This window comes from Azospirillum oleiclasticum (assembly GCF_013423485.1).
Classification (GTDB): domain Bacteria; phylum Pseudomonadota; class Alphaproteobacteria; order Azospirillales; family Azospirillaceae; genus Azospirillum; species Azospirillum oleiclasticum.
On the sequence record NZ_JABFFR010000017.1, the window covers coordinates 57,672 to 115,342 of the forward strand.

A 57,671-nucleotide genomic window follows, 5' to 3' on the forward strand; every position below is an offset into this window, starting at 1 on the left:
GTGGTGACCGACCAGGGCTACGCCGGCATCGGCCCCATCAACTGGCTGGCCTTCAACCTGGAGCGCCCGCCGTTCGACAACAAGAAGGTGCGCCAGGCGATCGGCTACGCCATCGACAAGGAATTCGTGACCAAGGCGCTGATGGAGGGGGTGGGCGTACGCGCCCTCGGCCCCATCGCTCCCGGCAGCCCCTTCTCGCCCAAGGATGTCGAGCCCTACAAGCTGGACCTGGACAAGGCCAACAGGCTGCTGGACGAGGCCGGCTTCCCGCGCAAGGCGGACGGCACGCGCTTCACCATGAACGTGGACTACATCCCCGGCTTCGCGCTCCTGAAGACCATGGCCGAGTACATGAAGCCACAGCTCGCCAAGGTCGGCATCAAGGCGGAGCCGCGCCCCTCCCCCGACTTCCCGACCTGGGCCAGCCGGGTGTCGAACCACGACTTCGACGCCACCATGGACGTGGTGTTCAACTGGGGCGACCCGGTCATCGGCGTGCACCGCACCTACCTGTCCTCCAACATCCGCAAGGGCGTGATCTGGTCCAACACCCAGAGCTACAGCAACCCGCGGGTGGACGAGCTGCTGGCCGCCGCCGGCAAGGAGCAGGACGAGGCGAAGCGCAAGGCGCTCTACGACGAGTTCCAGAAGATCGTGGTGGACGACGCCCCCATCCTCTTCATCGCCGTGTCGCCCTACCACACCGTGTTCGACAAGCGGCTGGCCAACCTGCCGACCACCATCTGGGGCACGGCGTCGCCGCTGGACGAGACCTATTGGGCGCAGAAGCCCTGATGAGTCTGCGGGCAGCGGAGAACCGGCCATGACGTCGATCGCGCGCGCGGTGCTGTACCGGACGGCGCATGTGCTGGGGCTGCTGCTCGCCGTCCTGGTGTTCAACTTCCTTCTGATCCATCTGGCGCCGGGCGACCCGGCGCAGGTGATCGCCGGGGACATGGGCGGCGCCACGCCCGAGGTGCTGGCGGAAATCCGCACCCGCTTCGGGCTGGACCTTCCCCTGCACGAGCAGCTCCTCGCCTATCTCGGGCGGGTGCTGACGGGCGACCTCGGCTATTCCTTCTACTTCGACCGTCCGGTGACGGCGCTGATCGGCCAGCGCATCCTGCCGACGCTGATCCTCGTCCTCAGCGCGCTGGTGCTGGCGGTGGTGGTCGGCACGGTGCTGGGCGTGATCTCGGCCCGCTGGCCGCGGAGCTGGTTCAGCCACGCGCTGACCGTGCTGTCGCTGGCCGGCTATTCGGCGCCGGTCTTCTGGACCGGCATCCTGCTGCTGATCCTGTTCGCGTCGGTCTGGCCGCTGTTCCCGGTGACCGGCATGTACAGCGGGATCGGCGACCGGACCGGGATCTCCTACCTGATCGACGTGGCGCACCACCTCGTCCTGCCGGCCTTCACGCTCGCCATCGTCTACATCGCCCAGTACAGCCGGCTGAGCCGGGCGGCGATGCTGGACGTGCTCGGCTCCGACTACATCCGCACGGCGCGGGCGAAGGGGCTGGGCGAGGGCAAGGTCATCTTCAAGCACGCGCTGCGCAACGCGATCCTGCCGGTCATCACCATGGCCGGCCTGCAGTTCAGCAACCTGTTCGCCGGCGCGGTGCTGGTGGAGACGGTGTTCGGCTGGCCGGGCATGGGGCGGCTGGCCTTCGAGAGCATTCTGCGGCGCGACGCGCCGACCATCCTCGGCATCCTGTTCTTCTCCGCCCTGGTGGTGATCGTGGCGAACCAGTTGACCGACCTGTTCTACCGTCTCGCCGACCCGCGCATCGCGGGCAAGGGGTCGCGATGAGCGCCGTGCCACAGCGGACCCCGGCCGCCGCCGGCGTGTACGGCGCCCCGCCCGCCGCGCGCAGCCCGATGGGCGAGGCGTGGCGCATGTTCCTGCGCAACCGCGCCGCGGTCGCCGGGCTGGTGCTGATGGTCGGCATCGTCCTGATGACGCTGGTCGGTCCCCTGCTCTACCCCGTCGATCCGTTCGGCATGGTGTGGGCGCCCTTCACGCCGCCGTTGGAGACGGAGTACGTGCTGGGCACCGACTATCTCGGCCGCGACGTGCTGGCCGGCATCGTGCATGGCGGGACGGCGACGCTGGCGGTCGGCGCCTCCGCGGCCGTCATCTCCATCGTGCTCGGCGTGCTGATCGGCGCCTTCGCCGGCTATTACGGCGGCTGGGTGGACGCCACGCTGATGCGGGTGACCGAGTTCTTCCAGGTGCTGCCGCCGCTGCTGCTGGCGATGGTGCTGATCACCCTATTCCAGCCGACTCTGACCACCATCGCCGCCACCATCGGCCTGGCGTCCTGGACCGGGGTGGCGCGGCTGGCGCGGGCGGAGTTCATGCGCCTGAACCAGCAGGAGTTCGTGCGCGCCGCCCGCGCGCTCAGCGCGTCCAACGCCCGCATCATGCTGCGCGTGATCCTTCCCAACGCGCTGCCGCCGCTGATCGTGATGGCGGCGATGAACACGGGCGTGGCGATCCTGTTCGAGGCGGGGCTGAGCTTCCTCGGCCTCGGCGACCCGACGACCATGAGCTGGGGCTTCATGATCGGCGCCAGCCGCGAATACATCCTGGACGCCTGGTGGCCGGTGACGCTGCCGGGCATCGCCATCTTCCTGACCGTGCTGGCCGTCAGCCTGATCGGCGATGGTCTCAACGACGCCTTCAACCCCAAGCTCCGGGAACGCTGATGGACGCCCTGTCGATGCCGGAGAACCGGCTTCTCGAGGTGCGCGGGCTTACCGTGCGCTTCGGTTCGGTGGTGGCGGTCAAGGACCTGAGCTTCCATCTCGACCGCGGGGAGACGCTGGCGATCGTCGGCGAGTCCGGCTCCGGCAAGTCGGTGACGGCGCTCGCCATCCTGCGGCTGATCGAATACGGCAGCCAGGGGGTGATCGAGGCGGGGGAGATCCTGTTCCGGCGGCCGGACGGCAGCGTCGTCGATCTCGTCCGCCAGCCCGAACGCGTGCTGCGCGGCATCCGCGGCGACGCCATCTCCATGATCTTCCAGGAGCCGCTGACCAGCCTGAACCCGGTCTACACCGTCGGCAACCAGATCGCCGAGACCCTCGTCCTGCACCGCGGGATTTCCTGGGACGAGGCGATGGAGACGGCGCTGGAAATGCTGCGCAAGGTCCGCATCCCCGACCCCGAGCGGCGGCTGCGCACCTATCCGCACGAGATGTCCGGCGGCATGCGCCAGCGCGTGATGATCGCCATGGCGCTCGCCTGCCGCCCATCCATCCTGATCGCCGACGAGCCGACCACGGCTCTGGACGTCACCATCCAGGCGCAGACGCTGGAGCTGATGCGCCAGCTCCAGGAGGAGTTCGGGACGGCCATCATCCTGATCACCCACGACATGGGCGTGGTGGCGGAGACGGCCGACCGCGTCGTCGTCATGTGCCGGTCGGAGTTCGTGGAGGAGGGCCCGGTCGGCCGCATCTTCGCGGCCCCGCAGGCGGAGTACACGCGCCTGCTGCTCGACGCCGTGCCGCGGCTCGGCAGCCTTGCCGACACGCCCTACCCCAAGCCCTTTCCGCTGCCGGGTGCCGAGGCTCCGGCGGAGACCGCCCCACCGTCCGACCGGCCGGTGCTGGAGGTGGACGGGCTGGTCAAGCGCTTCCCGGCCGCCGGCGGGCAGGTGCACGCGGTGGAGTCCGTGTCCTTCACGCTGAGCGCGGGGGAGACGCTGGCCGTGGTGGGCGAGAGCGGGTCGGGCAAATCGACCGTCGCCAACCTCGTCATGCGGCTGACCGAGCCGACCGACGGCGCCATCCGGCTATTGGGCACCGACATCACCGGCCTGTCGCACCGCGCGATGAAGCCGCACCGCCGGGAAATGCAGATGGTCTTCCAGGACCCGTACGCGAGCCTGGACCCCAGGCGTACGGTCGGTGACCTGGTCGGCGAGCCGATGCGCATACACCGCACCGAGAGCCGCGCCACCGTCCGCGACCGGGTGGCGGAGCTGTTCGGGCTGGTCGGGCTGTCGCCGGACCAGATGCGGCGCTACCCGCACCAGTTCTCGGGCGGGCAGCGGCAGCGGCTGTGCATCGCCCGCGCGCTGGCCCTGCACCCCCGCCTGATCATCGCGGACGAGGCGGTCTCGGCGCTCGACGTGTCGATCCAGGCGCAGATCGTCAATCTGATGCTGGATCTGCAATCAAGGCTCGGCCTCTCCTACCTGTTCATCTCGCACGACATGGCTGTCGTGGAGCGTGTGAGCCACCGCGTGGCGGTGATGCATCTGGGCCGCATCGTGGAGATCGGGCCGCGCCGGGAGGTGCTGGCCAACCCGCGCCATTCCTACACGCAGCGGCTGCTCTCCGCGGTGCCGGTGGCCGATCCGGCCGCCCGCGGCCGGCGCGGGCGCAGCCTGGCGGTGGGCGACATTCCCAGCCCCATCCACCCGCAAGGCTACACCCCGCCCCCGGTCCGGCTGCGCGCCGCCGGCCCCGGCCATTTCGTGGCGGAGGAGTGATGCGCAGGGGGACGGACCGGACCCGACGCCGCCGGCCGCCCCCCTCAGGATAACGACCCGGCGGCGTCGTCCGATCCGCTCCACAGCCGCGGGGCGGGACTGGTGGACTCGCAGGGCGTTGCGGAGAAGCGCACCGGCGAGCGGACCCCCAGCAATTCGCCTTCGGTCGGGTGGTCGAGCGGCTGGAACAGCCCGACCGCGACGATGTGCTCGTCGCCGAGCAGCTCGTCGAGCGTGTTGACGGGCGCGCAGGGTATGTCGAGTCCGCGCAGCAGCGATAGCCAATGGCCGGTGCCGTGCACCGCGAGGCAGTCAGCAAGCCTCTGGTAGAGCCGGCCGATCATCCCGGCGCGCGCGGTGTCGGAGGCAAGCGCCGGCTCCGACGCCCAGTCGTCGCGGCCGGCCGCCGTGAAGAAGGCCCGCCACTGCGCCCCGCTGTAGGGCATCACGCAGATGTGCCCGTCGCTGGTGCGGTAAGGCCGGCGGTGCGGCGATAGCACCCGGTCGTAGCCCGTGGGACCAAGGGCGGGCCGGAAGGCCCGGCCTGCCAGATGCTCCACCGCCAGGAAGGACGCCATGACCTCGAACATCGGGACCTCGATGGATTGTCCGACGCCGGAAGACGTGCGGGCCAGCAGGGCGGCGTTGATGGCGGCGGCCGCGTACAGCCCGGTCGTCTTGTCGGCGACGATGGTCGGGGCGTAGCGCGGCTCCCCGCCGGTGCGCGCGTGCAGGTCGGCCCACCCGGCCTCCGCCTGGATCACATCGTCGTAGGCGGGCCGGTCGCAGTAGGGACCGTCCTGCCCGTAGCCGACGATGGCGCAGTGGATGAGCCGCGGGTTGACGGCTCGGAGCTGCTCGTAGCCGAGGCCGAGGCGCCCGATCGCGGCGGCCCGCATGTTGTGCAGCAGCACGTCCGCCCCGCCCACCATGTCCAGCAGCCGGGCCCGCTGGCCTGGGTCCTTCAGATCGAGCACGCGGCCTTCCTTGCCCTGGTTGCAGGTGAGGAAGGCCGCGCCCATCCCGTGCGACCGCGCCGGCCCCGGATAGCGCATGATGTCGCCGCCGGGTGGCTCCACCTTGATCACCCGCGCCCCGAAATCGGCCAGGATCCGACTCGCGTAGGGGCCGGCGATCACGGTGCTGAGGTCGATCACCGTGACGCCGTTCAGGGGTCCGGGCACCGCCGTTCCCCCGATCAGCGGGCGGTGAAGCCGCCGTCCACCGGCAGCGCCACCCCGGTCACGAAGGAGGCGTCGTCGGAGGCGAGCCAGAGCACCGCGTGGGCCACCTCCTCCGCCTTGCACAGCCGGCCCATGGGTACGGCGGCCAGCATCCTCTCCTGGTTCGCGGCCGCCTCGGCGGGGTCGCCGGAGCGGCCGGTGAAGCCCAGCTTCATCGGCGTGTCCGCCAGCCCCGGACACACCACGTTGACGCGCACGTTGTCGGGCGCGAAGCGCTGGGCCAGCGACTTGGTCAGACCGACGACGGCGAACTTGGCGGCCGAATAGACCGGGCTGAACATCGAGCCGACGAGGCCGGAGACCGAGGCGGTGAACACCACCGACCCGCCACCGCGGCGGCGCATATGGCCGATCACCTCGCCGGCGGCCAGCGTGGCGGAGGTGACGTTCAGCGCGATGGCGTGCTCGTAGGCCGCGAGGTCGAGATTCTCCACGCCCCCCGGGCCGGGCGTGCCGGCGTGCGCCCACAGCACATCGATTCCGCCGAGCCGTGCGGCGGCCTCGTTGATCGACCCGCGCATCTCCTCCGGCCGGGAGAGATCGGCGCGGATCGTTTCGAGGGCGTATCCCTTGGCCTCCATGGCGGCGGCGAGGTCGGCGAGGCCGTCGGCGTTGACGTCCACCGCCGCCACCCTGGCGCCCTCGCGCAGGAACAACTCCACGCCGGCCCGACCCATGCCGGAGGCGGCCGCCGTCACCACGGCGAGCTTGTTGGACAACCGCATGTTTCGCATTCCTTTCGTGAGACGGTCAGCGTGCGTAGGCGTCGGGGAAGCGCCCGGTGGTGCTGATCACCGTCGTCCGTGTCTCCAGGTAGGAATCGAGCGCCTCGACCCCGTTCTCGCGGCCCCAGCCGCTCCCTTTGAATCCGCCATAGGGGGTGGACCAGCGGATGAAGCGGTAGGTGTTCACCCAGACCATGCCGGCGCGGATGCGCGCCGCGACCCGGTGGGCGCGCCCGACATCGCCGGTCCACAGCCCGGCGGTGAGGCCGTAGCTGCTGTCGTTGGCGAGCGCCACCGCCTCCTCCTCGTCGTCGAACGGGATCAGGGCCGCCACCGGGCCGAAGATCTCCTCCCGGGCGATGCGCATGCCGTTCGAGACGTTGGCGAAGACGGTGGGCTCGACGAAATACCCCGCGGCGTGCTCCGGACCGGTCAGGCGATGGCCGCCGGCCACCAGCTCGGCCCCCTCGGCACGCCCGATGTCGATGTAGGACAGGGTCTTGGCGAGCTGCTCCCCGTGCGCCTGCGGCCCCATGTGGGTGGCCTCGTCGAGCGGAGGCCCGACCCGCACCCGACCCGCCCGCCGCACGAACTCCTCCACCACCCGGTCGTAGACCGGGCGCTGCACCAGCACGCGCGATCCCAGCGCGCAGCTCTGCCCGCACAGCGTCCAGGCGGAGTTGGTCGCGGCGTTCAGCGCCTGCTCCAGATCGGCATCGGCGAAGATGATGTGCGGGGATTTCCCGCCCAGCTCGAAGGTGAACCGCTTCATGGTGTCGCCGCCGGCGCGCAGGATCGCCTGGGCGGTCGCGCCCTCGCCGGTGAAGGCGATCTTGTCGACACCGGGGTGCGCGACCAGATGCTCACCGGCACCGTCCTTGCCGAAGCCCGGAACCACGTTGACCACGCCCGGCGGGAATCCCGCCTCCTCGAACAGCCTCCCCAGTTCCAGCGAAGCGACCGGGGTGTGCTCGGCGGGCTTCAGCACCACGGTGCAGCCGGCGGCCAACGCCGGGCCCAGCTTCCAGGATGCGGCCATCAGCGGCACGTTCCATGGCGTGATGGCCCCGACCACCCCGACCGGCACGCGGGTGGTGAAGGCGTGCACGCTGTCGTCGATGGGGATCGTGCGGCCGGCGTGCTTGTCGGCCAGCGACGCCCACCAGTGGTAGGCGGTGGCATGGCCGGAGACGTCGGCCAGCGATTCCCGCAGCGCCCGCCCGGAATCGCGCGTCTCCAGCACGGCGAGCGCTCGGGCGCGTTCGCGGTAGAGGTCGGCGAAGCGCCGCATCAGCGCGGCGCGTTCGTGGCCCGGCATGCGGCCCCAGGGCCCCTCCAGGGCGGACCGCGCCGCGTCCACGGCCTTTGCGACGTCACGCGATCCGCCATAGGCGACGACGGCCCAGGGCCGTCCCTGCGACGGGTCGATGCTCTCCATCAGGCCGCCGTCCTCCGGCTCCACCCAGGCCCCGCCGATGAACAGGCGCTCGTGGCGGAGGGTGGATCCGTCGGTCAGGGAGGCCGTGGCTTCGATTGTGGAACGCATGGTCCCCTCTTGGTTCGGAACATGGTGATCCCGTCGCGCGCGGCCCAAGCCGCGCGCCGGTGACCGGTCATGTCGGGGTGGAGGTTGGCCGTCTACTTCACGAGCGGGCAGTTGCCGTCGGCCAATGGGCGGAACGCCTGGTCGGCCGGGATGGTCGCCAGAACCTTGTAATAGTCGAAGGGGCCCTTCGATTCCGACGGCGCCTTGACCTGCACCAGCATCATGGGGTGGATGACGCGCCCGTCCTCACGCAACTGGGTCCGCCCGAACAGAGGATCCTCGAACGGCCCCATGTCACGGATGGCCCTCACCACCGCGGCGCCGTCCTTGGCCGAACCGACCTTCGCCACCGCCTTGAGATAGGTGAGCACCGCGGAGTAGGCGCCGGCCTGGTTCATGCTGGGATAACGACCGCTGTTGCGCGCAGCGAAGCGCTTTCCGAAGGCGCGCGTCTGATCGTTGACGTCCCAGTAGAACCCGGTGGTGAGCTGCAGGCCTTGCGCCGTCGCCAGGCCGAGGGAGTGGATGTCGGAGATGAACAACAGCATGCCGGCCAGTTTCTGGCCACCCGCGGTGATGCCGAACTCCGCCGCCTGCTTGATCGCCGTGATGGTGTCGCCGCCCGCGTTGGCGAGCGCGATGATCTGGGCCCCCGACGACTGGGCCTGAAGCAGGTAGGAGGAGAAGTCCTTGGTGTCGGTGGAATGGCGGACGCTGCCGACGATCTTGCCACCGTTCGCGGCGATTACGGGAGCCGCGTCACGCTCCAGCGAGTGGCCGAGTGCGAAATCGGCCGTCAGGAAGAACCACCGCTTCCCACCCGCCTTGGCGATGGCATCCGCCGTCCCGTGGGCGAGCGCCCAGGTGTCGTAGGTCCAATGCACGGAATTGGGGGTGCACGACTTTCCGGTCAATTCCGATGTGCCGGAAGCGGTGAACAGCGCGACCTTGTTCTTGTCCTTCACGAGGGAAGCGACCGCCAGCGAGATGGCGCTGGTCGGCAGGTCGACCAGGACGTCCACGCCCTCGGAATCGAACCATGTCCGCACCACGTTGCTGGCGATGTCCGGCTTGTTCTGGGCATCGGCGGAGACGACCTCGATGGCCAGCGCGTCGGCACCCGGCAGACGCTTGAAGTCCTCGACGGCCATCAGCGTCGCTTCCAGCGAGCCCTTGCCGCCGATGTCGGAGAATATGCCCGACATGTCGGCAAGCACGCCGACCTTGACGGGCACCTGGGCCAGCGCTGCGGAGCCGAAACCCAGGGCTACGGAAAATGCCAGAGCCAGCGAGGCTCCGCGCCGAGATGACGGCATGTGTGTTTCCTCCCGGTATCCTTGTTCGTTCCGGCGGATCGCCGTTGCGTCGGCCGCACTGTTGGTGCGGCTGAAATTCTTGTACGTGAATCTGAAATTCCCGTAAAGGAATTTTTCCGGCAAGCGACTTGCGCCGGCGCCCTTGGCTCGGCTAGAGATGTGGCGTGCCACAGACCGGGCGATGCGACACATGAGCGTAAGACAGGCGGCAAACGTGTTGGAGCTGCTGGAGTATTTCTCGCAGCGCCGACGGCCGGCCACGCTGGCCGAGATCGCCGACGATCTCGGTTGGCCACGGTCGAGCACCTTCAACCTCATCGGTACCATCGTGGAGAAGGGCTACCTCTACGAGCCGCGCCCGCGCGCCGGCTACTACCCGACGCCACGCTGGCTGAAGCTCGTGCAGACGATCACCGACGCCGAGCCGCTGCCAGAGGCGGCGCACCGGCTGGTGGTGGAGATCGCGGCGGAGACCGGCGAGACGACGGCCATCGCCGCGCTCAGTGGTGTCTCCGCCATGTTCCTGGACGTGGCGGAATCCACCCATTCCGTCCGCTACCACGCCCAGATCGGCGACCGCGTGCCGGCCCACGCCAGTTCGGCCGGGCGCGCCATCCTGGCGCAGCTCGCGCCCGAGGCGCGTCAGGCTCTGTACCGCAAGCTCGCGTTCGAGCGTTATTCCGAGACCACGCCCATGACCGTGGACGCGATCGAGAGCGAATTGCGGCTGGCAGAGGAGCGCGGGTACCACCAGAGCCACTCGGAGTACATCCCCGACCTTGCCGGCGTGTCCTTCCCGCTGCGGATCGGCGACCGCCGGCTGTCGGTGGTCGTCGCCGGACCGGTGTCGCGGTGCCTCGACCGGCGGCCCCGGATCGCGCAGACGATGCGGAGCGCCATCACGAGCCACGAGGCCGGGCTGGCCGCCGGACAGCCGGTCCGGATCGACTGACGACCCGCAAACACTCCCGAAGCCCGTCCGCAGCGGTCACAAGCGGACATTCCGGGTGTCGAGCCGCCGCAAGCGCCGTGAAAGGAACGCGATGACAGCGGCGGCGCGCTTCACCCGAGGCGGCGGGTTTGCCCTGCCCCGCCCTCTCCGACCGATCCTTCGGCCCCTCTCCAGACCATGCCGCTGGCTTCGCGCTCGATGAGGTCCTCGTAGGCGATGCGGCGGAGGCCGCCCGCCACATCCACGACATACACCTCATCGGCGTTGCGGATGGTCGCCAGCCGGTGGGCGATGACCAGGGTCGTCCGCCCCTCCGCCAGCTCCATCAGCGATTTCTGGATTTCCCGCTCGGTCTGCGTGTCGAGCGCCGAGGTGGCTTCGTCGAGGATCAGGATCGGCGGGTTCTTCAGGAACATGCGGGCGATGGTCAGCCGCTGCTTCTGACCGCCGGACAGCTTCACGCCGCGCTCGCCGATGACGGTGTCGAGCCCGTCCGGCAGGGAGGCGATCAACCCGTCGAGATGGGCGCGGCGCGCGGCATCCATGATCTCCGCGTCGGAGGCGCCCAGCCGTCCATAGGCGATGTTCTCGCGGATCGTGCCGCCGAACAGGAACACGTCCTGCTGGACGACCCCGATCTGCCGGCGCAGCGAAGCCAGCGTCATGTCGCGGATGTCGATGCCGTCGATGGTGATGGCTCCGCCGGAAATCTCGTAGAACCGCGGCAGCAGCGAGCAGATCGTCGTCTTCCCCGCACCCGAGGGCCCGACGAGCGCGACCGTCGAGCCCGCCCTGATGGCAAGGTCGATGTCCTTGAGCACCAGGCGCGCCGGGTCGTATCCGAAGGACACCCCCGCGAAGCGGATATCACCCTTCAGCGCCGGTGCCGGGACCGCACCGGGCCTGTCGGTGATCGCCGGCCGCGTGTCGAGCAGGGAGCTGTAGCGCCGGAAGCCGGCGATGCCGCGGGGATAGGTCTCGATCACCGCGTTGATCTTCTCGATCGGGCGGAAGAAGACGTTGACCAGCAGCAGGAATGCGAAGAAGCCGCCCTGGGTCAGGTCGCCCACCAGCACGAAATGCGCGCCCGCCAGCATCACGATGATCAGGATCAGCCGCATGCTCAGATAGCTGAGCGTCGTCGACATCGCCATGATCCGGTAGGCGTCGAGCTTGGTGCGGCGGTAGCGGTCGTTGTCCTCGGCGAACAGCCGGCGCTCGTGATCCTCGTTGGTGAACGCCTGCACCACCCGCATGCCGCCGACATTCTCCTCGATGCGGACGTTGAAATCGCCGACACGGGAGTAGAGTGCCTGCCAGTTGTGCGTCATCCGCCCACCGTAGCGGCTGGTCAGCCAGGCGACCGCCGGGACCACCACGGCGGTCATCAGCGCCAGCGGCACATGCACGGTCAGCATCAGGACGAAGGCGCCGACGAACGTCATGACCGCGATCAGCAGGTCCTCCGGACCGTGATGCGCAACCTCGCCGATCTCCTCCAGGTCCTTGGTGACACGGCCGACGAGATGGCCGGTCTTGTTGTTGTCATAGAAGCTGAAGGACAGCTTCTGCAGATGGTCGAAGCTCTTGCGCCGCATCTCGGTCTCGATGCCGATGCCCAGCTTGTGGCCCCAATAGACCACGATGGCCATCAGCGCGCCGTTGGCCAGATAGACCCCCAGCAGGGCGGCCGAGGCGGCCACGATCAGCGGCCAGTCCTGGGTCGGCAACAGCTGGTCGACGAAGGCGCGCACCGCCATCGGGAACCCCAGCTCCAGCACGCCCGAGAGGACGGCACAGCCGATGTCGAGGGCCAGCAGGCCCTTGTAGGGCCGATAGTAGGAGAAGAAGCGGCGGAGCATGCGTCTTTCCGGTGCAACGGGAAACGGTTCAGGGCTGGCCGGAGCGCGGGCCGTTACGGCCGAGCAGCCAGATGAGATAGGGGCCGGCGAGGAGCGCTGCGAACAGTCCGAGCGGCAGTTGATAGGGGAAGGATACGGTTCGCGCCAGCCAGTCCGATACCACCATCAGACCGATGCCGATCAGGACGGCACCCGCACCCTGCGTCCGCGCCCGGCCCAACCCCGCAAGGCGGGCGAGGTGGGGGGCGATCAGCCCGACGAAGCTCAACGGTCCGACGAACAGCGCCGCCGCCGCCGTGAGCACGCCGGCATACAGCACCAGGGCGATCCGGCAGCGCCGAACCGGCAGCCCGATCGACCGCGCCGTCACGTCGCCGAGCGGCAGGATCTCCAGCCACCGGGACGCCAGCGGCAGCGCCGTCAGCAGCACGGCTGCCGTCACGGCGCAGAACCAGGCGTCGGCCGGGGTGGCGTCATTGGTCGACCCGCTGAGCCAGCGCAGCAGGGCGAAGGCCTGCGGCGTGCCGGTGGCGATGACGGCGGTCAGCACGGCGCTGCACAGGGCGCCCATGGCGATGCCGGCCAGCAGCAGCCGCTCCGGCCCGAAGCCGCTGCGCAGCGACAGGGCCAGCATGGCCCCGAGCACGACCACCGCCCCGGCCGCCGAGCCGGCGACCTGAAGCCCGATGCCGGAACCCGCGGTCAGGAACAGGACCGCGGTCAGTCCGACCCCCGCCCCGGTTCCCACGCCCAGGATCTCCGGGCTGGCCAGCGGGTTGGCGGTGACCCGCTGGAGCACCATGCCGGCGGCCGCCAACATCGCCCCGGCCGCCGCCGCCACGGCCACCCGTGGACCGCGCCAATCGAGAAGCCGGGAGAAGAGTTTTCCGGTCGATAGGGTCCAACCCTCCGGCCCGTAACCGACGGTCAGGGCCAGCGCCACCGCGATGGCGGCGATCAGGGCGAACGCGCCGACCAGCCGGCCGGGCCGCCGGCTGCGGCGCGACGGTGACGGGCGGCGGTCGAGCGACGGCCATTCGAACATGCGCAGGCGTGGAAGCAGCCACAGCAGCAGCGGCCCGCCCAGCAGCGCGGTGGCCGCGCCCGTCGGCACCCGCTCCCCATCGATCCCGGCCATCAGTTGCACGAGCCCGTCGGTCAGCCACAGCAGCACGGCGCCGATCAGCGGCGCCGCGACCAGCTTGTGCGCCTGGGTGCGGGCGCCGCTGAGATGGGCCAGCGCCGGGGCGGCCAGACCGACGAAACCGATCACCCCGACCTCCGCCGTCACGCTGGCCGCCAGCCAGACCGCGACGCCGATGACGCCGAAGCGCGTCAGGTTCAGGGCGACGCCGAGGCTGCGGGCGCTGGCGTCGTCGAGCCCGAGGATGGACAGCGGCCGTGACAGCAGCACGGCGGCGGCGATACCCGCCACCAGCCTTACGGCGATGGTCAGCGCCGGCTCCCAGCTCTGCTGCGCCATCGCCCCGCCACCCCAGATGAAGATCGAGAACAGGTATTCGCCGTTCGCGAGGATCAGCGCCGCGCTGGCCATGGTGGCGGTCAGCGCCACCATCATGCCGGCCAACACCACGGCGACCGGCTCAAGCCCGCGCCGCCACGTGAGGGCAAGGATGAGGCCGACCGCCGCCAGCCCGCCGGCCAGCGCCACCCCCTCCCGCGCGTGGTCCATCAGCGCCGGGGCGTGGATCAGCGCCACGGTCATGGCGAGCTGGGCACCGGCGGACACGCCGAGCGTCGAGGGTTCGGCCAGCGGGTTGCGCAGGACGCGCTGCAGCAGCAGACCCGACAGCCCGAGGGCCGCCCCGCCGACCAGCGCCACCGCGATGCGCGGAAGCACGCTGTGGTACAGGATGATGCCGTCGAGCGGAGCCGTCCCGGGTCGAGGGGAAACACCGGCGACGAGATGCCCGGTGACCTGGAAGGCGGACAGGCAGGCGGCGGCCAGCGCGAGACCGCCCCACAGGAGCGCCGGGTTCGTCGGCATCCGGTTGATGTGGACAGGCTCAGCCATGCCGGCGCCCCTCCTGCCGGAGCAGGGCGGCGGAGACGAGGCGGGCAAAGCGCAGGGCGGCCGGAAGCGCGCCGAAATGGTTGACCGGCCCGATCGTGCTCACCCGCTTCTCACGCACCGTCGGCAGCGCCTGCCACAGGGCGCTGTCGGCGAGCGCGCGGGTCACGGCGACCGGGATCGGCGGAACGACGATGAGCGCGGCATCGGGCAGACGGGCCAGCGCCTCGATGCCGAGGGGCGCCGCCGCGCTGTAGCTCGATTCCGTCGCCCACGCGTTCTCGATGCCGAGCCGGCGCAGCACCTCGCCGAACATGCTGTCGCCACCGAAGGCACGGAAATGGCGGGCGTCTCCGAAGTTGATCGCCAGGACCGGCCGGCGGGCGACACCACGCAGGCCGTCGCGCAGCCGTGCGATGCCCGCACCGGTCGCGGCGACGACAGCCCGTGCCTCCGCCTCCCGACCGAGCAGCCGCCCGAGCGTCAGCGTGACCTCCTCGGCGACCGGGTAGGGCCGCAAGCCCGGTTGGTAGACGGACAGCGACAGGGTTTCCGCCACACGTTCCAGGTTGCGCCTTTGGACCTCGTAATAGTTCGAGGTGAGGATGAGGTCGGGCTCCGCGAGGGTCAGCGCCTCGTAGTTCGGTGTCCCGCGCAGGCCGATGTCGATCACCCGGTCGGGCACCGCGGGCTCGACGACCGTCTTGCGGAACTGGATCAGTTCGGTGGCGGCAACGGGCACCACCCCCAGCGCCAGCACGGTTTCCAGCGCCGCCCAGTCGATGGCGGCGATCCGGCGCGGCCGAACCGGCGGCACCGCGCGGGCCGGCCGGGACAGCGAAACCAACCCCGCCGCGAGCGCCAGCGCATGGCGCCGCGTTACCGTCAACGGCCCCATCACAGGACGTAGCCGATCGGCTCGCCCGTGCCGGGGTGCGGCACGATGCCCATGGCGACGTGGTAGATGGCCTCCAGCGTCTCGCTGGTCATGATGGCGGCGGGGGCTCCCTGCGCGATCAGCGTGCCGCCGCGCATCGCCAGAATCTCGTCGCACACGCGGGCGGCCATGTTGATGTCGTGCAGCACGATGACGGCGCCGATCCCGCGGGCGTGCCCGAGCCGGCGCACCAACCCCAGCATCTCGACCTGGCTGGCGATGTCGAGCGCCGAGGTCGGCTCGTCGAGCAACAGGCAGCGCGTGTCCTGCGCCAACATCATCGCCAGCCAGACGCGCTGCCGCTCGCCACCGGACAGGCTGTCCACCAGCCGGTCGGCGAAGGAGTCGAGCCGGGTGTCCGCCATCGCCTCCGCCACCTTGGCGGCGTCCAGCGCACCGAAGCGACCGAGCGCGCCGTGCCAGGGGAAGCGGCCCAGCGCCACCAGTTCACGCACCGTCATGCCCTCGGCCGGCGGGGTGAACTGCGGCATGTAGGCGACGGAGCGTGCGAAATCCCGGTCGCCGATGGACGCGATCCCGGCGCCCAGGCAGCGGATGCTGCCGCCGCTCGGCGGCTGCTGGCGGGCCAGCATGCGGATGAGCGTGCTCTTGCCCGACCCGTTCGGGCCGACCAGCCCATAGATGCGCCCCTGCTCCAGCCGGAGCGACAGGCCGGACAGGATCGCACGGCCGCCGGCGGAAAACCGCACGGCGTCGAGCTCGTACAGGGCCGGGTTCTTTGCTGGGCTGCTCATCGTCTGCATGGTCCGGAACACAGGATGCACCGGCCGGAACCGCCGCGGAAACGGTCCAGGCCGGACGCGGGGTCGGCCTACCAGCTCATGTTCACGGTCAACAAAGCGGTTCGCGCCTCCGCATAGCCGCAGGAGAACTGCGTCTGGCAGCTCGCCACATACTCCTTGTCGAACAGGTTGGTGACCGACAGGTTGACGCCCCAGTTGTCGCGCGTGTAGCCGACCCGCGCGTCGAACACGGTGGCCGAGGGGACCTTGAGCGTGTTCTCGTTGTCGGCCCAGGACGAGCCGATATAGCGCACGCCGCCACCGACCGACACGCCGTCGAGCGCCGTACCCCGGAAGCTGTAGTCGAGGAAGGCCGAGGCCTGGGTCTCCGGCACGATGTAGGGCGACTTGCCGATCACCGCCGGGTTGGCGTCCTTCTTGATCTCGATGTCCATCGTCGTGAAGGAGGCGGTCGCCTTCAGGTTCTCGGTGATGTTCGCCTTGGCCTCCAGCTCGATGCCGCGGGAGTTGACCTCGCCGAGCTGGGTTTCGGCGTTGAAGGCGCCGGTCACCACATTCCGGCGGGTCAGGTCGAACAGGGCGGCGGTGAACAGGCCGTCCATCCAGCGCGGGCGGTACTTGACGCCGGCCTCGTACTGGTGGCCGCTTTCCGGCTTGAACACCCCGGCCACCGGCGAGGAGCCCAGCACCGGGTTGAAGAAGGTCGAGACGCTGGCGTAGGGGGTCAGGCCGTTTGCGAACTCGTAGGCGAGGCCGGCGCGGCCGCTGAGCTTGCGGTCGGTGCCGTCGTAGGCCGGCGTCCCGTCGGCGTAGGTGGTGGCCGTGTCATGACGACCGCTCAACGTCAGCAGGAAACCCTGGCCGAACTTCATCTGGTCCTGAAGATAGACGCCGAGCTGACGCATCGTCAGCTCCTGGTCGATGTAGGCGAAGCGCGGACCTTGCGGCGCACCGTAGACCGGGTTGGTGGCGCTGACCGGCGTCGCCGAGCCGGAGAGCTGCACCTGATCCATGGTGAAGTGTTTGTAGTCGATGCCCGCCAGCAGCGTGTGCGCCACCGGGCCGGTCGTCACCTTGGTTTCGAGCTGGTTGTCGACCAGGAAGCTGCGGACGGTTGTCTTGTGCTCGAAGTTGATGCGCGACAACAGGTTGTCGGGATCGGTCGGAACCGCCGAGAAGGCGTTGTAGCCGTAGGGGTAGACCGAGACCTCGTGGACCCTGCTGTAGCCGAAGCGTGCATTCTGACGGAAAGTCATGTCGTTGTCGAAACGGTGCTCGAACTCGTACCCAAGCGAGACTTGCCGGCGCCTGTACTTGTCGATGCCCGGCTCGGTGAAGTTGGCCTCGCGGTCGATGCGGCCGAACGACGCGTCGACCACCGTGCCGACATAGGGCAGGAAGGCGCCGCCATTGTGCGTCTCGTCGATGTCGGTGTAGTTGGTCAGCACCGTCAGGGTGTTGCGGTCGTTGGGCGCCCACCGGAAGCTGGGTGAGATGGTGCCGCGGAAGCCGTCCGCGAAGTCGGTGTAGGTGTCGCCGCCGGCGATGCGGCCGGTGAGCCGGTAGCTCAACGTCTCGTTGAACGCGTCGCTGTAGTCGAGACCCAGGTGGGCCGTGCCGTGCTCGTTGATGCCGGTCTCGATGGTGTGGACCGGCGCCCCACCCGGCCGTTTGGTGACGTAGTTCACCAGACCGCCGGGGTTGCTGCCGCCGTACAGCACGGAGGATGCGCCGCGCAGGACCTCGATCCGCTCCAGATTGTAGCTGTCCACGAACTGACCGCCGAAGCCGTAGGCGTAGAGCTGCAACCCGTCCTGATAAACGCCGGTCTGCGTCGCCTGGAAGCCGCGGATGAACATCCAGTTGGTGTCGCTGTCCGGACCGAAGGGCTGGCTGAAAACGCCGGGGGTGTAGCGCAGCGCCTCGTCCACCTTCTGCGCACCGAGATCGTCCATTTCCTCGCGGCCGATCACCGACACCGACTGCGGGATCGCCTCCACCGGCCTGTCCGTCTTCGATCCGGTCGCCGAGCGGGCCGGCACATAACCGCGCACCGGGCTTGTCGTGGTGTCGGGCGTCCGTTGCCCCTCAACCGTCACCGGGTCGAGGACGACCGCCGGAGCCGCGCCCTGCGCGTGGGCGGATGCCGGCAACAACAACCCGGCAACCGCCGTGCCGCTCAGGAGAAGGCGGGTCAGACGCGATTTCCCAATAAGTATCATGGCGGTATGGACCTTTGTCACTGTGCACCACCGGCAAACCGGCTTCGGAGGAAGCCGCACCGATACCGTTTGGAGCTTGCAAATGATTAGCAGATGCACAGTGAGGCTGGATTGAACGCTCTTTCGGCGGCTTGGACGATCTTTCGAAAATCGACCGGGCCCAGGGGAACCGCCGTGCCTCAGCCGGTAAGCTCCCGCATCCACGCGGCTGGTGTCGTGCCGACGAGCTGCCGGAACACGCGAGTCAGATGCGCCTGATCGGAGAAGCCGGCCGCGGCTGCCACACCCGCCAACGTCATGCCCGAGGTGGCGAGAAGGGTCTTGGCCCGCTCGACCCGCGCCCGCATCTGCCATTTGTAGGGCGGCACCCCGGTGGATGCCTTGAAGGCGGAACAGAAATAGGTGGTGGACAACCCGGTGAGTTCCGCGAGCTCGCAGAGGCGGATCGGCCGGGTGCAGTTCTCCTCGATGTAGTCGACCACCCGGCGCAGCTGGCCCGGCGAAAGCCCGGTCCGCCGCGCATCCGTCCGGGGTCCCGCCTGCGCAAGGCCGACGAACAGCGCGGCCATCAGGCTCTCGCCGTAGAGATCATGCAGGTTGCCCGAAGGCCCGCATTCCGCCGCGATCAGCCGCGCCACGGCCAGCAGGCGGTTGTCCGAGAACTTCAGCCGCGGCGTGTCCATGCCCCGAAGGTCCAGGTCCTCCATGAACCGGCCGCCGAGGACGGACATGTCGAAGTGCAGGTCGAGATGGGTGAGACGGCGGAGGTTCTCCGTCCGCGACCATACCCGCAGACCGGCCGGCACGTAGCTGAGCGGCTCGCGCCGGCTGAGCCGGTCGCCCTCGCCGCGGCCGGGCGATGCGGTCACGTGCAGGCCACCCTCCCCCACCTGATCAAGGACGACGACGAGGCGGGGAGCCTGCGACACATACTCCCCCCGCGCCTCGCGCTCGCAGGCGACGCTCCACACGTCCGCGATCATGCCGTTCCAGGCGCGCCACTGGAGATCACCGAGGATGGTGATGCCTTCCGTGCTGCTTTCCATTCTGGGATGAAACGGCATTGATGGCGCGATCATCGAACCCTTCCTTGCGCCGAACGCTAGCTCACAAGTTCATTGCGAACAAGTCGCATTCTTAGTCATTCTGCCCCTCGATCGGAAACCGGTTCGATAGCACCAGGAGCCGCGTCTTAGCCAACAAATCCCCCGACGCTCTGGGTGGCGGGTGGCATTCCGCGGGCCTTCAGTGAACCGCGGTTCACCGTCCACATGGCGGAGATCGGAGCGGAGACGGCGCCGCTCTCGATCCGCGGCCGCGAGCTGGGCCAGAAGGGAGGAGCGGCGGAGGCTGGTGGCGGGGGCTACATAATACCGGCAAGCCAATGAATTGACTTGCCGTATTGCGTTCAAGCGCCACGCTGGCTTTCACGCGCCCATATGGGCGCGCCGCCGCGGTCGCGGCGGCCGGCGAGCGCTTGAAAAGGTCAGTTCAAGCGCTCGCCGGTATAATTCCGCTGAATACAGTTGCCAGGAAACCCGGGGCGGTTCAGTTCAATCCTGCGACGGCCCAGTTCATCGTCCTGACCTCGGGTCTACCCCTGCGGGGGGATAATCAGAACGCCCGGCTCGAGGACATGTACAGCCTGACCGTTCACATCGACACACGCCGGTTCGAGCAAAGAGAATTCCCCACCTTCTCTCCGATTGAAAATTCCATCAAACAACACCGCCATCATAATGCCATCCGACCTCAAATAATGCACTCTTGCTTTCCACATCGAAGGCGATGGTATAAGATATTTGCCGTTTTGATCGAAATCAATCAACCAAAAATAAGTCTCTGTTTGTGGCCCTTGCATTGTATATAGTTGCGGTGCGACTGTGAAGCTGCTTTGCCTTGCTTCGCTGTTGATTAGCTCAACAACCTCTGGCTTCCATTTCCTCCGAAAGGATTCGGCATCGCCGACACCGGAGATAACTCTCTGGAAGTCGGTGAGGAAGCCGGTGGGGGGACCCGCGTAAGCCGATCGGGCACGCTGCCATGCCGGCTCCAGCAGTGCAGCCGGCGGTGGTGGCGGATCTCGCCGCAGCATCTCGGTAATAATCTGTTCGGTGTTGTCCTTGATGAGATTGGGAAGGTCGTTGCGAGTAAACGAGGTGATCTTCTGCAGTTCCAAGCTGACCGCCGCCACAACCTCGACAAGGCTGTTCATGCGATCGGTGAGTGCTTCCTGCGGTTTGTGCCGGAGCTTCGCGCGCGCCGAAGACCATTTCAACCACCAGAGCCTGATGGACAGATACAGTACGGCGAGGGCACACAGGGCACTTGCCAGCACCCCGGAAACCGCGACCGCCGGCACATGGCGGGGATCGACACGCGCATTGACGAATGCCTCGATGGACTGCCAAAGGTCACCCGGCGTATACAACCCATCGCCGATCATGGCGATGTCGATCCGGTTCTGCCGATCGCTTCCTCCCGACCATACAACCGCGACCTCGTCGCTATTGAGCAGATCCGCCAATGTGTCCGGGTTGAACGCTTTCAAGCGATGCCTAAGCGAACAAGTCGCGTCACTGAACCGCCGGCCGTATTCCGCAAACAAGGACGCATGCGTGGCGGGCGAGGTCACGAACCAGCGTCCGGAGTTCCGGTCGTACCTGATCGTTCCTCCATTTTTCTGGAATTCATTCAGAACCTCTATGAACGTAGTTGTGAATTCCTGACAGCCCGCAGGCTGCAACGTGCTTATGGAGATGACCACAGGGCCGCTCGTGACTGGAGGTCCGCTCTCCTGCCCCTTGGCGGCAGCCTCTCCCGGGTTCGGCGGTGAATCGGCTGCCACGTTTGCGTTGCTAAGGGACGATGTTGGTGACTGCGACCCCCCGGCCCCGGACGGCTGTTGCGCTGTTGCCCCGGCCGATATGTCGTCGAACACGAGTTCGAAACGCGATAGATTGTCCGCGATGGGGATCTTCTTGCTCTTGATGGTCCGGCTATTCAAGAAATCCCGTATGGACTCTGCATTCAGCGCCGAAAGCCCGTCGATGCGACAAGGTGCCGCCGCCACGCTAGCCTGCAGGTCTTCGATCCGGCTCAGTTGCGCGGGCAGCGTGACGGTCCATGGTCTCTGACCGGTCCCCCGCTCAATCCTGCCGCCGTCGGCCACGACCTGTTTCAACACCGCTCCGATCGCGTCGGCAGCCGCCTGGCACTGGGCGCTGGCTGCCTTCACCTCGAAGAGCGGTTCCGTCACCTTTTCAGCGGCGGCGGCGCCCGCGAGACCCGTCGTCAGCACCAGCGCGCCGATCCACACCCGTGATGGCAGCGCCGTCCCCAGCCAACAGAGCATGTTCACGGCAGTTCGTGCCACCGTTGGATGGCCGTCCGGACGGCAAGCAAGAAGACGGGTTGCAAAGGTGCCTCGATCGTCTCCGCATGGCCTCCCGCTCTCTTCAGCGCCAGTTTCGCCCGTTCGATTTCAATGTCGAACTCGGTTTCGACAGTCGTTTCGAACTGAACCCTCCTTGCAATGGTTGCCGGCTCGCTGAAGAGGCTCGAAAAGGAATCGGCGAAGGTCTGGAACCGGGTCAGATCCACGCGGCGGCGCATGGACGCGACGAGGTCACCGGTGACGGGCGCATCGGCGGGGTGGCCGATGTGCACACCATTCGGCCCGTTCGTCTCGAACCGCTCGCCCATCGGCAGAAACGTCGATGCCGACGGCACCTCGCCGTGACCGATCATCAGCAAACCGCGCGCGACCTCGTTCTTGGGAGAGGAGCTGAACACGGGGGTGATCGAGCGGATGCAGCCGTCGGGCCACAGATATCGGCGGGCGTCTGCCTCGACGACCGAATCCCCCAGGAATGACCCGATAAGCTGACCGCCGCGCCCGCCATAGAACAGGTTGACTCCCATCTCGAGTTCCTCCACCAGGCCCAAGCGTGCAATGACCAGGTGCAGGTAGTCGAGGAAGGCGGCGTGCGCGAACCGGATCACGTTCTTCAACCGCGCCAGCCCGCCCTGCGTCACTGTGGCGGGTTGGATCCGATCGAGGGCGGTACGGATGCTGTCCTGCCGCAATTGCATCTCCACGATGCCGCGCGCGCGCCTGTCGACATCAATCGAGGCCGGGTGACCGCGTGTCCTCTGGATCACGGTGTTCAGTTCGCCGGAAGCCCCGTTGACGAGATCGTCGATCCGTTCGGGGTTGCGACCGAAGTAATCGTTGAAGATCGAATGGCCCGCCACCATCAGCGATCCGGTCCACAGCATCGCGCCGTTGTTCCAAATGGCGATGTCCGTGCTGTAGCCGCCGATGTCGAACACGATGGACAGGCGTTTGCCGGATTCCCCCGATGTCCGGACCAGGAACTCCGTCGTTGCCCGGTTTTCCAGGTGTGCCGTAACGTTGGTGCGGGGCGCGAGCGACGATTCGACATAGCCCACCACCCGGCGAAGGTTGATCAGAAGGGCGTCGACCTCGCTGCGGAACAGGCTGGCCGGGTGGGCCGCCAGCCATTGGATGTTGTCCAGCCTTCCGCCGGATCCGACCACCTCGGCCGCTGCTTCCAGCAGGATCGTGCGCAGATAGTGATTGGTGGCTTCGTCGAACGAGACCGAAGACCCGATGCTGCGGCCGTACTTCAAGCCGAACTGCAACCACTCCGTCCTCAGGCTGCCCGTGACGAATCCTCGCCAGAGGGTGGTTTCCTCATGCCTGTTGATGGGAACCGCGCGCTCGAAGACATGAAGCCGGTCATCCAGTTCGCCGGCGTCAACACGTGAGGGATCGACCAGCATGGACGGATTAGGCCAGTCAAGCTCATGGTAGGGAAGCCGCCCGAGGTCGAACGCCACACCTGTCGGCCGCAGCGACCGTTTCAGGATGCTGCGTCGCCAACGCATCGGCTGCGGGTTCTTCGCATCGACACGGCCGGGCTTTTCGACGACCACGGTCGTGCCGCTTGCCCCGAAATCGATCGCAACTTTCCAGGATCCGGCGACCGTAGCGGGTGTTTCCCAGGACAGGGCGATGATGCCGCGTCGACCGTTCCCCGCGTCGAAGGATAGGGCCTCCGGTGCCCCGGCCGCCAAGCGCAACCTCCGGCTGGAATTTCCAACCTTGGGAACAGTCAGAGTCTTGCAGTAGGAGGTATCGCCATCAAGATTACCCGACAGCGCCTTCACCAGGTTGTCAGAACCGTCGGGCTGAATCGAGGAGACGATCTCCCGCGGCGCCACCACTCCCACGAGGCGGGCGTAGTTGCCAACCGATCCATTCTGATCGAGATAATCGGTCGCATCGATGTAATGATGCCGCCACCCTTCCGCTTTGAAGTTCGGCCAGATTTCCAGGCTCGCCGGAAGGTGGACGTCAATGAGCGTGTTGTTGTTCCGCGAATACTCACGCCGGATATGCGCGGTCACCGGGCTGTTGTTCCGCGTCTGAAGCGGAAGGGCAAGCGAGACCGCGTATCCGTCGCGCGTCTTTTCGAGCGTGAGATTATCATGGATCTCGTTGGTGGTGAGGAAGGCGAGCAAACGCGGGTCCACCGGCAGGATGAAACGGCGCCAGTCTTCACGATGCGTGTCGATCTCCGTTGCAAGCTCACCGTGATGGACCTGCATCAGCGTGGGGGCGAGCAAGGTGTCCGCGTCGATCATGACAAGGCCGTCGCGCGCCGCGTGGCGGGCGATCTCCTCGAAGAACTCCTGATTCGGCAAGGCCATGCCGTCCAGCTTGTAGTCGCCCCACACGGACAGTTCCCGGCCGCGCAACGACTTGGCAATGGCCGAACCGTAGAGCACCGCTCCGGCCACCTTGCCGTCGGCCAGTTCGCGCCGCACCATCAGCCGGGTGTCGCTGCCCGAGCGCATGTTGCGGCGCGGAACCTTGAACAGCGGCGCCAGATTGTGCCAGGGCGGCGGGCTTCCGACCAACGTATCGGAGGTCTCGAATTCCTCAGAGCTTTCGGCCGCGAGATCGCGGCAGAATTCGGCGAGGCGGCCCAGCGTCATCGTCACCAGGGGCTGGCGGCGGCTGTTGGCGGCCACCTGCCACCTGCTCACCGCCTCGTGAAGCCGTTTGACGTAACTGTGCAGCGCCTGCCGCTCCCGGATATCCAGATGCGCAACCGGATCGGTCAACGGGTAGCCGCCGTCGGCAACCCACGAGATCCTGAACTCCTCCCGCGGCAGCGAATAGGTGCGTGACGGAACCAACAGGGTGGACGGCTGGATCAGGGCGATCGCCTGCGCCTCCTCGATCTTGCGCCCCAGCAGGAGGACCGACGTGTGCCGCCAACCGTCCAGCGCTTCGCGCTCGTGCCGCGGCAGGAAGGCATCGACGACCTTGGCCAGATTCGGAAGATCGGGGTCGGCCTCCGATCCTCCGATGAACGGATTGGTGATGAGGTCATCGAGATCCACCTCGACACGGTGGAGAGGAAGTTTGTGCCAGTCGGCCAAGCCGATGAGCGCCAAAAGGCCGCGCCACTCCGCCTTTGCCACGGATGTGAGCGGGTGGCGGGAATCGGCCCAGGCCGCGTGGAAGGCGACCAACTGCCCCCAGACATCGGGAAGCGCCCGCACCTGCGAGAGATTGATTCCCTCCGGCGTGTGTATCGTCAGCCCGGCGGCAAGCCGCAACAGGAAGTCGCGCTCGGCGATCGGCTCCCACACGCCGGACACCGTGGCGGCGACACGGCCACGGTCACTGACCGGGGGAAAGAACGGGGTTGCGGCCATGGCGTTGTTCTCCAGGATCGACCGTCAGGCTGATTGCCACCAGGGCGGCAGCTTCGGGGCATCCGCAGCGGGTATCGTGGCGCAGGCCCGCCACAGCGCATCGACGAACGCGGTCAGGCCGGGAGACGCGCGCGGCCTGCTTCGCTCCAGGGCGTCGTAGATATAGAGAAGGTCGAGAGCGCCGCCCTTGCCTTCGTCGCCGACCAGCTCCGTGAACGCCTCGGCCAGACCCGGCACGTCCTCGTCCTTGACGGCGGCCGGCTCCCTGTCCCTGGTGGCAGCAGAGCGGGGATGGTCGCCCATCAGTGCGACGTCGTTGATCGCGGCGGTCCCCGCAGCCGTCCGGGTCCGCACGCGGGGATCCACGGAAAAGCGGCTGACGTCGAAAAGCCCCAGCGCCGTCTCGCCACCCGTGGACATCTTCTTGTAGCTGTAGAAGATGTCCGCGATCCACCGCAGCAGCAGCGTGCAGTACCGGTTGAGCTCCTTCGCGGTGTCGATGTCGTCGCCCTTCAGACCGCGTCGGCCGATCAGCTTCGCGTACCAGTCGAAGCCACCGTAGGTCCTGGCTGACCGGTCGCCATGGATGCACGGGAAATAAGCGTAGCGGTAAGCGAAGGCGAAGCGGAGAAGTTGTGCCATGCCAATTCGCACCTCGTGTGCGTTGGCGACGGACCACACGCGCGGCAGATCTTCCCACCCGATCTGGCTGTCGCGGTGACTGGCACGGAATATCTTGCCCGACGGAATTGATTCCGCGGCAAAGAAATGGCAGCCAGCCAGAGCCGCCAGCATTTCCGGCAACAAAGCCGGGTTCCGCTGATCACGGGAACCCGTGCTGAAGTAATCGACGGATGTCAGCGGTTGTTGACCGACAAGATACAGGTGGTCGAAGATATCGGACCCGCCGTCACCGTCGATCTGGCTGTGATAGTATTCCAGCGCCATGCGGCTCGACCATGGGATTTGGGCCGACGTCACAGCGATTTCCTCGGCCGCGGCGGTGCCGGACGGAGGATCCGGAAATTCAAAATAGGGTAACAGCAGGGCGGTTCCGATGTTGAAGGAGCCATTCCGCGCCGCCGCCCGTCGGCCGCCCCGGCCCGGGGCGCTCCTCAGATTCCGGAGCGTCCGCGCCACCGTCGGAAGGCCAGAAGCCCCCATGCCGCCAAAGACCGACCCTGCCAGGAAGACACGCTGCTGATGCCCCGCGTCATTGGCGATCCGGTCCAGGTAATCGAGCAGAGGGTGGGACGCCCCGAGCGACGAGAGCACCACCGCTCCGACCGCCGGGCGCCCGCGGAAACCACGGTCCAACTGCAGGCCGATCTCCTCATGCTGATTGAGAAGGGCGCTGACGAGATGTTTGATTTCCGGCCTCAGCCTGGGGTACTGGAAGTGCTCGCCCATCGTCGTGACCGTCGCTCCGAGCGGGAGCCAGACGCGTGGCGTCTCCGGCGCCGTTCCGTTCTGGGGATTGGCGATCTCGCTGCCGAACAGGGTCATCCGCTCCGGCGATGGCGGCAAATTCTTGCCCAGCCTCTGGTACAGGCTTCGATAGGTGCTGATCAGTTCGGACGCTTCCGAAACGTTGCCGTTGCTCGCATCCTGATCAAGAAGGCTGACGGTGACCGAGGGGGGTGCCAGGCCGGCCGCGCAACAATGGACGAAGGCCGCCACGGACTTGGCCCCGCTGCCGCCGACGCCGATGAGATGGAAGTTCGTTGCCATTCGGAAGCATCCTATGTCTGACGTGGGCGCTCGGATGGATCAGCGGCTGGTCGCTTCGTCACTGCGGCCGGAGACGATGCCGGCGATGATCTGCGCGGCCTCCAGGCCTTTCAGTGCGTCGAGCTTCAACCAGTTGATGAGGAGATCGACCGCCAACGCCGATGCGCGGTGTAGCCAGCCGAAGGGCCCCGAGCGGCTGACCGCCGGCGCGCTGACGCGCGGCGTCAACACCGGCCTGATCGCCAGACAGGTCGCGTAATAGCTCACCACGAAGACGACCAGCAGAAGGAGCGCGGCCAAACCGACGACTTTCGGCAGGAAGAAGCCCAGAATTCTTATGATCGCGGACAAGCCGAGAAACAGTTCGGTGACGAACGAGCCGAACGGCCCGAGCACGCCGGTGATGCTGGCGACGAGGGCGGGAAAGACAAGGCTGTTTGCGATCCGTCCGGACGCCAGCAAAGTCTGCGCAATGGGATAAAGGCTGAGAACGACGAGCACTATCGTAAGGATGAGCGCCAGGATCATGATGACGAGGCTGGCTCTTCTCAGCCTGACCGCGGCCGAAGGAAAACCGCTTTTATAGATCTTCCGCCGGTACCACACATAGATATGAAAAAAAACACCTGCGGCCATTGCCGCCCACATGACGTTGCGCATCACATCGTTGAGATAGTAAACGACGAGCTGGAGAATGATCGGCAGCTCGTTGTTCGACGAGAGGGACGCATTGGCGATCTGAATGACGACCGCGGCGTTGCTCGAGAGGAAGGACGTCAGATCGTAGAACGTCAGAAAGCTTGTGATGACAAGTGGGAGCACAAGGAACACGGCGCCGTAGAAGCCTCTCTTGAGAATGGCGATCATCGGTCGAACCCCTTCCACGCGGCGGACGGTCGGTCACTGGATCATGATGGAAAGCAGGGCGGACTTGTTTTCGGACTGCGAACCGGACGGGTTCGCACCATAGGCCGCCTGCCACAAGTCCTGGTAAAGCGCCGCAAGGTCGAACGTCGGGAAGACACCACCACCGCCACGCCGAGCGATCTGGTCGCGCAGGGTATCGATCCCGGTGGCGTCGACACTCCATGTCTTCAGGAAGTCGACCTCGGACGTCGGTATCCGGACACCCCCCGGCCGCCATCCGAGTCGCCAGAGATAGACCGTGTTGGAGGCGAGTTGGAACGGCACGCCGGAGTCGAAGAGCGTCTGGCGGATTGGCTGCTCAGACGCCGAAACACCGACGGGTCGCGCGTCCGGCTTCAGCACAGCGTCGGTGTTCTGCACCCATCCGTCCTGGCATCGGCCGCCACCCAGGGTGTACGCCCACACCTGATGGTCGGGCTGAAGATCGTAATCGATCGGCACGGGTGAATTCCGCCGTCCGACCGGCCATGCGATGCTGATCTTGCGGCTCGCCTCCTCACCGCGGTTCGATCGGCCGACGATGAATTGGCCGAGCATGGAATCGGCCTCCACCATCCCGCCGCCGGTTCGAAGCACGCCCCGCGGCAACGGGGTTTCGACCTCTGGCCGCCCCAGACGGGTCTCGGCAATGGCGCTGCGGTCGAACAGCACCGCATGCCACTGGTCCGGGTTGTTCGCGCGGAAAGTGCGGAAGGCGGTGTCCTCGTCCACGGCCTTCAGCGCCGCGGCAACCTGCGCCGACGTTCCAACCACCAAAATGTGCAACGGCACCTTTCCGGCAAACTCCTTGATCGGCGCTCCGGGTATGTCGGAAACAGACCCGTTGTATCCCACGGCGGCGGTGAGCAGCGCCACCGCCTTGCCTTGTCGGATCAGGCCGGACAAGGGGCCGGACACGTCGTTGAAATCGCCGGCTTGGCCTGCGTTGTAGGACATGAGATCGGAGACGATGACGACCAGTTCGCCACTGTCCACCCGTGCCTCGACGTCCGGGAAAAGCCCGCTGAAGTCGGTTCTTTGGTTGCCGGCGTAAAGCGACAGGCACTGGAGGCGGCCCTGCCTTCTGTTGGATGCGAAGCATTCCGTGTCGGTGATGTTGCGGATCTGCGCATCGGTCAGGTCGTATCTTGGCCGCAACCTGCCATCGTTGCCCTGCCGCCCCTTGTCGCTGAAGCCCGCCTTGACGACCGAATCCGATATCTGAGTCAGGATGGGCGGCAGGCGCCGCAACAGTGCACCATACTGGAACGACCGGGCATGGTTGGCCGGAACCTGCGACCCCGTGGTTCGCGACACGTCGAGAAAATTCACCATGCTGAGTGAAAGGTCGAAATAGACCGTGGTTCGCGCCGCACGTTCCGACATCGCGTTCATCCGAGGCTTGTCGGCCTCGGGGAGCTGAATTCCTCTGGGCAGGCACTGGACCGGGGCGGACTGGGAGGGCCCGCATCCCCACAAAGCTAAGGAAAGGACGCTTGCAAGGATTGGCTTTGCATACATTCTGCACCTTCCCCAGTCATCATTCCATGGAAAATTCGAACCCGAAACAAGTCTAAAATGATCCACAGCAAAAATTCGTAGCGGAATGCCAGAAGGGTGTAAAGAGAAAAATCACCGTTGGATTCAACGGATGAATACAGATGTATTATTCGGTGGCCATGTCCATCCTACTGGCTGAAATGCACTCCCTTTTGACTGAACAGGGTGCACGATCCAATGCGAGAAGCGCCAAGCATGGGTCGTGTCCCGGCCGGTGGTGTAGGAACTCTGTCGACAACTGGCCCGGCTGGCCACGGCAAGGGCCATCGGCATCGAAGTGGAGCGGGCGCGGCGCATTCACCATGCCCGCTGTGCCGTCATCGCCGGCGACGCGGGCATCATGAACGCACAGCACCTGGTTGCGGCTGGCGCCCGAGCGCCGCCTGGCCATCCTCACGGCCTTCGTCATCGAGCCGAAGGCCAAGCTGAACGACGACGCCGTGGCAATGTTCGACGGGCTGATGGGCGAGGTGTTCCGCCGGGCCGAACGCACGCGCGCGGAACGGGTGACCGAACGGGTGACCGAACGGGCGAAGGAACAGCTGGACGCCCTCACCAAGGAGGGGGCTTGCCCCTCCCCGCCACCGGACGCCGCGATCATTCGTCAGCGGTCCGGTTGCGGCTCCGTCACGCGATGCCCGCATCGAGCCCGCCGACCGCGCCGGCGTCGCCGTCGATCGCCCGCGCCAGCCTTGCGGCCGTCGCCGGCCCCAGCGTGAAGCCCTGATGCCCGTGGCCGAAGTGGAGCCAGAGACCCCGGTGACGCTTCGCCTGGCACACCAGCGGCAGCAGCCCCGGCAGACACGGCCGCGTTCCCGACCAGGGGGAGCTCTCGACGGGATCGCCCAGATCGACAAGGGTCCGCGCCGCAACCTCGCCCCGCGCCAGCTGGCGCGGGTTGCTCCGCGGCGCGGCCGCGGACAGCTCCGCCGCCGTGGCGACGCGCAGCCCGGTGAGCATCGGCGACAGGACCACCGAATGGTCCGCCAGGAGCATGGGTCGGCTCAGGCCGTGGTTGCCGTCGTAGTGCCGGTGGTACCCGCGCTTGCGCACCATCGGCACATGGTAGCCGAGGGTCTTCAGCAGGTCCGGCGACCAGGGGCCGAGGGCGACGACGGCGTGTTCCACGCTTTCGCCGGCCACCCGCCAGCCCAGCCCGGACGGACCGAGCGTCGCGGCGTCGCCCGCAACGATGCGGCCGCCGCGTTCTTCGAACAGCGCCGCGTAGGCGCGGACAAGGTCGCCCGGGGCGCGGCAGGTCCAGGGCGTGGTCCAGTGGATGGCGCCCGCCATGGCGGTCCGAAGCCCGGGCTCCGCGCGGGACAATGCGGCCCCGTCGACCACGGTGAAGTCGGTGCCGTGGAGCCGCTTGCGCCGTTCGGCCTCCAGAACCGCCGCGGCGAGCGGGGCATCCGTTCCATGGACCTCCCAGTAGCCGTCCTTCCGGATCAGGTGGTCGGCACCGGCCGCCGCGATCAACGCCGCGTGGTGCGGAATGGCCTCGGACACGAGCTGCCGCCAGACGGGGATGACCCTCCGTAGGGCGTCGGGCAGCGACGATCGCCAGTAGGCGTGGAGCGCCGGCATCTGACCCGGCAGCGACGCCCAGTCCAGGTCGACGGCGTTCTTCCAGCCGAACGCCATGCGGAGCAGCGTCAGCGGGCTGGTCGGCAGCGCGTAGGGCTCGACCGCCTCGGCCTGGATGATCCCGGCGTTGCCGTGGCTGGTCTCCGATCCCGGAGGAGAGCGATCGACGATCACACAGTCATGACCGTGGTCCTGCAACGCGAGGGCCGTGGACACCCCGACCATGCCCGCACCAAGAACGGCAATCTGCGCCATGGGCATTCCCAACATGTTGTGGCGGCGGAAGCCTCCGCTCCCCGACGGCCGGATCAGGCATCGTTCATCGACTCCAGCGCCGCCGACGCACGGGCCGCGTCGAACACCTCCGCCCTGCCGATGAGCACGAGGTGGGTGCCGGCGACCGGGCTTGCCACCGGCGACAGGCTGGCACGCCGTCCGACGAGCTGGAACAGGAAACCCTGCCCGGGACGGTCCCTGATGGAGAGGAAGCCCTTCGCCCGCGCGAGCTGCGGCGCCAGGGACTGGACCGTCGCTTGGAAACGCGGAAGGCACAGGGGCGTGGAGGACGACCAGACAAGCCGCAGGAACCGGCCATCCGCGATGGGCGCACCGTCATCATGGGTGTGCGCCTCCGGATGCCGGACGTCGCGGTCCAGAAGCAGATCCGTCGGAACGCTGCCCTGATCGTCCGCGACGAGGACGAGGGTCTTGTGCATCGACGTCAGGATCGCCCGGATGGCCGCAAGGCCATCGGGACCGACGGCCGCGGTCTTCGCCAGGACGACGATGTCGGCGGCGCGGACCTGCGCGGTCCACAGCGCGTCGGCCGGATCATGGTCCTCGGCATCGACGACCGTCACCACGGCGTCGAGCCGCACCACCCCGCACAGGACCGGATCGAAGAGCGCCTCGATGATGCCGCCGGGATCGGAGACGCCGCTCGCCTCGATCACGATCGCGTCCGGAGCCGCCCGCACCGAAAGGATGGCGCGGAGCGTGCGCAGCAGGTCGCCCTGGAGGGAACAGCAGATGCACCCGTTCCTCAATCCGTAGACAGGTTGGCCGGTGGCCGAGAGGATGGCCTCGTCGATGTTGATGGTGCCGAAATCGTTGACCACGGCCGCCAGCGAGAGACCATGATCCGCGCGCAGGATGGCGTTGATCACCGTGGTCTTGCCCGCACCCAGCGCGCCGGTGACGAGCAGGACCGGCACCGGCGACGCATTCGGTTCCTCAGCCATCGCCCAATGCTCCGCGCCGCAGCGGCCGGCCCGGCCTCGCATCCGGGTCGAGCCGGCCGTCCAGGATAACCGGCGTTCCCCCGACCAGCACCGCCCGCATCCCGACGGCAGGGGCGGTCATGTCCGAAAAGCTCGCCCGGCCGGCGACCGTCACGGGGTCGAAGACGATCACGTCGGCGTCGCACCCTTCCTGAAGGCGTGCCTTGCGCGACATCCGGGGCAGGCAGGCCTCGATCACCCGGCACGGCAGGATCGTGCCTTTGGCGACCGCCTCCATCAGCCCGATCTTTCCGAACGAGCGGTGATAGTCGCCGAGAAACTTGGTGAAGGTCGCCGCCGACCGGGGGTGGGAGGACAGCCGCTCCGGCAGCGGCCATTCCTCGCCGCGGTGGATGGAGCCATCCGGCTCCACCCACGGCATGGCGTCGGATGCGATCACGCCTCCGGGATAGAGGACGGAGAGATCGAGCAGGTCCCGGTGGCCCTCGTTCCGGTCGGGGTCGAGGAAGTGCCAGGCGACCAGCGCGGCGGGATCGGCCTCCCGGACCGAAAGCAGCTCGTCGCGATTCCTCATATGATGCCGGTTGTGGATCAGTTCGATGCTGTCGTAGCCGGAACCGGTCCGGTCCGTGAAATCGGGCGCGGCGAAGAAGCCGGCGGCGATCACCGTGGACCCCGTGCCGTAGGGGTAGGCCTCCACCGTGATCGGCAATCCCCGCGCCTGCGCGTTCATCAGCAGCGCACGGCAGCGCTCGATGTCGTGAAGGGATGTGGAGTTGAGGTGGCAGACGTGCATGTGGGCGCCGGTCGCGGCTGCGTAGCCGATCAGCCGGATGTAGGCCTCCTCCGAGCTCTGCGGGTCCGTGTTCGACATGAAGGGGATGTGCGTGAAGGTCGGCGAGCCGGTCCTCGCGGCGATGCCGCAGAGCTCGGTCATCTCCTTCACGCCGGCACCCGGGGCGTAGCCGTGCGGGATGCCGATCCCGATGCCCCCCTCCCGCAGCCCCCCTTCGACGATGGAGCGGATCTCCGCCAATTGCCGGGGCTTGGCGATGTCGGTCGACCAGCCACCCCGGTTGTCCGCGCCCTCGCCCATCATCTCCATGGGATGCCTGCGCGGATCCGGGGCGATGCCGGCCATCACCTGCTTGCGGGCGAAGATCCAACTCGCCGACGCGCCGTAGTTCAGGACGCGCCCCTGCTCCTCCTGCCGCCGATACCAGCCATCGACCGGCAGGACGCCGACCTCGAGCTCGAGGCTGGTCGTCACACCGTCGAATGCCTGCATCCAGTCGGCCGCAACGGATTGGCCGTGCGCGTGGATGTCGACGAAACCGGGGCAGACCACGAGCCCGGCCGCATCGATCTCCTGACCTCCTCCGACGTCGGGGATGGAGCCGATGCGCGTGATCGTGCCGGCGGTGATACCGACATCCACGACCTCGTCCCGCCCGGTTTCCGGGTCGAGCACCCGACCTCCTGTGATGACACGATCGAACCGGCGTTCCGACAAGGCTTCAGACTCCACAAGGGAAGGCGATGACCGCCCGCGAGCACCGGGCGGCTCGACGACCTACTTTCCGGCGGCGGTGACGAGCGGGCAGTCGCTTTCGCTCAGCGGACGATAGGCATCCTTGGCGGAGATCGTCTCGACGACCTTGTAGTAGGCCCAGGGCTTCTCCAGCTCCGTCGGCTCCTTCACCTGGACGAGGTAGAAGTCGTGGACGAGCTTGTTGTCCGCCCTCAGCGTCGCCCCGGGCGCGAAGAAATCGTCGACGGGGGTGGCGCGCATCCGGTCGAGCACACGGGCGGTGTCGTCGGACCCGATGGCGGCGACCGCCTTGAGATAGTGGAAGACCGCCGAATAGACCGCCGCCTGGGGGGCGGTCGGCATGACGCCCCGCGCGTCGAAGAAGCGCTTTGCGAAGGCCCGGGTGGCGTCGTTCAGATCCCAGTACCAGGCCGTGACGGTCGTCAACCCCTTGGCGGTCTCCATGCCCATGCCGTGGACGTCCGTCAGGAACATGAGCTCCGCCACCGCCTTCTGCGGCCCGGCGCCCATGCCGAACTCGTTCCACTGCTTCATGGCCGTGACAAGCTGTTCGCCGGCGTTGGCGAAGGCGACGACCTTGGCCCCCGAGCTTTGCGCCTGCAGGAGGAAGGAGCCATAATCGGCGTTCCCAAGCGGGTGGAAGACCGTCCCCACCGACTTGCCGCCGACCTCGGCAAGCACGCGCTCGGACTCCGCCACCATGTTGCGTCCGAACGCGTAGTCGGCGGCGATGAAGAACCACGTCTTGAGCCCTTGCCCGACCAGCTTGCGGATCGACCCGGCCACGAGGTTGTAGTTGTCGTGCAGCCACGCCAGCCCGTTCGGGGAGCATTGCTTGCCTGTGATTTCCGTCGTGCCGACGGCGGAATAGACGACGATCTTGTTCATCTGGCGGGCGATCGACTGGATCCCGAGTGCGACCGCCGAGTTCCCGACGTCGGCCACCATGTCCACGCCGTCGGCCTCGTACCACCGGCGCACGATCTGCGTGCCGATGTCCGCCTTGTTCTGGTGATCGGCGGAGAGAATCTCCACCTTGAGGGAGGCCAGCTTCTGGAAGTCTTCGACCGCGAGCCGCGCGGCCACGACGGAACCCAGCCCCGCCAGGTCGGAGAGTGGCCCGGACTGGTCGTTGATCACGCCGATCCTGACCACCCCGCCGGAGATGTCCGCCGCCGAAGGGCCCGTGGACAGCGCCAGCAAGGACAGAGCACCGGCGGTCGCCGTGAGCACCCCGCGAAAAAGGCCCCGCCGGGACCGTGCAACGCGATCCTGCATCATGTCGCTTTTCTCCTGATGAACCTTGTCGCGGCTTCTTTGCGCAGCGCCATCCGGCAGCACGATCACAGGGGATTGCCGAATTTTGACGGTGTTCCGCTGAATCAGGCTATCGCCGCGCGGACATGCGCAGCAATGGCGGATTTCCAACATTTTCTGCCATGGCCGACCGTCAGCCGCCGTCTTGCATGGCCCTGCGGGCGGCGCGACGCAGCGACTGCGGGGGTTGGCCGAACGCCCGGACGAAGGCGCGGCGCATCCGTTCCGGATCCCGGAAGCCGGTCGCTTCGGCCACACGCTCGATCAATTCGCTGGAAGACTGCACCCGTTCGCGGGCGACTTCCAACCGCAGCCGTTCGATGGCCTTGGACGGGGTCGAGCCGGTCTCCGCGGTGAAGACCCGCGCGAAATGGCGCGGGCTGAGACCGGCGCGGTCGGCGAGGCAGTCGACCGTGAGGGGCTTGTCGAGATGCTCCCGCACCCAGGCGAGCAGCGGGCCGAAGCGCCCATTCGGCGTCTTCAGCTCCAGCAGGGAGGAGAACTGCGACTGGCCGCCGCTGCGGCGATGGTAAAGCACGAGCTGGCGCGACACGTCCTGTGCGACCGCGTCGCCATGGTCCTCGGCGACGATGGCAAGCGAGAGATCGATCCCCGCGGTGATTCCGGCCGACGTCCAGACATTGCCCTCGCGCAGGAAGATGCTGTCGGGATCCAGTTTGACCTTCGGGAAGCGCGACACGAAGTCCTGGGTGCGGCACCAGTGAGTGGTCGCCCTGCGGCCATCCAGCAGGCCCGCCGCGGCCAGGATGTACGCACCGGAACACACGCTGGCGACGCGCACGCCGCGCCGGGCGAGCCGGCGCACGAACCCCACCGTCCTCCGGCAATCCACGGCGGCCTCGACGCCGAACCCGCCCGAGACGATCAGGGTGGTGATCGAGTCTCCCGAACGCAGGCCGGACGCCATCACCTCCACACCGGACGAGCTCCGCACAAGGCCGCCCTGCGTCGCGATCATCCTGACCCTGGGTGCGGTCGGGACGAAGCGCTGCGTGATCTCGAAGACCGAGGCCGGTCCCGACGCGTCCAGCAACTGGAAGTCCGGGAAGACGAGGATTCCGATCATCACCCATGTCCGGAAATGAGGGAACTACGGCATTTCGGAGGAAAGCCCATCATGGCACGGTGTGGGCGTCAAGGTCGATACCCCGAGGCTCCAAGATGCCAAATCAAGTGCAGATCGGCTTGCTCGTCTTCCCGCGCATCACGCAGCTGGACATGACCGGACCGCTCCAGGTGTTCTCGAGCATGCCCGACACCCAGGTCCACCTCGTCTGGAAGAACCTCGAGCCGGTGTCCAGCGACACCGTCCTCACCATCACGCCGACGACGAGCTTCGCCGACTGTCCGCAGCTCGACGTCATCTGCGTCCCGGGCGGCTACGGGACGGACGACCTGCTGTGCGACGACGAGGTGCTGGACTTCCTGCGCCGCCAAGCGGAGGCGGCGAGCTACGTCACGTCGGTCTGCACCGGATCGATCGTGCTTGCTGCGGCCGGACTGCTGAAGGGCTATCGGGCGGCCACCCATTGGAGCGCGGTCGAGGCGCTTCCCATCCTCGGCGCGACCATCTCCGGCGAGCGGGTCTGCATCGACCGGAACCGCATCACCGGGGGCGGCGTCACCGCTGGCATCGACCTCGGCCTGACGGTGGTCTCGCGGCTGGTGAACCGTCAGGCGGCGGAGGCGATCCAGTTGCGGTTGGAATACAACCCGGCGCCGCCCTTCAACGCAGGTTCCCCGCAGACGGCACCCGCCGAGGTTGTCGCCCTCCTGCAGGAACGGACGAAGGCGGCTCGCCAGGCGCGGCTCGAGGTCGTCCGGCGGGCGGCGGCCCGGATGCCCGCGTAGGACGGGGGGCCGTCGCGCCCGTTCCTTTCCCTTGACGCGGACCCACGATTGAAGGAACCATGGGGCATGCAGACCCGCCGCACGAATCGCCTGCGAATTACCAGCCCGGCGCTCTGAGGAGCGCCGGACGCGGATTCGCTTAATTCGATGCGGTTGGGAGCGCGGCATGCCGCCGTGGTACGGGTCCACCGGAACCCTTGATCCGGTCTTCGACACCACATCCCGTCGCCTTGGGACGACCGTGGGCATGGACGGGCGGCTGCCCGGCCCGGCGCGAATTATCGGCCCGGTCCGCTGACGCGGGCCGGGCTCTCTTCGCTCCCCCTTCACGCCCTCCGCTCGCACCCGAGGAGTCCCAGCGATGCCGTTCGCGCACGCCGACCTTCCACACCCCCGCACCGCGTCCACCACCACCCGCGTCGTCGAAGACCGTCTTCCCCACTGGCTCAAGCCGTCCGCCATCGACGACGCGGCGGAACGCCTGCGCGGGCACATCCTGCGCACGCCGATGCTGGCCGCCCACGAGCTTGGCCGCGACGTCTGGCTGAAGGCGGAGACCTTCCAGGCCACCGGCGCCTTCAAGGAACGCGGCGCGTTGAACCGGCTGCTGCGCCTCACCGGCGTCGAGCGCGCGCGCGGCGTGATCGCCATGTCCGCCGGCAACCACGCTGCCGGCTTGGCGCTGCACGCCCGCCGGCTGGGTGTGCGGGCGACCATCGTCATGCCCACCACCGCCCCGCTCTGCAAACGGGAGCGGACGGAGACGCTCGGCGCCGAGGTGATCCTCTCCGGCGCCAGCGTGGCGGAGGCCAGGGCGCACGCCCTGGAGCTGGCGGCCGAACGCCGCCTGACCTTCGTCCATCCCTATGACGATCCCGACGTCATCGCCGGCCAGGGCACGGTCGGGCTGGAGATCCTGGCGGACCGGCCTGACGTCGCAACGGTCGTCGTCCCGGTTGGCGGCGGGGGCCTGGTGGCCGGCGTGGCGGCCGCCGTGAAGGCGGCGAAGCCGTCGGTCACCGTGGTCGGAGTGCGGCTGGCGAATCGGCGCGGCGGGACGCTCGCCGATGGCATCGCCGTGGACGCGCTCGGCAAGCTGGCGCAGACCGTCGTCGCCGATCTGGTCGACACCGTCGTGGAGGTCTCGGAGGCGGAGGTGGCCTTCGCCATGCGGACGCTGCATCGCGCTTGCGGGGTCGTGACCGAAGGGGCTGGTGCCGCGGCGGTCGCAGCCCTGCTCGCCGGAACGGTGGTCGCGCCGGGGTGCACCGTCGCCGTCCTGTCCGGCCGCAACGTTGACCCCGAGACGCTGACGCGCACGCTCGCCGCCGGCTGACCACCCCGCCCCGGCCGACCACCGGGATCAGCGAGGGAACGACGACGAAGACGACGAGCAGCTTGGCGGGTTCCGTCGGTTTGGGGTTGGCGGTCTCGTCATGACGGTCGCCGGGCAGCTCGGTGAAGTGCCGGCGGCTTGATGGTCGCACGTGCGCTGGAAGCTGTTCAACGAGCACGCCTCGACCGGCTCGCCGCTGGCCGCCGACGCGCTGAAACGGATGGGGGTGCTGTTCGACATCGAACGCGTACTGACACCGGCTGCCCGCTCGATGAGCGCCGCAGCGTTTGCCAGGCGAAGGCCTGGCCGATCCAGGACGAGCTCGCTGCGTTCCTCGACGCTAGGCTGGCGCGTATCCCCGGCAAGGGCGAGCTGGCCAAAGCCATCCGCTATGCGTGCTCCCACCGGGCGGCGCTGACGCGCCATGCCTGACGTCGCCCGCCTGAAGTTCACCCTCGACGGGGTGCGTCCGCGTGTCGTGTGGACTCTGGAGGTCCCGCTCAATGAGCGCCGCGGCCTCGCCGCTCGGCTGCGGCGTGCTGGCCGGGGATAACGTCATCGAAGTGATGCTCAACCCCAACGGCCGGCTGTGGGTCGAGTGCCTCGGCCAGCCCATGCGCGTGGTCGGCGCCATGGAAGCCGCGCAGGCGGAGAACCCCCTGATGGCTACGGTCGCCGCCCCACTCTGCACAACCGTGGGCCGCGACAACCCGATCATGGAGAGCGAGCTTCCGCTCAACGGCTCGCGCTTTCAGGCCCTGCTGCCGCCGGTGGTCGGCGCCCCCACCTTCGCCATCCGCCTTCGCCATCCGCCTTCGCGCATTTCGACCTCGACGACTACGTCGACGCCGGCATCCTGCACCCCTCCTGGCGCGTCGCGCTCACCGAGGCCATAGCGGCCCGGCCTGGGCAAACCTGCTTAGGCCGTGTCCCCTCTGGAGTGACCATGCCCGTCATCGCCGCCCTGCCCGCCCGCGCGGCGTGCCGGCCCCTCCCCGGCTTGTCCATCCTGTTCGTCGCACTCCCCACCCCTCCCCCACCGCGCGCTCGCCGCCATCGGCGGCGGCGGGTTGCCCCGGAACACACCCCTGCAGACTTTCGCAACCTCCGTCTCCGGCCCGGTCGCCGCTGGCGGAATGTTGATCCGGGGCGGCGAGATCAACGCTTTCATCCGCCGCTTTGTCATGCTGATCCTGGTCGTCGCGCTCCCGGCGTTCGCGGGCAACCTCCTTCCACCCTGTTCGGCGTCGGCGCCGTAATCACGGCCGGAGCCCTGCCGTGACGGAGTTACGCCACACCCCGATCCCCCGCGCGCTGCACAGCCCCGACCTGCTGCTGAGCGGCGAAGGCACGCGGGTGATGGTCACCGCGCTTGCCGCTTGCGGGCTGGGGCTCACCAACCAGGACTTGGTGGCCGTGGGCGTGGCGCTGGCGGTGTGACTGGTGGCCATGGCCTTCCTGCGCGGTATGCCCAAGACCGATCCGCAGCTGACCCGCGTCTAGCTGCGCCAGCTCCCTTCCGCCCCGCCTACCCGGTGCTCTCGCGCCCCCGGTGGCGAACCTGACAATGGGCGCGCTGAGGCTCTTCCACGACCCCGGCCCCGGTGTCACCGACCTGCTCGACTGGGCAGCGCTCGGCAAGAGCGGGCTGCTGCTGGCCGGCTAGCCTACCGCGCCCCCCTCGCCTCGGACTGGGTCACCTGGATCGACGCGATGCGCCTTCCGGCCGCCGGTTCCGGAAGCACTGCCGTCCGAGTCGGCACCGCCGTATTCGGCCGTGCTGGCCGTCGTGGCCGCGACCGCGGCGCTGACGGCCGAGACCATGGTGCCGGCGGGGAGGGGAGGGGGCGGGCGCGCGGGCGCGGCCGGCCTCAAGGCGCTGTCCGGCGGCTCGGGCGGCTACGGCGGTCTGACCGATCGCGTGTACAACCACATCGGCCGAGTGATCGGCAGCGCCTACGACAACCAGCGGATCGCGGCGGGGGTGCTGGGCCAGCAACTGGGCCGGCTCGGCTCCGAGTACGCTCGCCGCGGCCTCGACGTCGCGCCGACGTTGGAGATCCGGCCCGGCTACCGGTTCACGGTGATGGTGACCAACGACATCGTGCGGCCGCCCTGGAAGGGTTGACGTGCAGCGCCTCCAGCGAAGGCAAGTGTTGCCCCCAGCCTGACCCGCGTGCCCGCAATCCGGATCGTTCCCTGAGGGACCGACACTGCGCTGGCACGGCGCCCGGCAGGCTGCCGCCGTCCGGGGTCCCGGCGTCGGCCCGGTGAGGGAGCTCGGCAGCACGGACGAGGAGAGCCGGAGGAACCCGGCACGGCAAGTTCGGGCCCCGCAGGCTCCGGGTCACGAGTGGTATTGGCTATCGTGGGCGTGTGCCGTGTCCACTCTGGCTTGCTCTGATCGATGGCGTTGCTCAACGTGCTCGGAGTCCCGGCCGGTTTGCGGCGGTGATGGTCCGAGTCCCGCATGGTGCGGGTGTTCACGCCGGGGTGTTGACCGGATCCGGGGACCGCACCGGGTCCGATCGAACTGACGGCGGATGTCGCTTTCAGAGGCGGCGGCCGTCATCGCCAAATCGGCGGACCCTCAAATTATCGGCGCCGCCTGGCCTGGATCGTCAAAAGGTCATCGGTGCGTTGCTCTGTCCGCTGGTCGCAGCGATGATCGAAGGGCGACGTTGGTGACGCTGACTGAGCTCCCAGGGGAATCAGTCATCGAGCCTGGACAATTCCTGCTCCACTTCGTCCAGCCGCCGCAACAGCCGGGCCTTTTCCGCTTCGAGCGCGACGCGCCGGTTGTTGTTCGATGGAGATGATGCTCCTGTCGGCGATGTACGGAGCCGTCGTTTGAAGGCGATTACTTCCTCGCGCCTCATATCCGGCCGAATCACACCCTCTGCGATTGCACGTTGACGCTCTTGATCGGAAAGCGTTGCTACTTGGTAGACGACCGAGTAACCGGCGGCTTCGATGCCGCGCGGAAGCAAACCGCCGTTCACGGCGCGGTAAGCGGTCATGATCTGGCTGCGCACAGCTTTTCCGAATCGCAGTCGGCTCACAAGCGCAGCGAATTGTTCCGGCGGAAGCTTGCGTTGTGCCTCGTCCAAGTGCCGGCCGATGGCTATGAAGCCGCGTTGTGCGTCCTCCCACAGCTGATCGATGGCTGCGACGTAGTCGTCGATCGTAGTGGGTTCCGGCGGCAAGATCTCGACTGCGGCTGGTGTCCGGCTGGACGGCAGCTGTTCAGCCAATGGAGCAATGGAGCGTTTGATTTCATCCGGGTTGAACAGTTTCAGCGGGGGACGCTTAGCCATGCTCCACCTCCAGGAGCGACGAGATTTCCGTCACGATGGCCACGAAATCGTCGCGGGCCTCCGAGGCGGCAAGTGGCGCGCCCGTCCATGAGGCTTGCTGGTAGGCCGTCCGGGCTGGGACATCGGCTGCGAGGACTGCCACGCCCATGACCTGGAGTTGTTCGCGTGTGTGTGCTGTCACTTGCGCCCGTCGATTGACCTGCGTCAGCACCGCGGCGTGACGAATCCGGCGGCGCACCATCTTGCCAGCCGATACGATGAGTTCCTGGGTGCGCACCGCTTCGACGACATCCTTGCGGTCTGTCTTGCAGGGGATCAGCACGAGGTCGGATGAGCTGATGGCGTACAGCATTCCGCGCTGGAGAGCGCCGGCAACATCGATCAGCACATGCTCGGTTCGCTCGGCCGCGGCACTTGCAGCGTCGATTACCGCTTCTTCCTCAACGAATGTGCATGGGATGTCGGCCTGGGGATCGGAAAACCAATCGTACAGGTTCCGATTCGGGTCGGTATCGATGCATTCTACACTTTTCCCCTGGCGGCGCAGCATGTCGGCAAGGCCGGCGGTCAGGGTAGTTTTGCCCGAGCCTCCCTTGGTCGTGGCAATCGCGATGATGGGCACTGCGGGACGCTCCAGGTTTGACCGGTCAAACAAGCTTCAGGGTGGAGGATGGCCGCACCCGGAGTCAACGTCCACCGGCTTGGCATTTCCCTACGCTGACTTTCCGATCATGCGCTCGGGGACAGGAGGCGGCGACGGATGAAGGACCAAGCCACTTCGATCGTCAGTTTCAGTGACCCGCGCATCTTCGTAGGCGGATAGTGCGTAACGCAGTGCCGTTCGGAATTCAGGCTTGAAGGCGCGCAGTCGTGACCGATACACGTCATCGGCTTCCTCCTTCAAGCGACCAGTGCCAAACTGGTCGTAGATTGCGGGCCAGCTGACAGGCGTTGGCCTGTCGAGCACATGCAGGCGGTAGGCAAGCCAGATGTAGATGTCGATGGCCATGCTTTTGCCGGCGATGGCCTTGATGGCAGGCTCCCAGACCGGGACGGGATGTTCCTTGAGCAGTCGGAAAAAGGTTTCGGAAAGTTGGACGCGCTCGTCCCAAAGAACGCCCTGTCCGTCATCGCGGCGCAGATCGATGGCGTGACGGACAATAGTGTCGTTCGTATGGCTGCTTACCGATTTTCCACGGATCGATCCGCCATAGTCGAATGTGAGTTTGCAGCGGCTCAGTCGTTCCGCTTGGTCGCGAACCTCTTTGTAGGTGCTGCCGTCGGTGCTGATCCCCATGCGGTCCAGCCAGTCGTTCATTGAGCGACCAAGCTCGACGACCGGGGAGTTGTTTCTCAGCGCTACGGCCTGGAGGTACAGCAGAATCAGCCGGGCTTTCGCGCCGTAGGGAACTCCCAATAGGATGTAGTCGTCGGCGGTTCTCGGAGATTTTACTCGGGGCCGGCGACCGGGTTCGATCAGCAGGCTCATGTCGCCATTCGAGCGCACCCAGGCACGATCGTCTGGCAGGCGGCGGTGGGGCAGGCTGGTCAGGCAAAAGCCCGAATAGGTGATCCCGGTGTCATTGGATTCTTCGCTGATGAGCGTGCTTGCGATCTGGAAGAAGGGCACGTCATCGGCGCTGGTGAGCCGTCGAGTGAACTGATGGTGTGGATGCCCCCACCCCTCGGCATCGCCGAATGCCGGAATGCAGGCTGACCGTCTGGTTCAGCGACGAAGCCGTGGAGCGCTGGCGTGCCGAGACCCGATCCACACCGGGCGGGCAACGGACCTACTCCGACCTTGCGATCCTCACGGCGTTGATGCTGCGCGCGGTGTACCGCTTGGCCCTGCGGCAAACCGAGGGCCTGCTCGCCTCCCTTGCCCAGTTGCTCGGCCTCGATCTGGCGGTGCCGGATCATTCCACGCTCAGCCGCCGGGCCAAGACCGTCACCGTCCCGGCCGCGCCGGCGACAGCCAACGAACCGGTGTGTCTACTGGTCGACAGCACCGGCGTGAAGCTGTGTGGCCCCGGTGACTGGCTGGTCGCGAAGCACGGCACGCGCCGGCGCCGCGCGTGGCGGAAGCTGCACATCGGCCTGGACACCGCCACCGGGCGCATCCTCGCCGCGACACTGACCGACCATGACGTGGATGACGTCTCGCAAGTCGGTCCACTGCTGGACCAGATCGCCGAGCCACTCGATGCCGTCGTCGCCGACGGTGCTTACGACCAGAGCGGCGTCTACGAAGCCGTGACCAAGCGGCACCCAGGGGCGGGCGTGGTCGTGCCGCCGCGCTCTACCGCGGTACCGCGAGCGATACCGCGCAGAGCGCACCGACACAGCGGGATCGGCATCCGCAGGCCATCGCCGCAGGTGGACGCAGCGCGTGGCAGGCAACATCCGGCTACAACCTGCGCTCGCTCGTGGAAGCTTACTTCAGCCGCTACAAACACGTGATCGGGGAGGGTCTCCGCTTCCACAGCGACGACCGGCAGCAGACCGAGATTAGCGTCGCTGTCCTGGTCCTGAACCGCATGTTCGACCTTGGACGTCCGGAGTCCGTCCGCATCCGATGATCAGATGCACCGATCTGCCGGCATCAGCTCTCGCCGCCTCACTGCAACAGCGTCGTCTGCAATCACAAACCTGGGCGCTACTTGGGCTTCAGTTGAACCGGCACTTCAGCCTGGATTCAGGTGGTAACCGGATCATCCGGCTGCCAGCATCGCCGGGAGACCCGGCCCCCCGTCAGGTTTCCGCGACCCTGTCACTCGCCGGGTGCTGCTGCCGCCACGAGAACAGCGCCGGCGGGATGGCCAGCAGCATCCCGACCAGCGAAAGCTCGATCTGGCTGAGGCCGAACGGCCCGTCGAACGGTGCCGCGACCACGAGGCCGGCAAGCGCCAGCAACAGCCTCATCAGCATCGCTAGCACGCCGGTTCCAAGCGGGCCGACGAAAGCGAGATACCCCTGGATCGCAGCCGCAAGGAACCAGACCCCGACCGCCGCACAGACCACCGATACCGCGACCTCGGACGCGGCTCCCTGCCCGATCAAGGCGGGATTCACGACGAAGAAGAAGGGAACCACGTAGATCACCGCGCCCAGCCGGGTCGCCTCCCACCCGGCGGCGATGGCGTTCGCGCCGGCCAGGGACGCCGCGGCGAACGCGCCCAGCGCGACGGGTGGCGTGATGAAGCTGATCATGCCCCAGTAGAGGATGAACAGATGCACGGCCAGCGGATTCAACCCCGACTGCTCGAGCGCGGGGGCCAGCACGATGGCGAGGAAGATGTAACAGGCCGTGACGGTCATCCCCATCCCGAAGATGAAGGAGGTGACCGCACCCATGATGAGCAGCATCGGCACCGAGTTGCCGGCTGCATGCACCAGCTCGGTCGCCAGCGGTCCGGTCAGGCCGGTCGCCTGGAAGGCGCCAACGATCATGCCGATCCCCAGCAGGATCGCCACGAGCTCCGCCAGCGTCCGTCCGACCGACACCACCATCTCAAGGAAGGACGAGAAGGTGAAGCCGGTGCGCGTGCTCGCCTGGTTCAGGATCAGCAACAGCACGACGGCGTAGAAGGGTGCGGTCGTCTCCCACCGGAACGCCACCATGAGGAACAGCAGCAGCGCGAAGACGAAGAGGTAAGGCCAGCCTTCGCGGTGGGTGGCGAGCAGGCCGGGAAGCTGGTCCTTCGCAATGCCCTTGAGCCCGCGCCGGGCGGCATAGGCGTCGATCTGGACGAACAGCCCGAAGTAGTAGAGGGCCGACGGGATCACCGCCGCGACCATCACGTCGACATAGGGGATGCCCAGCCACGACGCCATCACGAAGGCGGTCGCTCCCATGATCGGCGGCATCAGCACGCCACCGGTGGAGGCGCACGCCTCGGTGGCCGCGGCGTAGCGGGCGGAAAAGCCGCTTTTCTTCATCGCCGGGATCGTGACCACACCAGTGGTGAGCACGTTGGAGATCACCGAGCCCGACATCGAGCCCATGAAGCCGGAGGCGAAGATCGCCACCTTGGCCGCCCCGCCCCGGTGGTGCCCCACCAGCGCCATGGCGAGGTCGTTGAAAAAGCGGCCGCCCCCGGTGTGCTGCAGAACCGCTCCGAACAGGATGAAGCCGATGACGAGATTCCCGAAGGCCTGCATCGGGATACCGAAACACGCCTCGGAGGAGATCATGAAGAAGGGCACCACATCGCCGAACGGCTGGGCGAAGCCGTTCAGCGGGTCGGGCACACGGTCGGCGATGGTCGGGTAGAGCGAGAAGACCAGCACGATCACGAAGAGGACGTTGCCTCCGGCCCGCCGCATGCCCTCCAGCACCAGCGCGTAGAAGGCGATCGAGCACCACACCGCGACATCGGGCGGCGCATACTCCCAGCCGCTTTCCAGGCTCTCGTCCGCGGTCAGCACGAAGAATCCCGCGACGGAAAGCGTAGCCAGGGCCAGCAACCAGTCGTACCACGGAATCCGCGCGGAAATCCCCCCGCGGAACCGGAAGCACAGGAACGTCAGGGCCAGGAAGATCCCGGCCAACAGGCGGAGATACATCCCCTCCAGCATGGCGTAGCCGCCGATCCGCAGATTGAAGAGCTGATCGACCGCCACGGCGATGGCGAACAGAGTCCCGGCAGCGATCGCCCAGCGGGCGGGGCCGGTGAAGGTCGTGTCCTCGGCCATGCGTTCCGCTTCGATGGCCTTGTTGCCCCGGTCCATGAACCACTCCCCGCTGTTCATCCCGCTCGACCCGGAAGGAAGGCGCCGGGCTACGCCGTAACGTGACGGAACGCCGTCCGATGTGGATCCTCGACCCGCATCGACGGGCGATCAGACGGGAGGGGCTAAAAGACCATCTCGAATCCGCCGGCTTTCAGCGCCTCGGCCCGCTTCCTCTCCCAGGCCTCCTCCCAGTTCCCCGGATTGGCGGCGACCAGCTCGGCCCATGCCTTTGCCAGCGCCTCCTGCCGGGCAACAAGCAGGTCGTTGTGCGCCTGCGCGGCGTCCGACCAGACGCCAGCCTCCTTGTAGAAGCGTATGGCGCCCTCGTGGTACGGGATCACCCAGTCGAACTTCTGGAAGCGCATCGCCCAACCGTCGATCCCGGGTGCCTTGCCCGAATAGGCCGGCAGCAGCTTGAACATGGCCTTCGTCATGTTGTAGGACAGCGTGGCATCGGTCATCTCGTAGTTGATCAGGATCGGGTAGGCGAAGGCCGCCATGTCGCGACCGCCGGTCCCGTCGATCGTTGCGCCCACCGTCGCCTGGACTTTGACGTAATAAGGTGCCACCGCCAGCAGCCGGCCGAGCGCCGCATCGTCCTTGGCATCGAAGTCCGGCCAGACGAGCCCGCGCGGCCCCGCCGCCGCTTCATAGACGTTGCCGGCGTTCGTCGCGGAAAACGCCGCGTCCACCGATCCTTCGATCAGCCCCTTCCAGGCCGCGGCGAAGCCGCCGAATTCGACCTTCTCCACGTCGTTCCAGGTCAGACCGCCATAGGCCAGCCACGCCGTCGCATTCACGTTGAGCGCCGGCGCCCCCTTTATCCAGGCGACGCGCAAGCCGCGGATGTCGGCAAAGGTGAAGCCCTTGCAGTCCGGTTTGCCCTTCGCGCCGCAGATGTCGCGCGCGACACCGAGGGACATAGCGACGCCCCCGCCGGTGTTGGTGGCGAGGACGCGGATCTTCTGGGGCCCCCAATTCTTCCCGCCGAATTCGAAGACGCCCTCCTGCACCAGATAGACGCCGATGCCATTGGCCGAGAACTGGGCCTTGCCTTGCCGCAACGGCTCCATCCGGGAGACGTCGTTCTGTCCCGGAAGCAGCCTCAGATTGACGTCCGCCGCATCCTTCAGCGCGGCACCGATGGCCACCGCCTGGTTGTACCCGGCCGATCCGGTACCATAGGTCGACCAGACGAGCTGCTTGGGAAGGTCGAAATCCGCGGCACCCGCGGAGGATGAGATCAGCCACACCGCAGCGGCGGCGAGTGTCTTCGTTTGCATCTGTTTCCTCCCTTGGAGCGATCGACGCCTCAGCGAAGGCGACCGCCCGGATTACCCTGACATATTGCCGGGTGCGGCTCAATATGAAGTTTCATAATACGCCTCATCTGTCACCTATTGTTTCAAATAATGAAACTCGTGAATCGAGCATGGGGATCGTCACACCATCGGGCGCGGTCAAACGCACGGGCGCGCGGGTCCGGCGGTCCGAAAAGCGATCGGTGTGGTCGGGAAGAAGGTCCGGACTCCGGCGCCGGATCCCAGGCTCGCGGGTGGGTTCGTTCCGGCGCAACTCAGCGCCGGCCGGCCGGTCCGTCCAACGTGAAGACACCGGAATGGCGGATCGACTCCGCCGCATCCGCCAGCCGCGGACCGAGATCCGTCTCGAAGCGGTCGGCGACCGCCCGGTAGCGTGGCAGCGCGCAGGCGATCGCGACGGAGAGCCCATCCTCGGTCCGGCCGAGCGGGGACGCGGCCGCCACGATGGTGGGCCGCCAGTCACCATAGGACACGCAGAAGCCCTGCCTGCGGCAACGCTCCACCGCCGCCGCCGTCATGTCGGCGAAGGCGGCGAACTCCTCGGCGTGAAAGGCGCGCAGTTCGGCGATCTTGTCGTCGAAGTCGCGCCCATCCAGCAGCGAGAGCAACGCCCACCCGAGTGCCGACCGGTGGAGCGGTCCGGTCTGCCCGATGTCGGGAATGTACGGCCATCCCGGTGGGTTGCCCGCCGTCTGGATGTGGACGAACGAATCGCCCGACATCACCCCGAGCGAGCAGTTGCCGTCGCACATCTCCGCCAAGTCGCGCATGGTCCGCAGGACGTCATGCCGCCACGGCATCGCCGACAGCACCGGATAGGTGAGCGCCAGCAGTTTGGGCGCGAGCTGGAACGCTCCCTTCCGGTCTCGCCGCAGATAGCCCAGGTGAACCAGCGTTTTGCACAGGCGCGACACAGTCGGGCGGTTCAGACCCACCCGGCGCGCGATCTCGGCGTTGCCGAGCGACCGGTCGCCCGAGCCGAAACACTGCAGGATTTCGATGCCGCGGATCAGCGTGGACGAGAGCGACGCGTCGTGTGCGGCGCGAGGGTCAAGCAGCGCCCCCTCCTCCGCCCCGTCCCCTGCCCCGTCGTTGGCAAAATCCTGATCATCGCTCATATGACGCCCTTGGCCCTGTACCCCGCGATTTCAACCTCGTCGAGGCCGACGACCTCTCTATAGATGTAATCGTTGTCGGCAGCGAGGCCCTTTGCGGCCCAGCGGATCTTCCCCGGCCGTCGGCGGAACCGGGGCACCAGGCCCTGCATGCGCACCCGGCCGAAATCCTCGTCCGCGACCTCCGCAATCGCCTTGCGGGCGGCGAACTGCGGATCTGCGAAGATCTGGTCGATGGCGTAGATCGGTGCGAGGGTGCCGCTGACCTTGCGGAATGCGGCAACCGCCTCGTCCTGCGTATGGGCCGCGATCCAACTGCCGAAAATGCGGTCGAGATCGGGGGCGTTCTCGACGCGCGCCGCGTTGGACGCGAAACGCGGATCGTCGGGCAGTTCGGGCCGGCCGATGGCCTTGGCGTTGTTGGCGAAGGTGCGGTTCGTGCTTCCGGCCAGCGAGACATACCGCTTGTCGGACGTGAGATAGACATCCGACGGTGCCGAGTAGAGATTCCGGTTGCCGCTGCGCCTGCGCACCTCGCCCAATTGGTCGTACTCGATGGCCAGAACCTCGATGATCCGGAACATGGCCTCGGTCAGCGACAGGTCGATCTCCTCGCCCTTCTCGCGGTCGCCCTGTGCCACCCGCCAGAGCGCGGCCATGATGGCGAACGCGCCGAACAGGCCGCCGATCGGATCGCCGATGGGGTAGCCGGTGTGCATCGGCGGCTGATCCTCCGCTCCGGAGATGCTCGTCAGCCCGCCCACCGCCTCGAAAATCCTCGCGAATCCCGGCAGGCCCGCGTTCGGACCGTCCTGTCCGAAGCCACTGAGGCGGAGCACGACCAGACGCGGGTTGGCGCTCCACAGGGTCTCGATGTCGAGCCCCCAACGCTCCAGCGTGCCCGGGCGGAAATTCTCGATGACGACGTCGCTCTTCGCCACCATGCGGAGGAAGAGCGCCTTCCCCTCGGGCCGCCGCAGATCGAGGGTGCCGAAGAACTTGCCCCGGTTCGTCACCTTCCACCACAGCGACTTGCCGTCCCGGAAGGGCGGAAACCCGCGCAGGCCGTCGCCGAGCCCGGGAAGTTCGAGCTTCACCACCTCCGCACCGAAATCCGCCATCAGGGTTCCGGCCATCGGTCCGGCGATGATCGTCGCGATGTCCAGCACGCGCAGGCCCTTCAGTGGACCCTCGCCCTCCGCTCCATTCATGGTCAATCCTCCATTTATTAAAACCACAATAGCATTGAATGTCATTATATGAAACAAAATTGGCTCCCCGTAGCAAAATCCGTTGCGTGCGTCCGATGCCCGTCGCTATGCTCGGCACCCTGGACGGAAGCGGTGCCGGGCGGTCCCGTGCAAAGCCGCGACGAGGGAGGGGAAAGGGTGACGGGTTCCGACGACCGGACGCTGCTGCACGCCGACCGGCGTGGCGCGGTCCTTCTGCTCACGCTCGACGGTCCGCGGACGCGCAACGCGATCGGCCCGGATGTCTACACGGAGCTGCAGACCTCGATCATTGCCGCCGGGGCCGACCCAGACATCCGCGCCGTCGTGCTGACGGGTGCCGGCGGCTATTTCTCCTCCGGCGGCAATGTCCTGGCTCTGCGCGACAGCGCCACGCGGACACTGGCGGAGGTGACGGCCAACACCGACCGGCTGAACGGGATGATCAAGGCGATCGTGGACGGCCCGATCCCGGTCATCGCCGCGGTGGAGGGCGGTGCGGCCGGGGCGGGGGTCGGTCTGGCCCTCGCCTGCGACCTGATCGTCGCCGGCGAGATGGCGGCCTTCACGGTCGCGCACATCCGGGTGGGCCTCAGCCCCGACGGCGGCGTGACGCATTTCCTTTCGTCCGCCCTGCCCCGCCAGCTCGCCCTGGAGATGTGCCTGCTGGGTCAGCCCATGCCCGCCGCGCGGTTGGCGCAGTTCGGCGTCGTCAACACGCTGACACCACAGGGAGGGACGCTGGAGGCTGCGCTCCGGCTGGCCGATCGGGTGGCATCCGGCCCGCCGGAGGCGACCGCCCGGATCAAGCACCAGATCACCACCGCGCCCACCCACGACCTCGCGACCCAGCTCGAGATCGAGGCGCGCGCCATCAACCTTGCGCGCTTCGGCACCGAAGCGGCCGAGGGGCTGTCGGCCTTCATCGCGAAGCGCCGTCCGGACTTCGCCGGGGCCCACAGGGGAACGGCCGGCGCCGCCGGCCGCGAAAGCCTCAACCGAGGGGAGAACTGACCGAATGTCCGGTCCGTTGAAGGGGCGCACCATCCTGATCACCGGCGCCAGCCGGGGCATCGGGCGCGAGATCGCCGTGCGGGCGGCCGCCGACGGTGCCAACATCGTCATCGCGGCAAAGTCGGATGCTCGGCATCCGAAACTGCCCGGCACCATCCATTCGGTCGCCGAGGACGTGCGCAGGGCGGGAGGGCACGCCCTTCCGGTGCGGCTCGACGTCCGTGACGACGCCTCCATCGCGGGCGTGATCGAGGCCGCGAAGGACAGGTTCGGCGGACTGGACGCGGTCGTCAACAACGCCGGAGCGATTCGGCTCGCCCCCGCGGCGAACCTGGAGATGAAGCGGTTCGATCTGCTCCATCAGATCAACACCAGGGCGCTCCTCGCGGTCGCCAAGGCGGCCCTGCCGCTGCTGGAGCGTTCCGAGAACGCCCACATCCTCAGCATGTCGCCGCCGCTGAATCTCGATCCCCGGTGGCTGGCGCCGCACATCCCCTACACGGTGACCAAATACGGCATGACGCTTCTCGCCATGGGCTTGGCCGAGGAGTTCCGCGGCCGGCGGATCGCGGTCAACACGTTGTGGCCGCGCACCACCATCGCGACGGCGGCCGTGGAATTCGAAGTCGGCAGCGCGTTCATGGACCGGTCGCGCACCGCGGCGATCGTCGCGGACGCCGCCTGTCTGATCCTGCAGGCTCCGGCGGACACGTTGACCGGGCAGACCCTGGTCGACGAGGAAATCCTGCGCCGGTACGGCCACACCGACTTCGACCGGTACCGGCACTGCCCGACCGGCGGTACTCTGGCCCTGGACCTTTATGTGGATGGCTGACGATCGTTCGCGATCGGACGTCGTTGGGGAGAATGATCCATGATGACACTGCCCCGTGCGGAATACGAGGCCAGGGTCGGCCAGGAAATCGGCATCTCGCGCTGGATCGAGATCACCCAGGACCGCATCGACCGGTTCGCCGAATGCTCCGGTGATCGCCAGTTCATCCATGTCGACCCGGAGCGCGCCAGGGCCACACCCTTCGGCGGCACGATCGCGCAGGGATTCCTGACGCTGTCCATGATCGCGGAGATGCTCCAGGACATCCCGCGGATCGAGGGAGCGACCATGGGCGTGAACTACGGACTGAACCGCGTGCGTTTCGTGGCACCCGTCCCCGTGGGCAGCCGCGTGCGCGGGCGCTTTGTGCTGACCAGGCTCGAGGACATCCGGCCAGGGGAGCTGCAGACCACCATGACCATTACGGTGGAGATCGAGGGGATAGAAAGACCCGCTCTGGTCGCCGAATGGCTGGCCCGCCGCCATGTTGCGGTCTGTTGACCGGCTCCTTGTCGCGACGCGGTCTTTCCGCGCCCGACTTTCGCCGAACCCGTGCCGGAGCTGTTGGCGCCGCAGGCCCGTTGTATCCGGCGGCTTGCCAACGCATAAGAGCCGGTCGCCGTTACCTGCGGCGGGGGAGCCGGTGCACCACTGCAGCATCGGCTCGGCATGCCGGTCACGACGGCGGATATGTCGACCAGGTTCCTGGCAGCGCGGTGCTGCGGGTGGTGGCTGACAACGTCCTCAGGCCGGAGCCATTCACCGCCTTTACCTTGCCGCGGTGAAGATCGCCTCCATGGTCCGAAGCGTCGCCACCGCGTCCTTTGGCGGGTAGGAGGAGACATGGCCGGCGCGCAGCAGACGCGCGAAGTTGGCGGCTTGAAGCGCGTACTGTGCGGCGGCCCGCAGCTCCTCCACGACCGTGGCGGCTGCGCCATGGACCGAGGCGCCATCCACCAGGATCCAGCAGGGCTGGTCCGGCAGCGCGTTGAAGGGAATGCGCATTCGTGGTGTCAGCGTTCTCACAGACCGGACACGTGCTCGCGGTGTGAGATGCCTCACACAACAACATGTCCCAATTGTGGTAATGATCCTGCGCAACGGCTAAAGGAGCAGGTGTCGGCATGCAATGTACCCCTGACGATCTCGAGCCGGTGCGTAGCTACGTGATACTTGACCGCGGGCGTACATCGGTGTCGCTGGAGCAGCATCGGTGGAACCGGCTCGATGCCATCGCGCGGACGACCGGCATGCCCGTGAACGCCACATCCGCGAGCTGCACAGCCGGCTGTCCGCCTGCGCCGTCCCTCGCAGCGTGCAGAGAGGGGCAGCCTGACAACAGGACACCGGAATCCGGCAATGGACGATCTGATCGCCGAGGACGCCGGTTACGAGCAGATCGCCCGCCGCATTCTTGACGCGGCCACGCAGGGCCCCGCCGGTCAGTGGCGCATGCCCTGGCACGCGCTGAGCGGTGGCTTGCCGGAGAACGCTTTCACCGGCCGGCGCTTCCGCTCCACCAACCTGCTGACCCTCGCCATCGCCGCCCGTCGCAAAGGCTACGGCGCCAACCTCTGGGCTCCGCGCGCGCAATGGGAAAAGAAGCGAGGCCGCCTCAGGCCGGGTGCGGTGGGCACGGTGATCCTGGTCCCGGTCTTCGACGACGCGGGCCCTGCGGCCCGCTGGGATGCCGCCACCAAGGGCATCCAGGACCGCTTCGGCCCGCTGGGCAGTGACCCGGTCGGCGGTGAGCAGCGGCGCACCGCGCCGTAGCTGCCGGTGTATCCGCGCTCGCGCAGCCCCTTATACAGGCGGATCGGCGTCAGCCGCTCCCGCGCAGGCTTGGCGTCGTTCTCCGCCAGCATGCGGTCGAGGTCGCCGGTCCACCGGCCGAGCCTGGGCCGGGGTTGCACCTCCCGCTCGTACTCGAAGGCGGTGGCGCCGGAGCGCAGCACCTTGCGCACCGCGTTGCGCGATACGCCGAGGGCCCGGGCGATCTCCTCGATCCCCTTGCCCTTGACGAAGAACTCTCGCCAGATCCGCCCGATGGTCTCCACGATCAGCATCCACACCATCAGTTCACAGAAAGCCCACCCGCGCACAGGTCTCATTACTCGTGACTGCGCCAATGGCTGATTCTCGGCCCCGGCTGGCCGCCACCGCGCACCGCCAGCGCCACAACGTGCGCCTCCGTGGGGCACCACTGCCGAAACGTCCAACGGCCGGCACCGGTGGACGTGACCGGCTCCCGCGCCATCCGGGGCGGATTGGGCAGAACCGCAAAGGACGTAAGGCCCATTCCCAAACCCCGTCCATCCGCCTTGAGGACGGCTTCCTTCAGCGTCCACAGATGGAGGAAGCCGGGCTCGGATGGCGATCCCCGTCGGCACCGCAGCCAAGCCGCTTCTTCCGGAGCGAGGACGGCCTCCGCGAACCCGTCGTCAATGCGGCGGTCGAGCCGCTCGCAGTCCACTCCCACCGCACAGCCAATCGCGACCGCCGCCGCCGCCAGACCCCGCGTGTGGCTGAGGTTGACGTCGACGCCGGCATGGGTGGGATGGCGCAGGCGCGGCTTGCCGCCGGGATGGTCGGCCGCCACCATCGCGGCTTCGCAGCCGAGGACTTCCTGGAGGAGTTCATCGAGCAATCCGTGCGCTGCGATGAAGGAATCCCGGTCGGCATCGAAGCGGAAGCGCCGGGACCGGCCGCGGTCGGCCGGCGACAGCCGGGTCAGCAAAGCCTGGCGGCGCTCTGGCGCCAGAGCGTCCGTGATCAGCGTCGCGACACGGACGCTCCCGCCAAGCGGCGCATCAGAAGGCTCCGATCGCGACATCCGCTGTCCTCGCGCCTCGCCCCCGCGTTACCGGCTGACCAGCAGAACACGGGCGGGCGCCTCCACCGTCACGCCGTGAACGCTGCCGGCCGGCACGACGGCATGCTCCCCCTCACCGATCTCGCGGGAGGCGCCGTCCATGTCCATGCGGACCCGCCCGGAGAGGATGTAGAGAAACTCCGCCTCCGATGCCCGGTGCGCGGGAACCGGACCGGAAATCTCGGCCTCGACCACCACGATGTCGTTCATGGTGCCGAGCACGGTTCCGCGAAATCCCGGCATCGCGATGGTGTGCCCGGCCGGCGGGCATTTCCGCGAGACATGGAGATACCCACCCTCCCGGGTCGGCCGGACATCCCGAAGACGCAATCCCGCCGCCTCCACCCAGCCGGTCAGGCGTTCCGGCGCATCGAAACGCATGCGCCGGCCGATAGGGCCGAACATCCGGTGTGTACGCTCCTCCACCTCCGGCGCCATGGTGAGGATGGACAGCGTCCCGCCGGGGGCGAGGACACGCCCCATCTCGGCGATGGACGCGGCCGGATCGGGGAAGAAGAAGAAGGCGTGCATACAGAACACATGGCTGAAGGTCCCGTCGGCGAAGGGGAGCCGGGCGGCGTCCCCCTGCCGAACTTCGAGCCGGCCCGCCGCGATCGCCACCGCGTTCTGAGCCTTCGTCGTCTCCACCATGTCGACGCTGTGGTCGATTCCCGCACCATCGGCCCCGTTCGCCAGCACCCGGGCGAGGAACGCGCCGCCGCCGCACCCCACGTCGAGTACGCGGTCACCAGGGCCGACCGGCACGACGGACAGAGCCAGTCCGAAGCCTTGCTGATGAGCCGAAGCCCGGCGATACAGCCGGCGGCCGATCCAGCCGCCCGGCCGGCGGGCGATGTGGTCGGTCAGCCGGTCTCCGAGGCTCCTCCACTCCCCGGCGGCCGGTCCCGTCAGCGACCGCGTCACGGCCATCCGCGCCACCAGGGCGACGACCAGGAGCACGGCGGCCAGACAACCCAGGTTGACAAGCAGCGCCGTGCCATACCCGAAGGCCGCCGCCAGACCCATCGCGGCGCTGGAGATGAGCATCTCGCTCAACACGTTCGCGCTCTGCAGGACGGTCACGTCGGTTCCAGCCTGCTCCCCGTGGGCGGCGAAGCGCATGATCAGGGTGTAGGTGGCGACCGAAGCCATGCCGCCGCCCGCACCGAGCGCGATCATCGCCGGCATGACGGCCGCTCCTTCCGCCGGCAACACCCGCCAGACGATGAGCAGCCACAGGAGCAGAGCGCCCCCCACCACGGCAAGACCGCCGGCCAGGGCCGGCCAGATGCCATGGCGTGCGGCAACCCAGGATCCCGCCGGGCCGCCGAGGACGATCAGGGAGAGTCCGCACAGGATCGCGGCGCCGCCCACCTCCCCCAGCGACCAGCCGGCGTCGGTCAGGATCAGCTTCGACAGCGCCATGCCTCCGGTGTAGAGCGTGCCGTAGCTGAACACGATCAGCAGCAGCGGCCAGATCGCCGGACGCCGGAACGCCGCGAGGATGCCCGCCCGGCGGGCCGGGACGGCACCGTCCGCCACGCCGCGGCGCGGCCCCTCCGTCCAGCGGACGACCGGCACGAGGGCCAGGAGGAGCAGGAGAACCATCGTCGCCATGGCGATCCGGTAGCCGGCGAGGTCCGTGAGCAGGAGCAGGCCCGCTCCCCCCATCATGAACCCGGCCATCATACCCCCGACCTGCAGGGCGTTGGCCCACGCCAGCGCGCGGCCATCCAGGGTTTCCGCGGCCAGGCCGTCGGTCGCGATGTCCTGGGTGGATGCGGCCACCACACCCAGCAGGACGAACCCGATCGCCCACGGTGCGGAGGCCGCGCCGAGGGGAAACAGGGCGATCAGCGCCAGGGACACGGCCAGAACCGCCTGCATGGCGAGAATCCAGCCCCGGCGGTGCCCCAGGGCCGCGCTGCCGTGATTGTCCACGAAGGGCGCCCACAGCAGCTTGAGAACCCAGGGAAGGGCCGCGAGCGGCAGCAGCGCGATGACGGACAGGGGGGCCTCGGCAGACCGCAGCAGCACCGGCAATGCCTCGAAGGCGAAGCCCAGCGGCACCCCCTGGGCGACGTAGAGAGCTCCGATCAGGGACAGGGACGGGGCCGGGCGGTCCACGGCGGAAGCGGCCGGGGTGGTGGTCACGGACTCCATGCTCCGCCCCTCACCACGTCGCCGCGACGGTCAGGCCGAACGTCCGCCCCTCGGCGGCGACGCCCATGTCGACCCCGCCGAAGTCGAAATACTGACGGAGATACTGCTCGTCGGCCAGGTTCTTCGCCCACAAGGTCGCCGACCAGCCCGCCCCTCCGACCCCGATCCGCGCGTCGACCAGATGCGTCGGATCCTGACGGTAGGCGTTGTCCGCGGTGAAGGAATAGGAACTCCGGTAGCTGTAGTCCAGGCCGGCCCGGACGGTGATGTGGTCGTCGATCGGCATCGTCAGACGTGCCCCCAGACCGGCGCTGTGCTTCGGTGCGTAAGGAAGGGGGTTGCCGGAGTGGTCGGCGCCCAGAACCCTGTCGATGAACTCGTCGTACTTGGCGTCGAGATAGCCGTAGCTGGCGTTGAAGGACAGGCCCCTGGTCACCTGCAGAGATGCTTCCAGCTCGACGCCCTTGGAGGTCGCCTCCGCCGCATTGCTGATGATGCGGGTGGATGGGGAGGTGTAGGTGACCGCCTGCTGGTCGTTCCAGTCGGTGTAGAACAGCGAGCCGCTGACCCGGAGGCGGTCGCCGAACCACAGGGCTTTGGCGCCGATCTCGTAGGAGGTGGTCACCTCGGGGTCGTAGCGGTTGGGCTGGTTGTTCACGTCGATGAAGGGCGAGATTCCTCCGGACTTGAAGCCGCGGCTGACCTTTGCGAAGGTCAGGTTGCGATCGTCGATCTGGTAGACGATCGACAGTTCGGGCGAGAGGTTCTGGAAGGAATCCGTCTCCGAGACACGGCCCGGAGTCCCCATGAAGAAGGTTCCGCTCGGGCTGGACGTCTCGGACGTGGCCTCCTTAATCTCGTAGGTATAGCGCAGGCCGCCGATGAGCTTGAGCGCCGGGGTGATGGCATAACTCACCTCGGAGAAGGCGGAGAAGGTGTCCGTATCCTGGGTGAAATCGGTGCGGCTCCACTGGCCGCGCGGCAGCGAGGCCATGTCGTAGAACTGGTCGCCCTCGAACCATTCGTGCATGTAGAACAGGCCGCCGCGAGCCTCGACCGGACCGCTCCCGCCGGAGAGGCGCAGTTCCTGGCTGAACTGACGCTGCTCTT

At 67.5% G+C, this 57,671-nt stretch carries 47 protein-coding genes and 2 pseudogenes (2 of these 49 cut by a window edge); 17 read left to right on the forward strand and 32 right to left on the reverse strand.

Annotation, left to right across the window (positions count from 1 at the left end):
• The 4 genes in view from HL658_RS18580 to HL658_RS18595 are tightly spaced (at most 28 nt apart) and all read left to right on the forward strand, a layout consistent with a single transcriptional unit that may run on beyond the window.
• Positions 1-795, forward strand: partial view of an ABC transporter substrate-binding protein gene (locus HL658_RS18580; RefSeq protein WP_180286110.1) — the 3' portion only. 789 nt of this gene lie to the left of the window's left edge; only the last 795 of its 1,584 coding nucleotides appear in the window; its start codon lies off the left edge, out of view; the stop codon is at positions 793-795.
• Between the two features lie 28 nt (positions 796-823).
• Complete coding sequence (locus HL658_RS18585) at positions 824-1,810, forward strand: ABC transporter permease (protein WP_180286111.1); 987 nt, start codon at positions 824-826, stop codon at positions 1,808-1,810.
• Positions 1,807-2,709, forward strand: a complete 903-nt coding sequence (locus HL658_RS18590; protein WP_246337698.1) for an ABC transporter permease — start codon at positions 1,807-1,809, stop codon at positions 2,707-2,709. Before HL658_RS18585 ends, HL658_RS18590 begins: the two co-directional genes overlap by 4 nt.
• Entirely contained in the window at positions 2,709-4,502 is a 1,794-nt protein-coding gene (locus HL658_RS18595) for an ABC transporter ATP-binding protein (protein WP_211109789.1), read from the forward strand. Before HL658_RS18590 ends, HL658_RS18595 begins: the two co-directional genes overlap by 1 nt.
• 44 nt (positions 4,503-4,546) lie before the next feature.
• On the opposite strand, the gene HL658_RS18600 is transcribed toward HL658_RS18595, so the two are convergent.
• The 4 genes from HL658_RS18600 to HL658_RS18615 all read right to left on the reverse strand — a co-directional run bounded on the left by HL658_RS18600 (position 4,547) and on the right by HL658_RS18615 (position 9,504).
• A complete protein-coding gene (locus tag HL658_RS18600) occupies positions 4,547-5,686 on the reverse strand; it encodes a CoA transferase (RefSeq protein ID WP_180286112.1) in 1,140 nt (379 codons plus the stop codon).
• A 14-nt stretch (positions 5,687-5,700) separates the two neighbouring features.
• Positions 5,701-6,471: an SDR family NAD(P)-dependent oxidoreductase gene (locus tag HL658_RS18605; RefSeq protein WP_180286113.1), complete on the reverse strand. Its 771-nt coding sequence runs from the start codon at positions 6,469-6,471 to the stop codon at positions 5,701-5,703.
• 25 nt (positions 6,472-6,496) lie between these two features.
• Complete coding sequence (locus HL658_RS18610) at positions 6,497-8,017, reverse strand: aldehyde dehydrogenase (protein ID WP_180286114.1); 1,521 nt, start codon at positions 8,015-8,017, stop codon at positions 6,497-6,499.
• A gap of 92 nt (positions 8,018-8,109) precedes the next feature.
• Entirely contained in the window at positions 8,110-9,504 is a 1,395-nt protein-coding gene (locus HL658_RS18615; protein WP_343055206.1) for an ABC transporter substrate-binding protein, read from the reverse strand.
• 19 nt (positions 9,505-9,523) lie between these two features.
• Here HL658_RS18615 and HL658_RS18620 point away from each other — a divergent pair, with 19 nt between their 5' ends.
• A complete protein-coding gene (locus HL658_RS18620) occupies positions 9,524-10,285 on the forward strand; it encodes an IclR family transcriptional regulator (protein ID WP_180286116.1) in 762 nt (253 codons plus the stop codon).
• A gap of 110 nt (positions 10,286-10,395) precedes the next feature.
• Here HL658_RS18620 and HL658_RS18625 read toward each other — a convergent pair whose 3' ends face one another.
• From HL658_RS18625 to HL658_RS18700, 16 genes are all read right to left on the reverse strand, one after another.
• Entirely contained in the window at positions 10,396-12,147 is a 1,752-nt protein-coding gene (locus tag HL658_RS18625; RefSeq protein ID WP_180286117.1) for an ABC transporter ATP-binding protein, read from the reverse strand.
• Between the two features lie 28 nt (positions 12,148-12,175).
• Positions 12,176-14,182, reverse strand: a complete 2,007-nt coding sequence (gene fhuB / locus HL658_RS18630) for a Fe(3+)-hydroxamate ABC transporter permease FhuB (protein WP_246337699.1) — start codon at positions 14,180-14,182, stop codon at positions 12,176-12,178.
• Positions 14,175-15,077: an ABC transporter substrate-binding protein gene (locus tag HL658_RS18635; RefSeq protein ID WP_180286118.1), complete on the reverse strand. Its 903-nt coding sequence runs from the start codon at positions 15,075-15,077 to the stop codon at positions 14,175-14,177. The genes fhuB and HL658_RS18635 overlap by 8 nt, the downstream gene beginning before the upstream one ends.
• A complete protein-coding gene (locus HL658_RS18640; RefSeq protein WP_180286119.1) occupies positions 15,077-15,871 on the reverse strand; it encodes an ABC transporter ATP-binding protein in 795 nt (264 codons plus the stop codon). The genes HL658_RS18635 and HL658_RS18640 overlap by 1 nt, the downstream gene beginning before the upstream one ends.
• Before the next feature lie 77 nt (positions 15,872-15,948).
• Positions 15,949-18,102, reverse strand: coding sequence for a TonB-dependent siderophore receptor (locus HL658_RS18645; protein WP_180286120.1), 2,154 nt, complete (start codon positions 18,100-18,102; stop codon positions 15,949-15,951).
• Between the two features lie 179 nt (positions 18,103-18,281).
• Positions 18,282-19,148, reverse strand: a complete 867-nt coding sequence (locus tag HL658_RS18650; RefSeq protein ID WP_246337700.1) for a helix-turn-helix domain-containing protein — start codon at positions 19,146-19,148, stop codon at positions 18,282-18,284.
• Positions 19,149-19,696: 548 nt separating this feature from the next.
• A complete protein-coding gene (locus HL658_RS18655) occupies positions 19,697-21,463 on the reverse strand; it encodes a hypothetical protein (protein WP_180286121.1) in 1,767 nt (588 codons plus the stop codon).
• Positions 21,460-24,858 carry a uroporphyrinogen decarboxylase/cobalamine-independent methonine synthase family protein gene (locus HL658_RS18660; RefSeq protein ID WP_180286122.1) on the reverse strand — a complete coding sequence of 1,133 codons (3,399 nt, stop codon included), beginning with the start codon at positions 24,856-24,858 and terminating at the stop codon, positions 21,460-21,462. Before HL658_RS18660 ends, HL658_RS18655 begins: the two co-directional genes overlap by 4 nt.
• A 24-nt stretch (positions 24,859-24,882) precedes the next feature.
• Positions 24,883-26,589: a hypothetical protein gene (locus HL658_RS18665; RefSeq protein WP_180286123.1), complete on the reverse strand. Its 1,707-nt coding sequence runs from the start codon at positions 26,587-26,589 to the stop codon at positions 24,883-24,885.
• A gap of 39 nt (positions 26,590-26,628) precedes the next feature.
• On the reverse strand, positions 26,629-27,456 hold the full coding sequence (locus HL658_RS18670; protein WP_180286124.1) for a hypothetical protein: 828 nt from the start codon (positions 27,454-27,456) through the stop codon (positions 26,629-26,631).
• Between the two features lie 33 nt (positions 27,457-27,489).
• Positions 27,490-28,890 carry a hypothetical protein gene (locus HL658_RS18675; protein WP_180286125.1) on the reverse strand — a complete coding sequence of 467 codons (1,401 nt, stop codon included), beginning with the start codon at positions 28,888-28,890 and terminating at the stop codon, positions 27,490-27,492.
• A 792-nt stretch (positions 28,891-29,682) separates the two neighbouring features.
• A complete protein-coding gene (locus HL658_RS18680; protein WP_180286126.1) occupies positions 29,683-30,897 on the reverse strand; it encodes an NAD(P)/FAD-dependent oxidoreductase in 1,215 nt (404 codons plus the stop codon).
• A gap of 53 nt (positions 30,898-30,950) precedes the next feature.
• Positions 30,951-31,883: a CobW family GTP-binding protein gene (locus HL658_RS18685; RefSeq protein ID WP_180286127.1), complete on the reverse strand. Its 933-nt coding sequence runs from the start codon at positions 31,881-31,883 to the stop codon at positions 30,951-30,953.
• A complete protein-coding gene (locus HL658_RS18690; RefSeq protein WP_343055207.1) occupies positions 31,876-33,411 on the reverse strand; it encodes an amidohydrolase family protein in 1,536 nt (511 codons plus the stop codon). The genes HL658_RS18685 and HL658_RS18690 overlap by 8 nt, the downstream gene beginning before the upstream one ends.
• Before the next feature lie 45 nt (positions 33,412-33,456).
• Positions 33,457-34,866, reverse strand: a complete 1,410-nt coding sequence (locus tag HL658_RS18695; protein WP_246337701.1) for an ABC transporter substrate-binding protein — start codon at positions 34,864-34,866, stop codon at positions 33,457-33,459.
• A 19-nt stretch (positions 34,867-34,885) separates the two neighbouring features.
• Positions 34,886-35,839, reverse strand: a complete 954-nt coding sequence (locus tag HL658_RS18700) for a GlxA family transcriptional regulator (RefSeq protein WP_180286129.1) — start codon at positions 35,837-35,839, stop codon at positions 34,886-34,888.
• Positions 35,840-35,934: 95 nt separating this feature from the next.
• Between HL658_RS18700 and HL658_RS18705 the strand changes: the two genes are divergently transcribed.
• From HL658_RS18705 to HL658_RS18730, 6 genes and pseudogenes are all read left to right on the forward strand, one after another.
• Entirely contained in the window at positions 35,935-36,624 is a 690-nt protein-coding gene (locus tag HL658_RS18705; protein WP_180286130.1) for a DJ-1/PfpI family protein, read from the forward strand.
• Positions 36,625-36,985: 361 nt separating this feature from the next.
• Positions 36,986-37,960 (forward strand): threonine ammonia-lyase, encoded by a 975-nt coding sequence (locus HL658_RS18710; protein ID WP_180286131.1) that lies wholly within the window; start codon positions 36,986-36,988, stop codon positions 37,958-37,960.
• Positions 37,961-38,105: 145 nt separating this feature from the next.
• Positions 38,106-38,386, forward strand: a pseudogene (locus HL658_RS18715) (IS66 family transposase); the annotation flags it as partial.
• Between the two features lie 77 nt (positions 38,387-38,463).
• Positions 38,464-38,856: a P-loop NTPase family protein gene (locus HL658_RS18720; protein WP_180286133.1), complete on the forward strand. Its 393-nt coding sequence runs from the start codon at positions 38,464-38,466 to the stop codon at positions 38,854-38,856.
• A 382-nt stretch (positions 38,857-39,238) separates the two neighbouring features.
• On the forward strand, positions 39,239-39,400 hold the full coding sequence (locus HL658_RS18725; RefSeq protein ID WP_180286134.1) for a VirB3 family type IV secretion system protein: 162 nt from the start codon (positions 39,239-39,241) through the stop codon (positions 39,398-39,400).
• Positions 39,401-39,737: 337 nt separating this feature from the next.
• Positions 39,738-40,088, forward strand: a complete 351-nt coding sequence (locus HL658_RS18730) for a hypothetical protein (RefSeq protein WP_180286135.1) — start codon at positions 39,738-39,740, stop codon at positions 40,086-40,088.
• Positions 40,089-40,671: 583 nt separating this feature from the next.
• Here HL658_RS18730 and HL658_RS18735 read toward each other — a convergent pair.
• The 3 genes from HL658_RS18735 to HL658_RS18745 form a co-directional block, all read right to left on the reverse strand.
• Positions 40,672-41,277, reverse strand: coding sequence for a hypothetical protein (locus HL658_RS18735; protein WP_180286136.1), 606 nt, complete (start codon positions 41,275-41,277; stop codon positions 40,672-40,674).
• Positions 41,270-41,899, reverse strand: a complete 630-nt coding sequence (locus HL658_RS18740; RefSeq protein WP_180286137.1) for a nucleotide-binding protein — start codon at positions 41,897-41,899, stop codon at positions 41,270-41,272. The genes HL658_RS18735 and HL658_RS18740 overlap by 8 nt, the downstream gene beginning before the upstream one ends.
• Before the next feature lie 90 nt (positions 41,900-41,989).
• On the reverse strand, positions 41,990-42,907 hold the full coding sequence (locus HL658_RS18745) for a replication protein RepA (RefSeq protein WP_180286138.1): 918 nt from the start codon (positions 42,905-42,907) through the stop codon (positions 41,990-41,992).
• Positions 42,908-42,975: 68 nt separating this feature from the next.
• Here HL658_RS18745 and HL658_RS18750 point away from each other — a divergent pair, with 68 nt between their 5' ends.
• Entirely contained in the window at positions 42,976-43,737 is a 762-nt protein-coding gene (locus HL658_RS18750; RefSeq protein WP_425485352.1) for an IS5 family transposase, read from the forward strand.
• Between the two features lie 291 nt (positions 43,738-44,028).
• Here the strand turns inward: HL658_RS18750 and HL658_RS18755 are convergent, their stop codons facing one another.
• From HL658_RS18755 to HL658_RS18770, 4 genes are all read right to left on the reverse strand, one after another.
• On the reverse strand, positions 44,029-46,008 hold the full coding sequence (locus tag HL658_RS18755; protein ID WP_180286139.1) for a TRAP transporter permease: 1,980 nt from the start codon (positions 46,006-46,008) through the stop codon (positions 44,029-44,031).
• A gap of 125 nt (positions 46,009-46,133) precedes the next feature.
• Complete coding sequence (locus HL658_RS18760; RefSeq protein WP_180286140.1) at positions 46,134-47,294, reverse strand: TAXI family TRAP transporter solute-binding subunit; 1,161 nt, start codon at positions 47,292-47,294, stop codon at positions 46,134-46,136.
• A gap of 293 nt (positions 47,295-47,587) precedes the next feature.
• Positions 47,588-48,451, reverse strand: coding sequence for an IclR family transcriptional regulator (locus HL658_RS18765; protein ID WP_180286141.1), 864 nt, complete (start codon positions 48,449-48,451; stop codon positions 47,588-47,590).
• Positions 48,448-49,659, reverse strand: a complete 1,212-nt coding sequence (locus HL658_RS18770) for a CaiB/BaiF CoA transferase family protein (RefSeq protein WP_180286142.1) — start codon at positions 49,657-49,659, stop codon at positions 48,448-48,450. Before HL658_RS18770 ends, HL658_RS18765 begins: the two co-directional genes overlap by 4 nt.
• A 177-nt stretch (positions 49,660-49,836) precedes the next feature.
• Between HL658_RS18770 and HL658_RS18775 the strand changes: the two genes are divergently transcribed.
• From HL658_RS18775 to HL658_RS18785, 3 genes are read left to right on the forward strand one after another with little or no spacing between them, the layout of a single operon-like run.
• On the forward strand, positions 49,837-50,691 hold the full coding sequence (locus HL658_RS18775; protein ID WP_211109790.1) for an oxepin-CoA hydrolase, alternative type: 855 nt from the start codon (positions 49,837-49,839) through the stop codon (positions 50,689-50,691).
• A 4-nt stretch (positions 50,692-50,695) separates the two neighbouring features.
• Complete coding sequence (locus tag HL658_RS18780) at positions 50,696-51,526, forward strand: SDR family oxidoreductase (protein WP_180286144.1); 831 nt, start codon at positions 50,696-50,698, stop codon at positions 51,524-51,526.
• Between the two features lie 39 nt (positions 51,527-51,565).
• Positions 51,566-52,027 (forward strand): MaoC family dehydratase, encoded by a 462-nt coding sequence (locus tag HL658_RS18785; RefSeq protein WP_180286145.1) that lies wholly within the window; start codon positions 51,566-51,568, stop codon positions 52,025-52,027.
• A 267-nt stretch (positions 52,028-52,294) separates the two neighbouring features.
• On the opposite strand, the gene HL658_RS18790 is transcribed toward HL658_RS18785, so the two are convergent.
• Positions 52,295-52,531, reverse strand: coding sequence for a hypothetical protein (locus tag HL658_RS18790; RefSeq protein WP_180286146.1), 237 nt, complete (start codon positions 52,529-52,531; stop codon positions 52,295-52,297).
• Positions 52,532-52,650: 119 nt separating this feature from the next.
• On the opposite strand from HL658_RS18790, the gene HL658_RS38215 reads away from it, so the two are divergent.
• Both HL658_RS38215 and HL658_RS18800 read left to right on the forward strand, forming a co-directional pair.
• Positions 52,651-52,944, forward strand: a complete 294-nt coding sequence (locus HL658_RS38215) for a ribbon-helix-helix domain-containing protein (RefSeq protein WP_425485353.1) — start codon at positions 52,651-52,653, stop codon at positions 52,942-52,944.
• Complete coding sequence (locus HL658_RS18800) at positions 52,886-53,299, forward strand: ArdC family protein (RefSeq protein WP_180286148.1); 414 nt, start codon at positions 52,886-52,888, stop codon at positions 53,297-53,299. Before HL658_RS38215 ends, HL658_RS18800 begins: the two co-directional genes overlap by 59 nt.
• On the opposite strand, the pseudogene HL658_RS37220 reads toward HL658_RS18800, so the two are convergent.
• From HL658_RS37220 to HL658_RS18820, 4 genes and pseudogenes are all read right to left on the reverse strand, one after another.
• A pseudogene (locus HL658_RS37220) lies at positions 53,281-53,592 on the reverse strand (IS21 family transposase); the annotation flags it as partial. The gene HL658_RS18800 and the pseudogene HL658_RS37220 overlap by 19 nt on opposite strands.
• A 44-nt stretch (positions 53,593-53,636) precedes the next feature.
• Complete coding sequence (locus tag HL658_RS18805) at positions 53,637-54,359, reverse strand: 4'-phosphopantetheinyl transferase family protein (protein ID WP_180286149.1); 723 nt, start codon at positions 54,357-54,359, stop codon at positions 53,637-53,639.
• Positions 54,360-54,386: 27 nt separating this feature from the next.
• Positions 54,387-56,552, reverse strand: coding sequence for an MFS transporter (locus HL658_RS37225; protein WP_343055208.1), 2,166 nt, complete (start codon positions 56,550-56,552; stop codon positions 54,387-54,389).
• A gap of 19 nt (positions 56,553-56,571) precedes the next feature.
• A protein-coding gene (locus tag HL658_RS18820; RefSeq protein ID WP_343055209.1) for a TonB-dependent receptor crosses the window boundary here: on the reverse strand, positions 56,572-57,671 show its 3' portion. The gene runs 1,051 nt beyond the window's last position; 1,100 of the gene's 2,151 nt are visible here — the last part of the coding sequence; its start codon lies off the right edge, out of view; its stop codon occupies positions 56,572-56,574.

What these genes read in the sequence shown, in the direction of transcription:
- HL658_RS18685 (WP_180286127.1), bottom strand. Translation starts at nt 31,883, where the DNA reads ATGGCTGAGGAACCGAATGCGTCGCCGGTGCCGGTCCTGCTCGTCACC.
- HL658_RS18605 (WP_180286113.1), bottom strand. Translation starts at nt 6,471, where the DNA reads ATGCGGTTGTCCAACAAGCTCGCCGTGGTGACGGCGGCCGCCTCCGGC.
- HL658_RS18800 (WP_180286148.1), top strand. Translation starts at nt 52,886, where the DNA reads ATGGACGATCTGATCGCCGAGGACGCCGGTTACGAGCAGATCGCCCGC.
- HL658_RS18695 (WP_246337701.1), bottom strand. Translation starts at nt 34,866, where the DNA reads ATGTTGGAAATCCGCCATTGCTGCGCATGTCCGCGCGGCGATAGCCTG.
- HL658_RS18785 (WP_180286145.1), top strand. Translation starts at nt 51,566, where the DNA reads ATGATGACACTGCCCCGTGCGGAATACGAGGCCAGGGTCGGCCAGGAA.
- HL658_RS18765 (WP_180286141.1), bottom strand. Translation starts at nt 48,451, where the DNA reads ATGAGCGATGATCAGGATTTTGCCAACGACGGGGCAGGGGACGGGGCG.
- HL658_RS18670 (WP_180286124.1), bottom strand. Translation starts at nt 27,456, where the DNA reads ATGATCGCCATTCTCAAGAGAGGCTTCTACGGCGCCGTGTTCCTTGTG.
- HL658_RS18755 (WP_180286139.1), bottom strand. Translation starts at nt 46,008, where the DNA reads ATGGACCGGGGCAACAAGGCCATCGAAGCGGAACGCATGGCCGAGGAC.
- HL658_RS18735 (WP_180286136.1), bottom strand. Translation starts at nt 41,277, where the DNA reads ATGGCTAAGCGTCCCCCGCTGAAACTGTTCAACCCGGATGAAATCAAA.
- HL658_RS18660 (WP_180286122.1), bottom strand. Translation starts at nt 24,858, where the DNA reads ATGGCCGCAACCCCGTTCTTTCCCCCGGTCAGTGACCGTGGCCGTGTC.
- HL658_RS18780 (WP_180286144.1), top strand. Translation starts at nt 50,696, where the DNA reads ATGTCCGGTCCGTTGAAGGGGCGCACCATCCTGATCACCGGCGCCAGC.
- HL658_RS18760 (WP_180286140.1), bottom strand. Translation starts at nt 47,294, where the DNA reads ATGCAAACGAAGACACTCGCCGCCGCTGCGGTGTGGCTGATCTCATCC.
- HL658_RS18620 (WP_180286116.1), top strand. Translation starts at nt 9,524, where the DNA reads ATGAGCGTAAGACAGGCGGCAAACGTGTTGGAGCTGCTGGAGTATTTC.
- HL658_RS18790 (WP_180286146.1), bottom strand. Translation starts at nt 52,531, where the DNA reads ATGCGCATTCCCTTCAACGCGCTGCCGGACCAGCCCTGCTGGATCCTG.
- HL658_RS18590 (WP_246337698.1), top strand. Translation starts at nt 1,807, where the DNA reads ATGAGCGCCGTGCCACAGCGGACCCCGGCCGCCGCCGGCGTGTACGGC.
- fhuB (WP_246337699.1), bottom strand. Translation starts at nt 14,182, where the DNA reads ATGGCTGAGCCTGTCCACATCAACCGGATGCCGACGAACCCGGCGCTC.
- HL658_RS18675 (WP_180286125.1), bottom strand. Translation starts at nt 28,890, where the DNA reads ATGAACGCGATGTCGGAACGTGCGGCGCGAACCACGGTCTATTTCGAC.
- HL658_RS18645 (WP_180286120.1), bottom strand. Translation starts at nt 18,102, where the DNA reads ATGATACTTATTGGGAAATCGCGTCTGACCCGCCTTCTCCTGAGCGGC.
- HL658_RS18680 (WP_180286126.1), bottom strand. Translation starts at nt 30,897, where the DNA reads ATGGCGCAGATTGCCGTTCTTGGTGCGGGCATGGTCGGGGTGTCCACG.
- HL658_RS18720 (WP_180286133.1), top strand. Translation starts at nt 38,464, where the DNA reads ATGAGCGCCGCGGCCTCGCCGCTCGGCTGCGGCGTGCTGGCCGGGGAT.
- HL658_RS18640 (WP_180286119.1), bottom strand. Translation starts at nt 15,871, where the DNA reads ATGAGCAGCCCAGCAAAGAACCCGGCCCTGTACGAGCTCGACGCCGTG.
- HL658_RS18705 (WP_180286130.1), top strand. Translation starts at nt 35,935, where the DNA reads ATGCCAAATCAAGTGCAGATCGGCTTGCTCGTCTTCCCGCGCATCACG.
- HL658_RS18585 (WP_180286111.1), top strand. Translation starts at nt 824, where the DNA reads ATGACGTCGATCGCGCGCGCGGTGCTGTACCGGACGGCGCATGTGCTG.
- HL658_RS18625 (WP_180286117.1), bottom strand. Translation starts at nt 12,147, where the DNA reads ATGCTCCGCCGCTTCTTCTCCTACTATCGGCCCTACAAGGGCCTGCTG.
- HL658_RS18595 (WP_211109789.1), top strand. Translation starts at nt 2,709, where the DNA reads ATGGACGCCCTGTCGATGCCGGAGAACCGGCTTCTCGAGGTGCGCGGG.
- HL658_RS18700 (WP_180286129.1), bottom strand. Translation starts at nt 35,839, where the DNA reads ATGATCGGAATCCTCGTCTTCCCGGACTTCCAGTTGCTGGACGCGTCG.
- HL658_RS18665 (WP_180286123.1), bottom strand. Translation starts at nt 26,589, where the DNA reads ATGGCAACGAACTTCCATCTCATCGGCGTCGGCGGCAGCGGGGCCAAG.
- HL658_RS18610 (WP_180286114.1), bottom strand. Translation starts at nt 8,017, where the DNA reads ATGCGTTCCACAATCGAAGCCACGGCCTCCCTGACCGACGGATCCACC.
- HL658_RS18805 (WP_180286149.1), bottom strand. Translation starts at nt 54,359, where the DNA reads ATGTCGCGATCGGAGCCTTCTGATGCGCCGCTTGGCGGGAGCGTCCGT.
- HL658_RS18635 (WP_180286118.1), bottom strand. Translation starts at nt 15,077, where the DNA reads ATGGGGCCGTTGACGGTAACGCGGCGCCATGCGCTGGCGCTCGCGGCG.
- HL658_RS18650 (WP_246337700.1), bottom strand. Translation starts at nt 19,148, where the DNA reads ATGGAAAGCAGCACGGAAGGCATCACCATCCTCGGTGATCTCCAGTGG.
- HL658_RS18750 (WP_425485352.1), top strand. Translation starts at nt 42,976, where the DNA reads ATGCCGGAATGCAGGCTGACCGTCTGGTTCAGCGACGAAGCCGTGGAG.
- HL658_RS38215 (WP_425485353.1), top strand. Translation starts at nt 52,651, where the DNA reads ATGCAATGTACCCCTGACGATCTCGAGCCGGTGCGTAGCTACGTGATA.
- HL658_RS18770 (WP_180286142.1), bottom strand. Translation starts at nt 49,659, where the DNA reads ATGAATGGAGCGGAGGGCGAGGGTCCACTGAAGGGCCTGCGCGTGCTG.
- HL658_RS18710 (WP_180286131.1), top strand. Translation starts at nt 36,986, where the DNA reads ATGCCGTTCGCGCACGCCGACCTTCCACACCCCCGCACCGCGTCCACC.